The sequence below is a fragment of the Crocosphaera sp. XPORK-15E genome (genome assembly GCF_034931425.1).
In the GTDB taxonomy this organism is placed as follows: domain Bacteria; phylum Cyanobacteriota; class Cyanobacteriia; order Cyanobacteriales; family Microcystaceae; genus UHCC-0190.
Map to the genome: position 1 here is coordinate 57,672 of NZ_JAYGHQ010000019.1, position 48,948 is coordinate 106,619.

The window sequence follows — 48,948 nt, forward strand, 5'->3', positions numbered from 1 at the left end:
TTTTTACTTAGAACCAGAAGACAGATTTTCCTTTGATTTTAACTCTTATTTAAACTTAGAAACTGACCATAGTTTGCCTTACATTGAACAGGCAAAAGTAGACGAAGAACAGGTTATCTATTTTTCTGCTTATCCTGCTGATATGAACATTAATAATGAGTTTTTATTTTTCGCTTTTTATCCTCACATGAAAATATCTGCTAGTAATTCTAACATCGATGTTGGCTTATTACAAATAGACGGGCATTTATCAGAGGATAGCAATTACTCACTAGAAGTCAATGGTAATGGAAATCCTTTAAATTTTTCAGACTACTTCAAATTTGAACAGAACCAAAATTCAGAGAATAATTCTCAAGGAATATTTCAATATGTTGCCGAACAATCTACTATTATAACGGTCGCAGCCTATATCTCTAGTAATGCTTTCTCAAGTCATTTTTTCGTTCCAGAAGCCCTGCCCTCCAAACAATCTGTTACAATTTCTGAACCCTCGATAAGTAAACCACTATTTTATTTTTGTATAATGGTTTTAGGGGGGAAATATACAAGAGTAGTTTTCAAATTACTCTTGTATATTCCAGGTATTGATTCATTCCAGAGAAAGTTAGTTTCTATGAAGCATAAAAAGTAACCTTCCTTTTAATTGTTAAATCAATCTATTAATATGCGGTGGGATACTTAACAGGAAGCCCAAAGAAGCTACCAACTCCACCTAATAAGCCGGGAATGACAATACCTCCATATCCACCGTAACCTATAGCAGCACCTAATGCTGGACCGATGGAACTTGGGCCACCTAAGGGAGTAAAGCCAACCAGTAGTTCAAAGGCAGGGGCAGCACCAAAAAGGCTATCAATTATACTACCACCGATAACGGTAGTAATTTCAGCAGATTCCATTTCAGCTAAGAAGCTAGGACGTAATTCAAGAACAGCGATAGAAGCCATGATATTTACTCCAAGAAAATCAGAAATTGTCAACTTTGTTTAAACTCGGAATTGAACATTTATTTGTTAATTCCTAACTCTTATTATTATTGATTTTTCTGGTATCGTCAATATTTTTAGCCCATTAAAATGGTTCACAACTAGAGTAATTATGTCATGTTTTTTGGTAAATATTTTATTTTAAACAGTCTTTTTGTTCTAGTCAGTGACCGAACACAAACAAAAAAATAGGACAAGGTTAAAAACTATTAAAGAGGTTGAAACGCTCTACTATTCTTGGTTTCCTGTCACTAATTCCCTAACTTAACAGTTAACTGTATAATTTTGTCCGACTACTTAAAGGGGATAATCAGCTTAGGACATAAATCAAGGAATTATGTCTCAATCAATTGACAACTCTCACCGTTAACTAAATATTGAGTGTTTTGGTAGGGTCAATTCATGAATTGACCCTACGGGCAGTGCTGGTGCGTAAGTCCGGTTAATCCGTATCTTCTTCTTCAAGCTCTTTTAAACTTTGATTTTCGTACAATTCCTGTAAGTTTTGCTGTTTTTCTCGACGGGAAGACCGACGATATTTTTTGCTTTCTAATTTAGGTTCATAAGATTCTTGACCTGCTCCTTTTATTTTTAACTTTAAAGTTGATTCTTTGTCCCCTATTTTTTGGTTTGATTCTTGTTGAGATATGGCTTCTTCTAAAAATTTTAAATAATGGTCATACCGTTCCCAATTTTGTTCAATAACACAGTTAGGTTCACCACGATGTAAACAGTCTTTAAACTGACAATTTCCCTGTTTTAACGGTTGCTTAGCTTCAGGAAAATACTCAATTAATTGGGGTGGATTACACTCTAAATTAGGTTGATTAAATCCAGGTGTATCTGCAACTAATCCCCCTGCTGGCAATTCAAATAATTCGACGTGACGGGTAGTATGACGACCTTTTTGCAATTTACCAGAAACTTTATTGACCCGTTGTTTAATATTAGGAATTAATGTATTAATCAAACTAGATTTACCAACTCCTGATGGCCCTGCTAAGATGGTAATTTTATCCCGTAAACAGTTTTTAAGCTCATCTAATCCTTGTCCTGTCATCGTACTAATAAATAACGGATTATAGCCCCATTTTTGTAGACGTTCCTGCCATTCTTTTTGTAGAGTAGATGGCATTAAATCAGCTTTATTTAGACATAAACATGAGGGTAGATTAGTGGACTCTGCTTTAACTAAAAAACGACTTAATTGCCAGGGTTCTAACGGGGGTTCTTCTAACGCAAATACTAAGAGAATTTGGTCAGCATTGGCCACGGGAGGCCGGGATAATTCGGTTTTGCGGGGTAAAACTTGGGCGATCGCACCTCGTCCATCTTGATAGTCCGGTTCTTCAACCATCACGCGATCGCCTACCATGATATTTTGACCAATTTTCTTTAAGCGAGTGCGTCGGGTACAGAGTAAATGGGAGAGTGGGGAACCATTTTGATCCTTTAAGGTGTGATCTAAACGTACCTGATAAAAATTAGCCTGTACTGCTACCACTGTCCCGAAAATCTCGAAGACAGGAGGAATGGAAAATTGGTCTGTTGGAGTCACATCATGCACGACGCACTTTAAGAGAAAAGAATGTCTGACGATCTTCAATGGTTTCAATGTGATACCCTTCCATCGTCAAACTGTCGGGAACCTGTTCAATGGGTTCTCCTGGATCTAACCATACTTCCAAGACCTGATCAGAGGACATTTGCTCTAATTTTAGTTTAGTGCGAACGAAGTTAATGGGGCAGGGGGTTCCCCGTAGATCCAATAAAAAGACTTCAGCAGTAGGGAGGTTCATTTATGGAATAAGCCTCCTAAAAAGCCTTCTATTCCCCCTTTACCGTGACTATGACCCTTAATATGGGCTAATTTTTCTAAAAGTTCCCGTTCCTCTGCATTGATCCGGGTGGGGATATCAATTGTAATGGTGATCAGATGATCGCCCCGCATAGTTGCATTTCCCAGTTTAGGAACCCCTAAATTTTCCATGGTTAACACCGTATTGGGTTGAGTTCCTGCGGGAATGATTAATTCTTGTTCTCCATCAACGGTATTGACAGGAACGGTACATCCTAAAATTGCTTGCAGATAACTGATAGTAATTTCAGAATGAATATTCATCCCATCGCGGGTAAATTCTCTGTCAGGTTCGACATAGAGATAAACGTAAAGATCCCCAGATGGGCCACCTCTCACCCCTGCATCTCCTTCACGGGACACTCTGAGACGGGTTCCGTTATCAACCCCCCCAGGAATGGTGATTTTCAGCTTTTTGGTTTCTTGTCTACGTCCGGCCCCACCACAGACTTCGCATTTTTCTTCAATTACTTCTCCACTGCCGTTACAACTGGGACAGGCGGAAACTTGGGCAAAACTGCCAAAAGGGGTACGGGTGGCGCGGCGGACTTGTCCTTGACCGTTGCAAGTGGAACAGGTACGAGATCCGGTTCCTGGTTTGGCCCCGTTACCTTTACAAACTTGACAACTTTCGAGATGAGGGATGCGAATTTCTTTTTCTCCCCCAAATACTGCTTCACGGAAGTCTAATTTGAGGTCGAGGCGTAAATCATCCCCTTTACTGGGGCCACTTCGACGGCGTGTGGTTCCGGTTGTTGCACCACCTCCAAACCCACTAAAAATGGTTTCAAAGATGTCGGCAAAACCTCCCATGTCGCCCATATCGCCGTAGTTGAAGCCTCCCGCGCCACTGACTCCTGCTTCTCCAAACTGATCGTAACGACTACGAGTTTCTGGTTCGGATAGCACTTCGTAAGCGCGATTAATTTCTTTAAAGCGTTCTTCGGCTCCTGGTTCTTTGTTAACATCAGGATGATATTTCCGCGCTAGACGGCGGTATGCTTGTTTTAGGTCTTCTTTACTGGCGTTACGGGCAACCCCAAGAGTTTCGTAGTAGTCACCTGGCATAGAGCTTTGATCGAGTAAGTTGTGCGGTTGAGTTGAGTGATTGGCCTAGTGTTACTTTAGCAAATTATTGTGAAGAAAACATCAATAAGAATTCTTTTTCTCTAAAATGTAGATGACTTGAGTTTTGCTAATATTCCATACTGGGTCTGGTTTTGAGGCAAATAAGGGAGATTGAATCATGAGTGATCCATTAACCGCAGGTTTACTTGTAACCTTGCCTGTACAGGAATTTGTCAAGTCTGGGACGGAAGATTTGACTAAACGTTTTACCGCAGAGGCGATCGCAAAAATTCCTGTATTATGGGGCAAGATTAAAGCCCGATTAACGGGAAAATCTCCTAAAGTTGATGAGGCATTGGTTAAAGTGGAAGGGGGCGACAGTGCGGCCATTGAAACTATTACTAAAAATCTTGATGTGGTGTTGGATGACGACCCCATTTTTGCTGAGGAATTACAACTTTTAGCCAAGGACATTAAAGCAGGGGAACTCAGACAAGTAGGATTAGAAAATGTTGAGGCGGGTGAATTAGATGCAGAGGTTGATCAACAGGTAAAGGGACAACCAACGGCTAATACTGAACAAATTGGAGCAACTGGGTTGAAAGTTACGGGAAAAGCGACGATTAAAACTAAGCAAAGTATTGAGTAGAATTTATGAAACTGGCTATTTCTTTGCCAATGGAAGAATTGCAAACATTTTGTCAGCATTGGCAGATTCAAGAATTGGCAGTGTTTGGCTCAATTTTACGGGATGATTTTCGTCTGGATACAAGTGATGTGGATTTTTTAGCTGTGTTTGAACCTTCTTGTCGTTGGAGTTTGTTGGATAGAGTACGCATGGAAAGCGATTTAGAAAAGTTGCTTGATCGTCCAGTGGATTTATTAGACAGAGAAGAAATAGAACAGAGTCCTAATTGGTTACGTCGTCAAACTATTCTTAAATCAGCCAGAATTATTTATGCCGCGTGATCAAGAAACGCTTTTAGATATTGTGCGATTTGCTCAAGAAATTCTCGATCTGACAAAGGGAATGGATGAGGATACTTTTGCTAAAAATCGTCCTACTCAACTGGCTATATTGTATGAAATTGCTGTTATGGGAGAAGCTGTTAAACGACTTTCGCCAGAGTTTCGAGCTAATCATGGGGCGATTCCTTGGAAAGAAATTGCAGGAATGCGAGATAAGGTGATCCATCAATATGATCGCGTTAAAATTGCAGTGGTTTGGCAAGTTATTATGGTTGATATTCCTTTTTTACTTCGGCAACTTGAACCTTTGTTACCTCAACCATGACTTAAAATTTTAGGCAAAATGAACGACAAATTTAATCAAACGGGAATTGAAAATTCAATCATTGGCGATAATGCTCAAATTAATGTTGAACAGAAGATCATTTTGCCGTCTGTTAAGAGGGAAATTAAACCAAACCCCCACAATTTATTTAACAGTGGAGTCCCTCAATTTGTGGGACGCGATCCCGTTTTAATTAAGTTACACGAACAGTTACAGCAAACTGAAAGGGTCGCTATTTCTACCTTAACGGGAATGGGTGGCATCGGTAAATCGGAATTAGCCTTACAGTATAGTTGGCAGGAATGGCCGAAAGAAACTTATCGGGGGGGAATTTGTTGGTTGAATGTGGTAAATAGTGATCCTGGTTTAAGTATTGTGACTTTTGCCAGCAGTTATTTGGGCTTAACTATACCAGATACGGAATCCTTAAGGAAACGGGTTGCTTATTGTTGGCAATATTGGCTTAAAAATGATACGGATCAAACATTGATTATTTTTGATGATGTGCGGGATTATGAGCAGATTAAGCACTATTTACCGCCGAAGGAAGAAAAACGCTTTAAAGTCATCATTACAACGCGCTGTGAGTATCTATCGGCAACTATTCAAACTCTCCATATCGAGAAGTTAGATGAAGCAGCAGCCTTAGATTTATTGCGTTCATATATAACTGATGGCAGAATTGATGAGCAAATTGAGCAAGCAGAGTCACTTTGTCGAGATTTGGGCTATTTACCCCTAGCTTTGGAATTGGTAGCGCGGTTACTGCGACGGCGCAATAGTTGGACAGTGGAGAAAATTCGGGAGAAGTTGGCAGAGAAGGGGTTAGAAGATGCTAGTTTAGTTAAAAATCCTAAGTTTGACTCGGAAATGACTGCGGAACGAGGGGTTAAAGCTGCTTTTGATCTGAGTTGGGACGCTTTAAATCAGGAACCAGAAGCCCAAAATTTAGCTCTCTATCTTAGTTTATTTGCTCTTGCGCCTTTTCCTAAAGTGTTTATTGATGCGTTATTCCCTGAACAAGAGGAAGACGAAATTGAGGAATGGTTAACGGATAATCTAGTTCATCTTAATCTAGTCAGAACCTTAGATAATGGTTGGTATGAACTGCATACTTTGATTCGTCGCTATCTAAGGGATAAATTAGAACAGTCTGAGATTAAAGAGACAGCAAAACAAGCTTACTGTAAGGTGATGGTGATAGTTGCTCAAAATATTCCTCATACCCCTACCTTAGAAGATATTGCCAATTTTGAACCCATTATTGATCACCTGAAAGTTGTTGCTGATGAGTTAGACAAATCCCTAGAAGATGAGGATTTATATTGGCCGTTTATTGGTTTGGGTAGTTTTTATCGAGGTCAAGGACTCTATAATGATGCAGAACCCTATTTAACCAATTGTTTAACCTTTACGCAACAACGCTTAGGGGAAAATCATCCCGATGTTGCACAAAGTCTCAACAATTTAGCTTTATTGTACTTTTCTCAAGGACGTTACCCAGAAGCAGAACCCTTGTATCTGCGATCGCTGTCTATCTGGGAACAACAATTGGGGGAAAATCATCCCCATGTTGCTTCCAGTCTCAACAATTTAGCAGAATTGTACCGTTCTCAAGGACGTTACCCAGAAGCTGAACCCTTGTTACTGCGATCGCTGTCTATCATGGAACAACGCTTAAGGGAAAATCATCCCCATGTTGCTACCAGTCTCAACAATTTAGCAGAATTGTACCGTTCTCAAGGACGTTACCCAGAAGCAGAACCCTTGTATCGGCGATCGCTGTCTATCAGGGAACAACAATTGGGGGAAAATCATCCCGATGTTGCTACCAGTCTCAACAATTTAGCTAGTTTGTACAGTTCTCAAGGACGTTACCCAGAAGCAGAACCCTTGTATCGGCGATCGCTGTCTATCAGGGAACAACAATTGGGGGAAAATCATCCCGATGTTGCTACCAGTCTCAACAATTTAGCTAGTTTGTACAGTTCTCAAGGACGTTACCCAGAAGCAGAACCCTTGTATCGGCGATCGCTGTCTATCAGGGAACAACAATTGGGGGAAAATCATCCCGATGTTGCTTCCAGTCTCAACAATTTAGCTGGTTTGTACGAATCTCAAGGACGTTACCCAGAAGCAGAACCCTTGTATCTGCGATCGCTGTCTATCAGGGAACAACAATTGGGGGAAAATCATCCCTCTGTTGCTTCCAGTCTTAACAATTTAGCTTTGTTGTATGAAACGCAAGGAAAGCTGGAAGAAGCAGAAAGATTTGCACAACAAGCATTAACAATGTATCAAGCTGCATTAAGTGATAATCATCCTCATACTCTTAATTCATTGCTTATGGTTAAAGGTTTCCAGATGATGAAGCTTTTGGGATGCGATAAACAAACATTGTTGGGTATTCTACAAGCAATTGCAGAGGCGAATAATATTCCCCAGTTGAATACAGAAACAATGTTGATGTTACTGGACTTTATGTCGGATAATCCCGAATTATTGGAGAGTTTGCGGGAACAAATATCAACGAGAACATCATAAAGTACGGTAATTTAATGGCTTTGTAGGGGTTTAACACCGTTAAACCCTGAACGACAAGGGCATAATAGTATTATGCCCCTACGGTAATTTAGCAGAAAATGTTATAATACATATCCAATGTCTAACTAAATCATGAAAGTCCGCAATGTTATTCAACGGTTAAAAGTCGATGGATGGTATCAAGCAAGAATGCGAGGTAGTCATCGAGTTTTTAAACACCCTCAAAAAATGGGTATTGTCGTCGTTCCGGGTAGCTTTTCTGATGAAGTTGCCATTGGCACATTAAAAAGTATTTGGAAACAAGCACAGATAGAGGATGAAACATGAAAGAATATCTAGTTATTTTTGAACAGGCTGGTAATAACTATTCTGCTTATGTTCCTGATTTACCTGGTTGTATATCTACAGGAAAAACGCTTGAAGAATTAGAAATCAATATTAAAGAAGCAATTACGCTTTATATTGATACTCTTAAGGAAGATGGTCAACCCATTCCAGAACCTTCAGTGAGTAGCAAATTGATTAAAGTAGCCGCATAAAAGGACAATTACTAGACTGTGTACTTTTTTTTAAAGAACGATATACTTCAGCAAAAACTATGACAATTAAAGAACAACTCATTAAAGAAATTGAACATATTCCTGATTCTCTCTTAGGACAATTACTTGATTATGTACTCTTTCTTAAAGAACGACATATTGAAGAAGAAATCGGCGAAGAAGAAATCAGCGAAGAAGAACGTGATAATATTATTGCATCTGAGTCTGCTTATCAATCAGGAGATTACTTAACCCTTGAAGAATATGAGGCTAGTTAAAATTGAGCTATCATATTATTATTCCTAAACCTGTTCAAAAGCAACTAGATGAATTACCTCAAAAACAACGCAAACGAATGATTGCAGACATTCGACTTCTTGCTGATACACCTCGTCCTAATGGAGTTAAAAAGATAAAGGATATGATAACAGTTATCGAATCAGAATAGGTAACTATCGTGTAATTTACAGAATTCAAGATAAGGAAATGCTGATTCTTGTCTTAAGTTGTATTCATCGTAAAGATGCTTATTAAACTAGAGTAATTTAATGGCTTTGTAGGGGTTTAATACCGTTAAACCCTGAGCGACATTCACACATATATAAATAATATATATAATAGGATAGTCACCATTAAAGGATAAAAAAACATGGAATCAATCATTAATGAAGAAAAGACAAAAGAACTTCTAACTGAAATTTTAATAGAGATGATGCAATCGAAACGAGAAATCTTTTATGAAATTGTTTTAGAAGCGTTAGAAGAAATCGGGTTAGCTAACGCCATAACGGAAGGAAGACAGAATGAATTTGTTTCCGAAGAAGAAATATTTTCAATTCTTGATAGCGAAGTAGAATGAAAATTAAATTTGAATCAAAATTTGCGAAAGACTTGAAGAAAATTAAAGATAAAAAACTATTATTAAATGTCAAAGAGAGCATCAATGAATGTAAATTAGCTGATAGTTTAAGTGAAATCAATAATCTCAAAAAACTTAAAGGTTATCAAACATTTTATCGCCTGAAAATAGGAGACTATCGAATTGGGATTGAAATCACTAATAATGAATTGATTTTTGTTCGCTTTTTACATAGAAAAGAAGTTTATAGATTCTTCCCCTAACAAGTTTATGATGCTACAGTATTTTAATGGTTTGTCAAAGATTAGGGCATAATAGTATTATGCCCCTACAGCAATTTAATGGCTTTGTAGGGGTTTAACACCGTTATTGAAAAGGACAAAGATACCAATCTTTATGTAGGTTATGTCCCCGGTTTTGCTGGCGCACATTCCACTGGTGAAACCTTGGATGAATTACACAAAAACTTACAAGAAGTAATTGAAATGTTATTACAAGATGAAGATATTAACTTAGAAACAGAATTTATCGGAACACAACAAATTGCCATTAGGTAAAATATGGGTAATATTCCAGTTCTTAAACCACAAGAAGTCATTCGCTTATTAGAAAATGTAGAACAATTTTTAGAGAATAATTCATAATAAAAATCCCAAAATTGTTTAGTTAAAAATCAAGGTCTTCATCATTTTCTGGTATCGCTTCCTTTCTATTTATTATTGGTCTATGTTTAGGGGGAACAGATGGAGGAATATTCTCATTTTTTGTTGGTTTATCCTCTAATTTTTCTTGTTTAATTTCCTGCTTTTCTTGTTGTTGAAGTTTCTGAGATAATTGATGATTTTCTTCTACAACAAAAGATAATTCTTTTTGTATTCCTAATGCTTCGTCTGATTTTTCCTCCTCATCTTCTCTAAGATTAATTAGATTTTTTTCTTCATTTTTTATCACTTCATTGGTCTTAATTTCTTTTTGTTCTATGTTTTGATCTAAGTTAGAATTATCATCATAAACCAAGATTTCTTCATCTTCAAAATAATCGACAACATTAATAATCTCTCCTTCAAAAAATTTGGCTACCTTGTCCACTGCTTTTTTAAATTCATCTTCAGAAGGCTCAACTAAATCAGAATTTTCTAAAATAATAGGAGATTGAATTTCATCCTCAACTTTATTCAAAGGAGGAAGTTCCTCTTTTTTTTTAGCAATAGTTTCTGATTCAGTTTCAGGAGATTTATAGTTTGCAGGATCAATTATTTTAGGGATTTTTAATGAAGTTTGAGGAGCAATAGACTTAGGAATAGAACCGGAATTAACTTGAAAATTAATCTTAACTTTGTGTCCATAAACTAACTCAAATGCCGCTTCAATGTGAGATAATTGAGCTTTCGCTATATTCAGTAAAGGCTGACTCGTAATACCGATAGTTGCAATTTTTCCCTGATAACTAATTAAATGACCATGCTGTTTAATTAATGCCGAGGTAATAGGAGGAACTTTAGATAATATTAATTCCCAAAGTTGGGCAAGCTCAAGATTTTGGGCATCAATTTCAGGCAATGAAACATTAGTCGGGGCAGACTGCTCTTGATGATTAATAATCACTTCAGATGAGTTTATATCAGGTTTAACTTCCGTCTTTTCAGGAGGGAAAGAACTCGGTTTAGTTTCGATTTTTTCTGGAGGAGAATAGGCAGGTTTTGAAGTCTGATTAATGGGTGTTTTTTGAGGAATAGAAACTGTCTCAATAATCTGTTGAGGACGGCAAACAGAAGGCAATAAACCTAATAGAGTAACTTCTAACCATAAACGAGGTTGAGTGGTATTTTTTATCTGAAATTCACTGTCTTTTAGCTTCTGTTGACCCATTAAAATTGTTGCAATTTCCCACTGTTTTGCTTCTTGACATAAATCTTGCCAAGTTGTTGCCGTAACTGCTACTAAATCAGCCCGATTTGCAGCAGTTTTAGCAATTAATAGGTTAAGATAAAAACTAGCTAAATTCTGCAAAACTACTAAGGGTTCTCGCCCTCTATTCATCAATTGACGACAAAATTCTATGACGGTTTCTGATTGATTGGAACGAATCGCTTGTAATAATAATAATAAGTCTCTCTCCGGGACTGCCCCCACTAAATCCCAAACTTTTTCGGGGGTAATAGTTCCTGATGATAAGCTTAATTGATCTAATAAACTTTCTGCATCTCTTAATCCACCGTTGGCTATTTGTGATACTAAAGTTAAGGCTTCTTGGTCAATTTCAATCGCTTCTTTAGCAGCAATTTCTGTTAAATGTTTAACCATTGCTTCTAAGGGAATGCGGCGATAGTCGAAGCGTTGACAACGGGATATAATAGTAGGTAAAACTCGCTGAGGATCGGTAGTAGCTAGGACAAAAATAACCCGTTCTGGAGGTTCTTCTAAGGTCTTTAATAAGGCATTAAATGCCGCCACGCTCAGCATATGACATTCATCAATTACATACACTTTATAACGGCATTGTACGGGGGCAAATTGGGCCCGTTCGATGATTTCTCGAATGTTATCAACCCCAGTGTTACTCGCTGCGTCAATTTCAATTACATCTAATGCTGAACCCCTGGCGATCGCCCGACAAACCTCACAGCTTCCACAAGGAGTCGCGGTAGGATATTCAACCGCTAAACAATTGAGAGATTTGGCTAAAATCCGCGCACTAGAGGTTTTTCCTGTTCCTCTGGGGCCCGTAAATAAGTATGCAGGTGCAATGCGTCTTGTGGCGATCGCATTGGTTAAGGTGGTGGCGATCGCTTCTTGGCCCACTAAGTCTGCAAAAATTTGGGGGCGATATTTATGATGGAGGGGTTCATAGGAAGACATGAAGACGTTAGATCAAATAGAACAAGAGTATTATTAATGATTATACACTTATTTTAATTAATCATTAGAGGGTTTATCAATCATCGAAGGATCAAAAATAATGGTGCGATCGCGGCCTTGATCTTTGGCTTGATATAGGGCCGTATCTGCATTATTAATCACCGTTTCTCCAGTTAACCCATGGTCAGGAAAACAAGCTACTCCAATGGAAATTGTAATCCCTTCTAAAAAATATTCTTGATATTGAAAATGAAGTTGTTTTATTTTCTCTCTTAACATTTCTGCTCGTTGATAAGTGTTCTCTAAATTTGCTTCTGGCAAAACCAAAATAAATTCTTCTCCCCCATAACGACAAGCAATATCTGAGCCTCTTATATTATGCTTTAAAAAGCTGCTAAGTTCTTTTAAAACTACATCTCCTAAGCTATGACTAAAGTTATCATTTATCCGTTTAAAATGATCAGCATCAATTAAAATAATGCCGATATTGGTCGGGTTTCGTTGCGCTTTGATAATTTCTTTGTCTAAGAATTCATGAAGATAACGGCGATTAAATAAACCTGTCAATGAATCACGAATACTTTGTTCTCTTAAGGTTTCTTGCAGTTGTAAATTAACCAGGGATAAAACAATATTTTCGCTCACTGTTTGGGCTAAATTTTGTTGTTCTGCGGTTAATTTTTCTTGATCATTTGTGCTAATATATAAAATACCAAATATCTTACCTTGAGCCATCATCGGGAAACATAAAGAAGCACTTAGATTTGATGTTGAGTCAAGATGAGAACAAAATAATTGACTATGGCTTTTTTCTGCATAATGGGCTTTTCCCTGTCGCAATGACCAGCATTCTTGTGCCGGAAATTTCTCTTTACTATTCAAATTATTCCCCCAACTTGATACTAATTTAGCCAGATTTTGATCCTCATAAAGTTGATAAATCCCAAGGGAACAACCTTCAAATAATGGTTGTAGTAAATCCGCCAAAATTGTATAAGCTTCTTCCATTGTATTACAGGATTGGAGATATTGACTCACCCGACTTAATAAGGTTCTCTCTTGATTTTGTTTGGCCAATTGTTTGATAATTGTTTTTAATTGTTGGTTGGCTTTTTTCAAAGCATTTTCTGCTTTTTTTCGTTCCTCAATATCTTCGACAATTCCCATTAAATAATCAGGTCTACCATTGGCATGATTAACCATAGAAACCGTCAGATTTACCCAAACTAATAAATTATCTGAAGTGAGATATCGCTGTTCTAATGTAAAGGTAGTAATCTGATTATTTAGTAATTTATTGAGAGACTTTTGATAATAGGGAAGATCATCAACATAAATAATATCTTTCAGGGTCTTTTCTTGGATTTCCTCGAATAAATAGCCTGTAATTTGGCAAAATCGTTGATTAGCTTTGAGAAATTCTCCTACTAAATTTAAGTGATAAATTCCAACAGCAGCTTGCTCAAAAGTTGCTCTAAATTGTTGTTCACTTTTTTCTAATTCCCGACTAAGCTTGACCCTTTCTATAGCTAAATATAAAGATTTTAATAAGCTTTCTGGGGTAATATTATCTTTGAGTAAATAATCCTGTGCGCCATTTTTCATGGCTTCTACTGCAATCTTCTCGTTCCCCATTCCTGTTAACATAATCACAGGCAAATTTTTCTCAGGAATGTAAGTATTTAACTGCTGTAAAAATTCTATCCCATCCAGATCAGATAAGTGAAAATCTAACAAAACGCCATCGACATGAACCGTTTTTAAGACTTGTAAACCTTCTTGTCCTGATGATGCTTCAATTACCTCATAGTTAGCTTCTGTTTGCCTCTCTAAATAGCGTCGCAATGTAAATCTATATTCTGGACTATCATCAATAATTAAAATAGTAAGGGGTTGAGAAAACATAGATCATAAATTTTGGTAATTAGGAAGAATAACAACATTAAACCAATATTCCCAAAATACCTGGATGTTTTTTTTAAGTTGATTAAGATCAATGGGTTTAAGAATATAACTTTTTGCACCATGTTCATAACAAAATTGAATATCCCTTGGATCAGCAGAACTACTAAAAATAATAGTGGGAATTTGTTGCCACTGAGGGTTTTCTATGATACAGGTTAACACTTCTCGTCCATCAGTGCCAGGTAAATTGAGATCTAAGATAATCAAGGCAGGAAGCTGAGTAGTCTGATAAATATTACAGCCAAGCTTATCACTCACATCCTTTAAAAATTCTAACGCTTCTTCCCCATTTCGACAACGGGTAACGGGATGTTCTAAGATAAATTCACTACTAAACCGCATAAAAGCAGTAAAGTCTTCATCGCTATCTTCTACTAACAATAAAAAGGGTTTTGTAAACAGATTTGACATCAATGATTTTCGGTTCTTCGGTATATATTATGCTAAATTATCACAAATAATAGACTTTAACAATAAATTTTCTTATCTAGCTAAAGTAAAATAAAAAGTAGTTCCTTCATTTAGAGTAGATTCTAGCCAAATATTTCCCCCATGACGTTCAATAATTTTTTGAGCAATAGTTAAACCAATTCCTGTTCCTCCTCCATATTTTTCGGGGGAATGTAACCGCTTAAAGATTTGAAAAATAGTAGTTTGATGTTTTGTCGGAATTCCAATGCCATTATCTCGAACATAAAAAATAAAATCTGGATGATTCAATTCACTAATTTTAGTTTGGGGAAAATTTTCTAAAGCTTCTCCATGATTAAAATAACCTATTTCGACTATTTTATGATCTTTATCATTATACTTTATGGCATTACTAATCAGATTTATGTAAAGATCATGTAATCTAGCTTGGTCAGCGTTAATCCTTGGTAAAGGTCGAGGAATGATCAGATTAACCTGATTTTCTTCTATTCTCCCCCTTAACAGATCTAAGGTTTGTTCAAGTAAGCTATTTAGATCAATATCTTCATAGAAAAAATCAATTCTTCCTAGGCGAGAATATTGTAAGAGGGAGTCTAATAAGTTGGCCATTTTTTGGCTTAAACGCACTAGGGTTTCTACTTGATGAACCCCATTTTCATCTAAGCGATCGCTATAATCTTCTAGGAGAAAGTTTGCATAATTATAAATTCCCCTTAAGGGTTCTTTGAGATCGTGGGAAGCGATGTAAGCAAAGGCATCTAAGTCTTGATTTTTTTGCTGTAATTCACTATTTGATTGAGCGAATTCATTTAACTTATTAAATCCAATTTCTAAGATGGCTTTTCTGAGTTCTAATGCTGCTTCTATTTCTAAATTTTGCCAAGGAAGTGAACAAGAATCAACAGTTTCTTTCCAAAGTTCAAAAGATTTTCTCGGATGTAATTTTTCTTGTTCATCAATTTCTACCAATTGATTAAGACTCCCTGCCCAATTGACGGTTTGTAGTTCTTCAGGACGAAACCAAAATATATATTGTAGAGAATTTTTTGCTAAATAAATTGATAAAATTCCACTAGCTATTGCTTTATATTCGACAGCATCAGGATAAATTTTAGGGAGTTGATTAGTATAAAAAATATCTTGAGAATGATTATTTTTTAGCCACTGTACAAGTCCTTGAATCTGTTCTTGATTAGGGGACTGACCAATGGCTTGATAATTTCCGTCTAAATAAATTCCTGCCCCTTGACAACTAAATAAATCTAAAAGATTAGGCGAATAATTGACTAATGATTGAAAAATATCCAGATTTTTAGATAGGCATTTAATTAATTTTGTGTGATTATTTTTGATGTTTAATTGATATTTATAATTCTCAGTTTCTGCTACTTCTGATAAAGCCAATGAGAGAATTTTACTAAATAATTCACAGGCGACTCTGACCCCTTTTGTCACAAATTTAGCGGTTTGGTTATGACAAGCAATTAACCCCCATAATTGATTGTTTTTTATTAAAGAAATGGTCATAGAACTGCCAACTCCCATATTTTGTAAATATTCAATATGGATAGGATGAACCCCTCTTAAAATCAAATAACTAAGGTCTAAAGGTTGTTGAGTAATGGGATTATTCTGAGGCATAAAGGAAACGGGTTGATGATTAACATCAGGGATAAATCTTAAAGTTTGTAAACTAAAAAGATGTCTTGATAATGGGGGAATATCTGCTGCGGGAAAATGTAACCCTAAATAAGATTCCATATATTTTGTGTTATCTTCAGCGATAACTTGTCCATGCCAATTTTTATCAAATTGATAGACCATTACCCGATCAAATTGAGTTATTTTCCGAATTTCTTGGGCTGATATTTGACACACTTCTTCTAAGCTTAAGCCTGATTTTATCTTAGAAATTGAAACTTCTGTTGCTTTATAAAAGTCAAGTAATGATATTTCTTGCTGAGGATCATATTCTTCTAGTTCTAATAATAAAACTTGCTCTAAACTGTGAATATATCCCAAAAACAATACAGTTTTTTTCTTTATTTTTAAGGTTATTTCAAGAGGATTAATCGCTTTTAAATTATTGGCTGAAAGATGAGCTATAATGGTTTCTAGTTGAAGCTTTGGCAATAAATCTTTGAGATTTTTACCTAATAATTTTTCTGTTGGTATGCCTAACTTTTCTGTTGTATTCTGACTCGCTTGAATAATCCTTAAGTCAGATTCTTGTATAACTAATAAAATGCCATGAGGTTGTATACAACCGAGTAAATGAACCGGATCTTCATCACGGTAACTAGAGGGACTATTAATCGGGGTTTTCGGTTGATTCATTGTTAATTAATTCAATAGATAAAAAACATTTTTGTAATAAGAATTTTTGGCTAAGCTATTGGTGGGCATTGCCCACCCTACATTGAGCTATTATCCCCAAAATCAACCTATTTTGACATTTCTAACATTCTTTGAATGGGAACTAATGCCGCCACTCGAATTGATTCATCCATAGTAATTTCTGGGGTTTTAAACTTCATGGCTAAATACAATTTTTCTAGGGTATTAAGACGCATATAAGGACATTCATTACAGGCACAATTATTCATTGCTGGTGCAGGAATAAACATCTTATTAGGGTTGTCTTTTTGCATCTGATGAATAATCCCAGGTTCAGTCACAACAATAAATATTTGATGGGAACTCTGATGGGAATAGTTGAGTAAAGCAGTGGTGGAACCGATATAATCAGCATGGTGTAAAACTGAGGGTTCACACTCAGGATGTGCTAGAATTTCTGCTTCGGGATGCTCAATTTTTAATTGTACAATTTTCTTCTCTGAGAAGGTTTCATGAACGATACAACTTCCTTGCCATAAAATCAAATCTCGTCCCGTTTGTTCCATCACATATCGCCCTAAATTGCGATCTGGAGCAAAAATAATCGGACGATCTTTCGGCAGTTGATTAACAATTTTTACCGCATTAGAACTGGTACAAATAACATCACTCATGGCCTTGATTTCTGCGGTACAATTAATGTACGAAACCACCAAAGCGTTAGGATATTGTGCCTTAAATTTGGCAAATTCTGCGGGAGGACAACCCTCCGCTAAGGAACATCCGGCCTCTAAATCTGGTAATAATACTAATTTATCAGGATTCAAAATTTTGGCGGTTTCTGCCATAAAATGAACTCCCGCAAAGACGATCACTTCCGCTTGCGTCGTAGCTGCTTGCTGAGAAAGACCGAGAGAATCTCCGATATAATCAGCAATATCTTGAATATCAGGGTCTTGATAGTAATGAGCTAAAATAATCGCCTTTAAATCTCGTTTAAGCTCATTAATTGCTGAAAATAAATCATTAGGTAGCAAATTAAGGGCAGATGATGATGAGGGTTTTATAGTAGTGAACACAGTAGGGTACGATTCCTCCCAGAATTATAGTTGATCTTACCAAAACTATTATAACAAAAAAAAGATTATAGCATGATTTGTTCAACTTTAAACAAGAAATGACTCTTTACTCCAAAAACGTTTTAACTGTGCCATTAGGACTCAAAACAAGGCGAATGGTTTGATTACCAGGAACGTCGAGACTAGAGACAAAAGCTGTTCCAGGGGCAGGAATACCCGTCTGGGGGGTATAAAGAGCCGCCGCCTTACCCAAAGGAATAGCCTGTTTGAGAGCGCCATCAGATTGCACAATTAAGCGATATTCTAGGGTTTGCGCCAGCTTTTTAGGGGGTTGCCATCGCTGTTGTAGATATTCCCGCGCTTCTGCCACTTGCGGTATAGCATCAAGTAGGGTCATGTTAGGGCTAGGTTTCACCGCAACCACTTCATTCTGGGAGCGCAATTCATTGGGAATAGTGAGAGTATCTCTTGGCGATCGCTGATTAGGGACTCTCGCTTGTAAGGTTGGGGGTGAGGGAAGGGAAGGCTGTCTCATCATTTCTGCTACGGTACCAGGGGGTAAAGCGGGCATAACGATGGGGGTTTCGCCATTGGGCAAAAGATGCACCGGAACCTGATAATTCCCTGTATTGGGGGCATAATTAGCCGTATTGGGTTTAGGAGGAGCGGGAGGAGCGACAGGGGGCGGAGGTAAGACGCGCAGGGGTGGGGCTTGAATGGCAATGTTAGGATTACGGAGGGGCGCGGTTCCTTGACCAATTTGAGAGGGGGGAGGCAAGGGATCTCGATTAGCCAAATTAGGGTCTAAGGAAGGCTGAGAAATGGATTTATTAGGTGCAGGGGAAACAGGGGGTAAAACATCGAGAAAAGAACGGCTATTGTCTTTATTCTTGGGATTTTCCGTCACCGATGACTCGGAGGAATTGATTTCTCTCACCCATTGCACCCCGACGGTAGGAATTAAGATGGCAAGTAAGGCCGCTATTGTTGCCGCACTCCACACCCAAAGGGTTTTACGAGGGGAGACTGCTTTAGAAGATACGATGGCAACAATACTATCACTGTATTCTTCTAAGGCATTGAGGAGATCAAACAGTTGAGAGGCACTAAGATTAATTGTGGGATGGGTAGCTTGGTTGGACAAAGCTCCTAAGTTAAGCTTGTGGGTGAGTAACCCGCTAGGGGAAAGGGCAGGATGATCCTCTGGCAACCAGGAGGAGCGAGGTTCTTCTTCTGAATAGCTTTCTGGCTGGTTTGAGGGATGCTCAGATCCCATCAAACAACGGGAAGTTTGGCAGAGAAAATTCTGCACATAAGAAGTCACCACATCATAAAGTAACTCTAATTGAGAGCGATCGCCTTTAATCGTCACTTGTTGGTCTTCTAAGAGTCGGGGGTCATCAAAATTTAGTTCAAATTCTAAATTATCTAAGATGTTATTCTCGTGCCAACGGGATAATAGGGGGCGTTTGTCCCACAGTTTGAGGGTACAGGTGGGGGGCGTGTAAAGTCGGATCGGGGCATTATCAAAGAGCATCATAAGTCATGCTTGATCTAGAATGTCGCAAATTATGTTCTTACTATAAACGACAATGAGAAAATGAGGCGCAAACCACTCCATGCTTGGGATGTTATTTTATTAATAAAATTATCATCTATTTTGGTAAAAAATCATCCTGAGTTCCAGTCAACTTGATTAAATTGTCCTTGCTTAATGAGTTTTGTGGTTTCTTCAGTCCAAGCAAAAAAGTCGGTTTCATATAATTGAGTAAGGTTTTTAAGCATTAATTTTAACTCCTGATTGATCAGTTAAGTAATGTGAGTATTAAAATACTTTTTTTGCTGCTTCGTCAAACTTCCTCATACTTCACTAATGCTTGAAATTGAACCTTAAACGATTTAGGTAACAAGGGAATCAGCAAAGCAAAATTTTCAGGATTAATCGTTTTTACCCCTAATAACTCAACGCCTACTATCTTGTTATCTTCATCATAATCAATAATAATTCCTTCAGCAATTTCTTCGGAATCTAAAACAGTTTTATTCTCAATACGAAAATAGGCTGCATCAACTTCTTGATCATAATTAACATCAAAAATCATAAAAATATGGTGACGACTTTTACATCAGAAGGGGACTTAAACAAATTTTAAGCCCCCTTCCCCCTTAAACAGCTACATCAGCCCGTTTATAAGCCTCATCTAACACTTCTGAAAGAGTAGGATGAGTGTGGATATTAAAGGCTAAATTCTGCACACTTTGACGTTGGGCGATCGCATTAGCGGCTTCTTGTATCAAGTCTGAGGCATGGATGCCAATAATATGCACCCCTAAGACTTCGCCGTTATCTTTGCGGTATACCACCTTAGCAATGCCATCGGTTTCCCCTTCTGCAAGGGCTTTAGAATTGCCTTTAAAGTAAGTTTTGACGCTTGAAACCTCAAACCCCTCATTTTCCCCTAATTCGATGGCTGCGGGTTCGGTTAACCCCACATAACTAATTTCAGGATGAGTAAAGGCAGCAGCCGGAATACTGCGATAGTCCATGGTTTTCTCCCGTCCACAAATATTCTCAACGGCGATCACTCCTTGGCCTGATGCAGCATGGGCTAACATCATTTTACCTGTTGCATCTCCAACTGCCCAAAGATGGGGGACGATTTGACCATCCCGTAATACTTCCATTTTGTCATTGACCGGGATAAAACCGCGATTGGTTTCAACTCCAATGTTTTCTAAGCCTAAATTTTTCGTGGCAGGAATGCGCCCCGTAGCTACTAAACAAGCGTCTACTTCTAAGACATTGATCACTTCTTTAGTTTTGGCATCGGTTAATTCAATAGTAACAGGTGCGCCTGGGGTTATTTTTGTCGCAAAAACACCGGAATAGGTTTCAATATCACGGGTTTTAATTAACACTCGTTCAGCAATTTTAGAAATTTCGGGATCAAATCCTGGCATTAAGGTATCTAAGGCTTCAATCATAGTAACTTCACACCCTAATGCGGTATAAATGTCAGAAAATTCTAGCCCAATGTAACCACTACCAATAATAGCAATCCATTGGGGTAAGGTTTCTAATTTTACGGCTTCGTCACTGGTAAAGACTGTTTTATGATCAATTTCAACACCGCGAGGCACAAAAGGCACTGATCCCGGACAAAGCATAACATCTTTGGCGGTGATAATTTTTTCCCCATTATCAGTTAAGACGCTGACTTTTTGGCTATCGATCACTTTTCCCCAACCGTGAATAGTTTCTACCTTGAGACGTTTTAAACTATTGGTGAGATCACCGCGAATTTTATTAACTAAATTGGTAGCATGATCTGCGATCGCTTCTCGTTGAAATTGCACCCCGCCGATGGAAATGCCTAAACTGTTAAGATGGTGAGCATCTTCTAATTCTCTGACTCTTCCTGATGCTGCTAATAAGGCTTTTGAGGGAATACAACCACGGTTAACACAAGTTCCCCCCATATCTTTTGCTTCGATGATCGCGGTTTTCAGTCCACATTTTACCGCGTGTAAAGCCGCACCATGGCCCCCGACTCCTGCACCGATAATGATTAAATCATAATCAAATTGATCACTCATTAGACTTTTTCCTTCACTTCTTGATAATTCTTTCCCATCGTAAAAATTTTACTCTAAAAGTAAACCAATTGTTAAAATATTTTCAATTTAACAGAACTGACTTACCGCCCCTCTCAGTAGAGGTAATTCATGAATTACCCCTACTTATCAACAATTAATTATTAACTAATTTGACAAACAATGGGCGTTTCTGCTGCATCAAGTTCTTGACAAATAAACTTTTTCAGGACTTGAAGTACAATTAAACCGCCATCTTTTAACCATTGGGGTGCGTTTTCTTCCATTTCTACCCGATAAACACAATCTGCCCTAATTGTCCATTGAGCAATTTTTTCTGCCTTTTCAGCTTCAATGCCTCGATAAATTAGTTGATTTTTCAGCCATTCTCGACTATTCCTTGTCAGGAAAATTACTCGAATTGAACAATGTTTAACATATTTTTCTTGTGGAGTACCAAAGGATAATATGCCCACTAAAAGATATAAAAATTCACGGGAAATAAAATCCAAGTCTTTCTTTTGTAATGCCAAGGTAAAATCAGTCATGGAAATGTCACAACTTCCCTCACGACAACGGGCATTTACATTAGTATCAATGACTTGAATAGCTTGCTCAATTAGATCTTTTACATCTTCATAAGTAGGGGGTAATTCATCAGAAAATGTAAAGGTATTTTTTAATACTTGAGCAATGACATCTCTCGGCAGTTCAACAAAACTTATCATAATAGTTGACCCAATTCTTTTTGATTTTATTCTGATTTCTTTTCAGTTTATCTATTTTGTCTTTAAGCTTACTTGATAACTTCATTATAGCAATTTATTTAGGTCTTGTCATCTTTCTGAGGTGGTTCACCTTTTTGATAGCACATTTTATGATTTTTTGAATCCTTCAATAAGTTGATTTTCCTGGACTATCATAAATAATTTTAAAGTTTATTATCAGATATGTTACATATTTTATGATAGAATCTCCCAGGTGCTAAAAATAGCTAAAAAAATATTTTCCTCAAACTTTCTGTTACTCTTGTTACACTTTTGCTCTAAAATGAAAAAGTATAAGTAAATTTCAATCAGGCAGAACAAACTATGTTAACTCAACTCTCCAAAGGACAATTAGAAATAACCTATTTAGCAACCCTTGAAACCCTAAATAACACAGAAAATCAAGAAGATAAAGAGGTCAAGAATGGGTTAAATGAATACAAAAAAACTTTACCATCAAAATACTTCTATGATGCTCGTGGTTCAGAATTATTTGAGCAGATTTGTGAGTTACCAGAATATTATCCAACCCGCACAGAAGCTTCTATTTTGCAACAATATGCGAAGGAAATTTCTGAGATTACAGGAGCTTGTGAATTAGTAGAATTAGGCAGTGGTAGTTCGACCAAAACGCGGCTTTTATTAGATGCCTATCAAACTAAAGAAGAACTCTGTAAATATGTGCCAATTGATGTTAGTGAAAGCATTTTAAAAGACAGTGCTATACAACTACAAAAAGATTATCCTAGTTTACAAATTCAAGGGTTAGTTGGCACTTATAATCAGGCTTTAACCCAATTAAAAGCGACTTCTTTACCAGCGCGAATGATTTTTTTCTTGGGAAGTTCTATCGGTAATTTTAGTCCTTATGACTGCGATATCTTCTTAAATAAAATCACAGAAGTTTTAGAAATAGGGGACTATTTTTTATTGGGAATTGATTTACAGAAACCTCAATCAATTTTAGAAGCTGCTTATAATGATAGTCAAGGAGTAACCGCAGCATTTAACTTAAATATGCTCTCTCATTTAAACAAAAAATATCAGGGTAATTTTGATCTCAATTTATTTGCTCATCAAGCAATTTATAATACAGAAAAAAATCAAATTGAGATGTATTTAATTTCTCAACAAATACAAGTTGTCAATTTGAAAAATCTGGACTTAACAGTTAAACTAGAAAAAAATGAAATGATTTTGACTGAGATTTCCCGTAAATTTAATGTAGATCAAGTCAAAAAAGAGCTTGAAACTAAAGGACTAAAAACAATTAAAATCTTTACTGATCCTCAAAATTGGTTTGGTTTAATTCTCTGTCAAGTAATAGAATAAAGTTGGGTGGGCATTGCCCACCCATTGAAATCAATCAATATTGTTACTAAATTTATGCAAGGAAAAACAATGAATAATCTCAAATCTAACTTACCTTTTTTTCTGAATGATTGTTCTCAAAAAACAATTCTTACTTACTTTCAAAATACTTGGCAATTAGAAGATATTCTGCTAAAAAGTATTCAAAATGAAGAAACTTTTTATATTAATCCCGATCCATTAAGAAATCCATTAATTTTTTATTTAGGTCATTCTGCGGTTTTTTATATTAACAAATTAATCAGTGTTGGGTTACTAAAAAAACGTCTTAACCCTAACTATGAAATACTCTTTGAATTAGGAGTTGATCCAGACAATGCGGAACAACTTAATGCAGCGATCGCACACATTAATTGGCCCAAAGTAGAGGCAGTCTGGGACTATCGTAATCAAGCTTATAATACCATTATAGAAGTCATTAAAAACACAGCCATAAGCCTTCCTATTCACCAAAATCATCCCCTTTGGGGACTCATGATGGGAATGGAACATCAACGCATTCATTTTGAAACATCTTCTATGTTAATTCGACAATTTCCTGTCGAAAAATTGAAACGCCCTCAAGGTTGGCAATATGCACCTTCTCAGGGAATTCCTAATCATAATAAGATGATTTTAGTGCAAGGTGGCACTGTTAAACTAGGTAAATCAGAAGATTTTCCTCTCTTTGGTTGGGATAGTGAATATGGCGATCGCTTAGTTAATGTTGAGTCATTTTTTGCCAGTCAATCTCTCATTACTAATGCAGAATTTAGAGAATTTGTCAATAGTAATGGTTACGAAAATCAAGAATATTGGGATGATAAATCTTGGCAATGGAAACAAGAAAATAATGTCAAACATCCCAAGTTTTGGCACATTGAAAACGGTAATTATCAATATAGAGCAATGTTTGATAATCTAGAATTACCCTTAGATTGGCCCGTAGAAGTCAATTATTATGAAGCGATGGCCTATTGTCGCTGGAAGGGGCCAGAAACACGCTTAATGAGTGAAGCAGAGTGGAATTTAGCCACATATAAATCAATCGAAAATCAGACCCCTTTAGAGATAGAAAACATCCACAATTATAATCTTAATTTAAAATTCGGTTCACCCAGTCCTGTCGGGTTATTAAAAACAGCAGAAAGTGCCTCTGGACTTTGGGATTTACGGGGCAATGTTTGGGAATGGTTAGAGGAGACTTTTAACCCATTACCAGGGTTTAAACCGCACTTTTTATATGAAGATAATGCCGCCCCATTTTTTGATAATAACCATAAAATGATGTTAGGAGGAGCTTGGGTAACACAGGGAACAGAAGCCTTAAGATTTTATCGTAATTGGTTCCGTCCTAATTTTTATCAACACGCAGGGTTTAGAATTGTGCAAAATTAGGCCATCCTGTAGGTTGGGTTAAGGCGTTGTCCTGTATACTTCGACAAGCTCAGTACAAGTCTCGACACCGCGGCAATTGAGCGACTTGTACTGAGCGCAGTCGAAGTAAGTCGAAATTCGATAACCGCGGTAGTCGAAGGACACGAAACCCAACCTTATCAAGCTTATTAAGGGCGTATGCCATACACCCCTACAAAAACGGAATTTATACCACTGTAGGGGCGCAATGCTTGCGCCCACAATGTAACATATACGAACTTTTTCCCCATGATGTCGGGAGAGCCATTAGGCTTTTTTACTTTTCTTTGCCTTTTCTTTAGCTCGTTTTGCCTCAGCTTTAGCCTCTTTTTCAGCTATTAATCTCTCCTGTTGAGCTTTTTGTTTTTCTTCCTCTAATTTTTCGAGATAATAATGATAATTACCCGGATAAACTATCAATTCACCGTCTCGAATTTCCACAATTTTATTAGCGACTTGAGAGATGAAATAACGATCATGAGACACAAATAAAACTGTACCATCATATTTTGATAACGCTTGTTCTAGCATCTCTTTCGCTGGAATATCAAGATGGTTTGTCGGCTCATCCAGAATCAATAAGTTAGCGGGTTCAAGTAACATTTTAACCAAAGCAAGGCGGGCTTTTTCCCCTCCGCTTAACCCTTCAACTTTTTTGAAAACCGTATCACCACTAAACAGAAATTGACCTAATAATGACCTGACTTCAACATTTTTCCAGTCGGGAACTTCATCATGAATGGTGTCAATAACGGTTTTTGATAAGTCTAAAGCTTCTGCTTGGTTTTGTTCAAAATAACCAGGTATAACATTATGTTTACCGAATTCAACTGTTCCTTCCGTTGGTTTTTCTGTCCCCATAATTAAACGGAGTAAGGTCGATTTTCCGGCCCCATTTGGCCCTAATAAAGCAATGCGATCGCCCTTTTCAATTAATAAATTAGCTCCTAAAAATAGGATAGCCTCATTATAAATATGAACTAAATTTTTAATAATTGCTACCTCTCGGCCACTTTTTGGAGCAGGAGGAAACTCAAATCTGAGGGTTCTGGGGCCGGAAATTGGAGCCTCGACAAGTTCGATTTTTTCTAATTGTTTCTCGCGGCTTTTTGCCTGGGTACTACGGGTAGCACTGGCACGGAAACGATCAACAAAGGTTTGTTGTTTTTCTAGTTCTTTCTGTTGCCTTTGATAAGTATTTTCTTGAATCTCACGACTTAGCTCTTTTTGTTGTAGGTAATCTGAATAATTACCGATGTAGGTAGTCGAAACTCCTCGCTCAGTTTCAATTATTTTGGTACAAATGCGATCCAAAAATTCCCGTTCATGAGAGACAATAATCATCGGAATATTGAGATCTTTGAGATACTTTTCTAACCACTCAACTGTTTCTAAATCAAGATGGTTTGTCGGTTCATCCAATAGTAACAAATCAGGCTCTTGTAGGAGAATTTTTCCCAAACTCATCCGCATTTGCCAACCGCCACTAAACTCACTGACAAAACGTTCTCCATCTTCAAGTTTAAAGCCCATGTCGGGTAACATTTTCCCGATAATTGCATCAAGTCCATAACCATCTAAGGCTTCAAATTCTCGTTGAAAGCGGTCTAATTTCTTAATTAACTTATCTAATTCATCCCCTTCGGCTGTTTCAAGTAAATGGTGTACTTTGGTTAATTCATCTTGTACTTGATTCGCTTGGGTAAATACCGTCCAAAACTCTTGGGTAACGGTGCGAGTTGGCTCAACTTCAAATTCTTGGGTGAGATAACCAATTTGTAAACTAGCGGGCCGGATAATTTGTCCTGATGTGGGTTCGACATCCCCTTTAATAATTTTCAGTTGGGTCGATTTTCCGGCCCCATTGGCTCCTACTAATCCAATGCGCTCTCCTGGGTTGACTTCCCATGAGACATTTTTGAGAACTTCGGCTGTCGGGTAGATTTTACTGATGTTTTCCAGTCGTAGCATTGAATTTATTGTATGAGTCTGTTTATATGACTATATCCGAATTACTTTGTTCGAGCAATAGGGGTGGCTTTAATCGTTAGTTTACTGCCTGATTCCGCGATGTCAATTTGATCGATAATGTATATCATGTCCTGAGATTGATTGATTAAATTTTGCCATTTTTCATCGCTTAAAATATCTTGCAGGTTTAATGAGGCTGTTTTGGCTCCTGGAGTTAATCTCAAGGCAGTTAAGGGAATATCTAACCAGGTTTGTTGTCCTTCTGTGGGGCGAGCTTTTTCGGGAAATTTTCGACAATTAGACTCCCTTTCTGTGCAGATTACATTATTATTCATCGGAATTAAAACTCCTGATTGAAATTTGATAGTTTTAATTTCTGAGAGAGGAATTCCTTTGATATAACCACTAAAGGCAATAATCAAAGTTTTTTCATTCAAATTAATAAAATCTCCTGATGTCATTCTCCCTGAATTAAGAGAAACTAAGGTAAAGTCAGGTAGGGCGATTTGAATAGTATCTTTAACATTTTTGCTGGCTTGTTTCTGATTAATTACCGAATTTGGCTCGATTTGCTTGGCTAAATTAATTGTAGGAATGCTGATAATTCCGAACAAAATTAAACTAGCAATAAATTGTTTCATAGTTTAACTCAGGCAATTTCTGAGGGAAATTACGGGGATTTGTTATTTCTATTGTAGTCATTCACAGCCCCAAAAACAGTAACCAAGATATCAAATCATAATTGTGGCATTGACTGTTACTTTTTCTGTGTTTTGAGGAACACTAAGGATAAGAGTGGCTTTTAGGTTCTAAAAATTGTGAGTAGCACGTTTAAACTCTTGAGACTGAAGATATCAGACTTTCCCTGGTTAGGCGATCGCTCCCTGATAGATAACACTGTTCATAATTCTGTTTACAATAAGACAAAACGCCTGATTGACATTATTGGGGCAATTATTGGACTGATCTTAACAGCAATTTTAGCAATTCCCATCTTTATTGCTATTCAAATTGATGATCCTGGCCCAATTTTATACCGTCAAACTCGTTGCGGTTTACGGGGAAAAACGTTCAAGATTTGGAAATTTAGGTCTATGGTGATTGATGCTGAAAAGCAAAAATATTTAGTGAAAAATGAAGTTGAAGGTCATATTTTTAAAAATAGTAATGATCCTCGTATTACTAAAATCGGCAAGTTTCTCCGTCGTAGTAGTTTAGATGAATTTCCTCAATTTTGGAATGTTTTAACGGGAGAAATGAGTTTAGTGGGAACTCGTCCCCCAACTCCTGATGAAGTAGAAAAATATCAACCCTACCATTGGAAACGACTAGAAGTTAAACCAGGTTTAACAGGAGAATGGCAAGTTAATGGACGATCTAGGGTGACAAATTTTGAAGATGTGGTTAAGTTAGATCTAGACTATCAACAGAAATGGTCAGTTTTGTATGATCTTAATTTAATCTTAAAAACGATTATTGTAGTTCTAAGTTGTCGGGGTGCTTGTTAGTAATTAAATATTCTCTAGAGTTTTTCAGAAAATAATCCTCCGTTATTTCTCAATCATTCAGAGCAAACCAATTATCGTCTAAAATTTGTTCAATATTAGCGATAGGATAGACAGGAAAAGTTTTAGATAAAATACTCATTTTTTCACTGGTAATATTAACAGCATCTTCATAACATTCCTCTATGATTTCAGCTAAATAAGGCTTTAAGCTAGGACTATCTTTTAATAATCGTTTAATCTGAATGCGAAAATTACGAATCTCTGCCTTCCATCCTGCTTGATTGTATTCCCTCTCTGATTGCCAATAAGCTAACTTTAAAAAATGCTCAAATAGACGAGTTAATAGACTTTTTAAAGCGCGTTTATCACTTCTAGTCATTCCTTCAATTTCCTCTAATAAATTCTCCCAATCTACATCGGAATACTGACACTGACGAAGATTTTCTAAGGTCGTTTCCAACCAAAGCTGATAATCTTTATCGTACAATTTTTGTGTTGGTGACGTAGTTTTTTGAGTCATAATGTTTTCCCAAAGTATTTATTGCTTAAGTAGAATGTTAGATGAATTTTCTTAATTATAGCAGTTTTCATCCTTCTGTTGTTATTAACTTCTTCTTATATAATCCATATAAATACTAATAGTTGCCAGATCCTATGATGAATCTTCCTAACATAATAACTATCTCTCGCTTATTCGGACTGCCCTTTCTTTTCTACTTCCTAGAAAACCCAACTACTTACCATCGTTGGCTTAGTTTAGCCATTTTTCTCGTCGCGGCTTCCACTGACTGGGTAGATGGATATTTAGCCAGAAAATTAAACCAAGTCACCGAATTAGGCAAATTTCTTGACCCTTTAGTCGATAAATTATTGGTACTCGGCCCCTTATTAAGTTTAATCGCTTGGCAACAAGTTCCGGCCTGGGGTGTCTTCTTAATTTTAGGCCGAGAAATTGCGATCGCCGGATGGCGTGTCAACCCCAAACTAACGGGAAATAACACCATTCAAGGGGCGAATCTTTGGGGTAAACTGAAAACCGTCAGCCAAATAACCGCGATCGCTTTATTGATCGCACCCCTTCCCCTAACCTGGAAAACCCCGTCTCTGATAGCCTTTTGGGTGTCTGTAATCTTAACTTTAGTTTCCGGTGTTATCTATCTTCTTCCCGCAAAATCCCCTGATCAAGATACACTAGAAATGTTAAGAAATCATGATCAAAGATGACTGGGACAGCAACCGCGATCGCAACGAAAAACTACGATGTAATCATCATTGGTTCAGGAATGGGAGGGTTAGTCACTGCCACCCAACTCGCTGCAAAAGGAGCCAAAGTATTAGTCTTAGAACGGTATTTAATACCTGGAGGTAGTGCGGGTTATTTTGAACGAGAAGGGTATCGGTTTGATGTGGGTGCATCAATGATTTTTGGCTTGGGAACCCAAGGCACTACAAATCTTTTAACTCGCGCTTTAGATGCTGTTAATGTCAGTTTAGAAAGCATTCCTGATCCTGTCCAAATTCATTACCATTTACCCAAGGGTTTAGAGCTAAAAGTTTATAAAGATTATGAAAAATTTATCGAAGAATTAACCAATAAATTTCCTCATGAAAAAATAGGAATTCGTCGCTTTTATGATGAATGTTGGCAAGTTTTTAACTGTCTCAATGTCATGGAATTACTCTCTTTAGAGGAGCTAGGATACTTAATGAGAGTGTTTTTTCAACATCCTTTAGCTTGTTTAGGGTTAGTTAAATATTTACCCCAAAATGCCGGAGATATTGCCCGTCGTTACATCAGCGATCCTCAACTCTTAAAATTCATTGATATGGAGTGTTATTGTTGGTCGGTTGTACCTGCTGACAAAACCCCAATGATCAACGCCGGAATGGTCTTTTCAGATCGCCATTATGGGGGTATTAATTATCCAAAAGGGGGTGTAGGAACTATTTCTCAAAAGTTAGTAGAAGGGTTAGAAAAAGTCGGGGGAGAAATTCAATATAAAGCCCGTGTTACTAATATTTTGGTAGAACAAGGTAAAGCCGTTGGGGTCAAATTAGCTAATGGGCAAGAATATCGAGCAAAACGCATTGTTTCTAATGCAACTCGTTGGGATACCTTTGAGAAATTATTGCCCAAAGAAGCGATGCCAAAAACAGAGGAAAAATGGCAGCAACGCTATCAACAATCTCCAAGTTTTTTGAGTTTACATTTAGGAGTTAAGGCTGATATTTTACCCCCAGGAACGGAATGTCATCACATTTTATTAGAAAATTGGGAAACCATGGAAGATGAACAGGGAACGATTTTTGTCTCTATTCCTACCCTACTTGATCCCAGTTTAGCTCCACCAAATAATCATATTATTCATACATTTACTCCTAGTTGGATGACAGAATGGCAAGGCCTTTCACCCCAAGATTATCAGCATAAAAAAGAAGCCGCAGCGAGTCATTTAATTGAACGCTTAGAGAAGATTTTTCCTGGGTTAATTGATGGGTTAAACTATCAAGAAGTGGGAACTCCTCGCACCCACCGACGCTTTTTGGGACGAGATCAGGGGACTTACGGGCCAATTCCTCGCCGTAAGTTACTAGGGTTGTTAGGAATGCCTTTTAACCGTACTGCCATTCCTGGCCTCTACTGTGTGGGGGATAGTACATTTCCGGGCCAGGGGTTAAATGCTGTTGCTTTTTCTGGGTTTGCTTGTAGTCATCGCATTGCTGTTGATTTAGGATTGTAAAAATACCCTACTTAGTCATCTTTATTTTTGTCACATTTCTTTGCATTTGCTTGCGTAGATTTACCGTTGAATATTGAGCGATTATTAGTGATGATTATTATGTGTTAGTAAATTACCATGTCATCACATTAAAAGAATCGCTCTCAGCTAAAATTTACATAAAAATGTATAAGTTTAGGTAATTTTTGATGTTCTAACTTAATCCTATCTTAATCTACCCATTGTGTTGAATTTAATATAATGTTCTTATCTTGAACTATGATGAGATAATAAGAAGGGAACATTTTGATTACATTAGAAAAATCGTTGTTTTTAAAGTCATTAATTTGATCCCTTAATTTTCAAAAAGTAGTGCTAATAAAATGTCCAATTCTCTCAAGTCTAAGCAACTCGAAAAATTCCTAATTAAAGCGATTACAAATTCATCTAATTCCTCGATGATGTTAGGAGAAATTCCTAAGATTATTGTCAATAATTTTCCTGTGGACTTTTGTCTAATTATTATTGGACTTGATGATTCAACCCCTCCTAACTTTACGGCACATCTCAAAGAAAATCAAGTTAAAATTTCCTCTCAAATTATTTCGGACTTAATGACTCAACCTTGGATTAGTAAAATCTTAAATAAAGAAAAAATTCACTCAATTACGAATTCTGAGAATCATTCTTCAGGACTAGGATTTGCCTTTTTTGAGGAAATAAATATTAAATCTTTACTTGGAATAAAAACGAATTTTCAAGGCAAGTCTAACGGCATCATTTTACTGGGAAAAACCCAAGATTATACCTGGACTCAAACGGATAAAAAACTGTTTAGAGAAGTGGCAGATATTGTAGCTATCTCCTGTTATTTAAGTCAATTACAATTACCCCAGGAGGAGTATTTATCTGTTCGAGATTCTGGTTTTTCTTTGAGTAATATTCCGAAGTTATTAGAAGAAAATCCCATTCTTAGACTATGGTGGGAAAGCACTAGAAAACAATTAGAACGACAGTTAGAATCAAATAAACAATTAATTTATAATATGATCACAATCATGAGTGATCAAACTCGTAATCCTTTGGCAATTCTTAAGATGGGAATTACCATGTTACGCAAACGAGAATTCTCGCCAGAAGACTTACATAAAAGGTTAGATGCTTTAGAAGAACAATGGGAAAAACTGAATGAAATTAATGAGAAAATTTTGCAGCTTAAAAACCTAAAATCGCAAAAATTAGTCCTGACAACTAAATCAATAAAACTAGAAAGATTTATCAATGAAATTATTACTCCTTATCGCAGTCAATGGCAAGAAAACAAACGAAAATATCTCGATTTAGTGGTTGAGTTTAGCTCAGCATTACATCAGGAAAATTCTGATAAACAGCCAATTGAAATTGAAACAGATGAAGAATATTTAAGAACAGTATTGCAAGAATTATTAATCAATGCTGGAAAATTTTCTGTATCTGGTACGACTGTTTCTCTTACAATTAATAAAGAAAAGTCTACTCATGATCCTAAAATAATAATAAATATTACTAATATTAGCGACTGTATTTCTCGGAAAAATTTGACCTATCTTTTTGATCCTTTTTATCGCGAACAAATTGTCATTGATACAGCTATTCCTGGTATTGGACTCGGTTTAACCATTATTAAAGATCGGGTTCAACTTCTCAAGGGAAGCATCAAAGTTGATTGTCTCCCCACAGATACCCCTGAACATTGTAAAATTATCTTTAGGCTGATTCTTCCTCAGTCATTATCCTCACAGCAATCATAAAGTTTTATGCTTACAAAAAGTGCATCGTCTCAGTCGCTGCGCTGGCAACGTTCAAAATATTCCCCCCTAACAAGACAATGGGAAATTTCTACCATTACGCTACAATTTTTGTTAGACTTGTTTTTGGATAAACTGTTAAGAAATAATTCATCTCGACAAAGGCATAAACGGGCAAAATGGTTAGTCAAAAATTTGCTACAGTTAGGGCCAACATTTATTAAAATTGGTCAATCTCTGTCAACCCGTGCGGATTTAATTCCCTTAGAATATATCCAAGAATTAAGTCAACTTCAAGATCGAGTGCCTCCCTTTGCTTCTGAGGAAGCGATCGCAGTTATTGAAGCAGAATTAGGTAAGTCGGTTTATGACTTATTTGAATCATTTGAAACTGACCCCTTAGCCTCAGCTAGTTTGGGACAAGTTCACCGAGCTATATTATACACAGGAGAGGAAGTAGTTGTCAAAGTACAACGACCTGGGTTAGAAAGAATTTTTAATTTAGATTTTGAAGTTGTTCATCGTTTAGTTCGGTTTTTGACTCGTTATTTTGCGGATTTTAAAAAGTATGATTTAGAGGCAATTTTTGAGGAGTTTTTTGAGCTTTTATTTCAAGAAATTGATTATATTAATGAAGGCAAAAATGCTGAAAAATTTCGGGGTAATTTTAGGGGATATTCTCAAGTTCTTGTGCCAAAAGTTTACTGGAAATACAGCACAAAGAAAGTATTAACTTTAGAATATTTACCTGGGATTAAAATTGATGATCGTGCTGCCTTAGAAGCGAATAATATTAATTTAGATCGTATCATTCAACTGGGAATTTGTTCTTATTTAAAACAACTATTATTAGATGGCTTTTTTCAATCAGATCCCCATCCTGGTAATATGGCAGTGAGTAAGCGGGGAGAACTTATATTCTATGATTTTGGGACTATGGCCGAAGTCAAAATATTTGCTAAAGATCAGATGATTCAAACCTTCTTTGCTGTCTTAAAAAAAGATACAGATAAAGTGATTGAAACCTTGGTTTATATGGGGTTAATTGAACCTTTAAATGATATGACTCCAGTTAAGCGAATTGTTTCCTTTTTATTAGAGAATTTTCGAGATAAACCTGTGGATGTTCGGGCCTTTGAACAAATTAGTGATGAAGTGTATTTAATGTTCAAAAGTCAACCTTTTCGTTTACCCCCACAAATGACTTTTATCCTTAAATCTTTGACAACTTTAGATGGTATTGCCAGGGCTTTAGATCCTCAGTATAATTTATTGGCAGCAAGTCAACCTTTTGTCAAGAGTTTAGCTTTAAGTAGTAGTCGAGGAAGTTTAGTGACTGCTTTAGCAAGACAAGCAAAAGATATTATCAAAAATACCTTAATTAGACCAAATAATTCTGAGAAGTTTTTTAAGCGTTTTGAGGAAAAAATAGATAGGGGAGAATTACAATTTCGTATTAGATCATTAGAGAGTGAAAGAGTATTAAAACGCATTAATTTAGGGATTAAGAGTTTAATTTATGCTTGTTTAACTGGGTTTATATTACTTTCTGCTTCTATCTTAATGACAACAATTCATCTTAAATTGGCCTTAGTTTGTTTCGGGTTTGCAGGATTATTTGGTTTATTTTTCTTAAAGTCTTTATTTGTCTTGATGATTCAAGAAAAGGTTGATAAGTTGTTAGAAAAGTAAATATAATAACTTAAATTATGCAAAAAAAATAAGTGACAATGATTTTTATTGTCTCCTAACCCCCCTAATTAATCGGATAATTTTTGTTATCCAATGCTTTAAAAGTTGATAATCTTTGGGTTCTGTAAAAGATAATAATCCGACTATCATTAACCATTGAAATAGAAATAAATTCATCGCATATTCAATCGATAAATGTAGTCCAAATGCCAGAAATAATGCAAAGCGACGAGTTTCTTTAAACCAAAGTGCAATAGGAATAAATAATTCTACAACAATAACCAACCATGTCATATATTTGATCAGACTTAAAGAAGTGAATAAAAAATCTGGAATAGGGAAATGTCCAAATACATCATCTAAACGACTAACATAATAAATAGCTGTTCCATTTATCCAGTCTTCTCCTTTCATTTTTTCCCAAGCTGTAGACAAATAAATTAAACATATTTGTATTTGTAATAATCGCAATGCCCAAGTTGATGAAGTAAAATTATGAGCAATTTTTTTACGAGTTTTTAACCAACTATCAACAGAATAATAAGCACCAATGGGCATAAAAATCAGGAAAAATCCCATCAGTCTAAATAAATTATCTTCAGCATCAAATAAGGTATGATGTCGATGAACAAAAGATACAAACCAAATAAAAACACAGACAGCTTGAAATCGAGAAAATAAGCCCAATAATAAGAAAATAATTTGTGAAATAAAAATACCATAGCTCATTTTTAATACCCAGTCATATTTAGGCAACCAGGTAAAAATAGTGAGGGTGTCAGGATCAATAATTTCTCTAGAAACTGTATAGGGTAATAGTCCATTTTCCCCAAACCAGCGTAATAAATCTGGCCATAAAACTAAAACATTAATCAGTAATAAAAAAGCATAACCAATGCGAATTAATGCACAAATTTTGGGATTTTTATATTGAGAAAAAAAGCTATCCCAACCAGCAAAAAAACTTTGTAAACTGAAGGGAGTATGACTCATTTAGAAGATTCCCAGGTATAGAATATCTGACGATCATGAAAATAATTTTCAGTAAAAGTAGGCGATAAATTTTCTTTACTTGGTGGTGGAATATTCGCCCATTCTCTGATTAAAATAATTTTAATTGGTTTGGCCTCTGGATTATTTGCACTCACAATAGTTCTTGATAAATAGTCTGCTAAAGATTTCCAAGCATCGGTGTTACCCTCAAAGTAAATACTATCATAATATTCCATGTGTCTAAACTTGAGAAAACGCTCTCCAATAGACATTTTAGACCAATTGGGAGAGTACCAAATACCTTGAGTATTATCAGAAAAAGTTATTTCAGCCAAAAAACGATTGTTGGTTTTATCTACATCTGGGGCAAATAATTGCCAAGTTCCCTGCCAAATTCCTATTTTATCTAAAAGGGGATCAATTGCTTGTTTTAAATAGCGATGAACTAAGGATGTTTCCGGTAGTGCATCTGTGATAATCAGAAATAAAATAAAGACAATAAAACTGTTAATTAGAGATTTTTTAACTATGTTACTGTACATTTAACTCCAATCTTGCATATCATCCCCTTGCTGACGACGATAAACCTTCCCACTTTCATGTAGTTGACGAGTTGTCTCAAATAGTTCTTCTTCTGTTAACTGCCACTGTTGTAAAATTAACTCTAAATCCCGGTGTATTTGTCGCGCCCCAGGAAAATTGCGGTAACGAATGCGAAGCCGTGCTAATTCCGCTAAATTGTGATCATTGGGATCTTCTGCTAAAAGACCATTAATCACCTCACGATCGCGTTTTTCTTGGGGATGTTGTTGATCTTGCGGCATACTTTACTGCTCGAATTGAATCTCAATACGGGTCTTAGGAACCTCATAAAAAGAAGGAGGTATTTCCCAGACACTAACCACCTTATCAAACCCACCAGAAGCCAAAAACTGCCCATTAGGACTAAACGCTAAGGCATTAACCCAGTCTTTTTCGGTGCTTAGATAACGCAACAACCGTCTTCTTTCCATACTCCATACTCTCACCCCATCAAGACCCGCACTCGCTAAAAGCTTACCATCGGAACTAAGGGCGATCGCCTGAACCCTGCCTTTATGGCCTGTTAAGGTATCAATCAAATTACCACTGGCCAGATCCCAAAGCTTAACTGTCCCATCTTGACTTGATGTGATCAAGGTCTTACCATCAGGGGTAATGGCCAAACCAGATATGGGCCTTTCATGGGCCTTAAATTCCGATACTAATGTTCTATCCCGAAGATTCCAAAATCTCACCTTTCCCTGATCATCCCCACTGGCCACTAAAAACCCATTAGGGTGCATCGCTAAGGCATAAGCAGGGGTTCCAAAGCCTTCTAATTGATAGAGAAAACGGGGAGGTTCCAAAGACCAGACCCGAATACCATCTAAGGCCCCACTGACAACCCATTGACTGTCAGGTGTAATTGCTAGGGATAACACATAACTGTAGTGGTCAAAAAAAGTCACTTTGCTTGATTTTTGCGGCCAAGTCCAAAAGTGAATATCTGCATCTTCCCCACTACTGACCAAGGTTGTCCCATCAGGAGAAATTGCTAAGGTTAGAATCGCTGAACTTTGCGATCGCAGGGTATCCACTTCTTCCCCATCTTCCAAAGACCAAAATTTTAAAAATGGTTCATTGGTTCCCCCACCACTAATTAAGGTTCTCCCATTGGGACTAAACACCAGGGAACGAATAGGAGTTGTATGACCCGTCAGACGATATTTAAGCTTTAATGTGGTGTTGGTGACAGGAATTTCTTGTTCAGAAAGGGCTTCTCGTTGTTGCTCAATTAATTGGGCCTGAGAGGGTTGTCCCCAACCTTGAGTGAGAAGCAACAGAGTAGCGATGAATATCCCTGAATAGGCTGTTTTTTTTCCCTTAATGTCCTGATGGTTAATCATACTGACTGAATATTCGGGCAAATGGTTTGCGTGGTATTCTCAATTAAGGGTTGTTCTTGCCACCCGGAAAGAATTCCCGTTAACTCAGATTTTAGAATCTCTGGAGACTCAATTGGAGTTAACAAACCACGTTCATCATAATAACGCAAGGTTTTATAGATAACCCAAATTGTTTGGCAACCTCACCAATTTTTAAGCACTGAGATGTTGCCGAACCATTCATCGGCGGATTTTATTATGAGTTAATTGGGGTAGGGGAGTTCTCGAAGAACTGGGGGGAAGATATCGTCTAGGGGTATCTTCGGTCAGTATGGGTTGAGATTTTTGCACTTGCCACCAACGTAAAATGATGGATAAGGTGGCAATGAGTAATCCCAATGACAATAATGACCAACGTTGTCCCACCCCTCCAATTACCGCATCTACCGCACCCACTGTCAGAATAAAACTAGAAATGGGTTCTTTGCGGTAAAAGGTTCTCAGAACACGAGGCAGTAAAATATTCATTCGGTTGTATCTGTTTAGATTACCATTCTAATTTCAGCTTATCTCACCTGCTACAAAACGGCTCACAGAAATCTCGGAGATAGGATTTACTTTGATGCTAATCCTACTGAGAGGTTTCCGTATATTACCGAGTTTATATAGAAAAGATAAAGTTATCCATCATCATACAGCTAGGGGAAGATGTTAGATGTTTAGGGGTTACAGAAGTTGTTCTGTTCTCCATTTTCTTTGTCTTCCCACATCCCTGCTACTGTAGACCCAACCAACATAATAGTCCTTGTCCGGTCAAATATTCGATTGCTAAGATTAAGAAGAAGCCAATCATGGCCGCACGACCATTTAAACGCTCTGCATAGTCGTTAAACCCGAATTTAGGATCTTCCAGTTTGGGGGTTTCGCTTGGTTGGGTTTGAGGACTGCTCATGATTTGTCTCCTGATCAAGATTGTTTACAATTCTTTACCTAATTTACCTTGTTTCAGAGGAAAGTCTCAATATTTTTTTTAAGAAAATGGTAGTCTTTAAGTTAGTATATTTATATCAAAACAGGTTTCCCCCTTATCATTATAACAACAAATAAATTAATGATTACCACTGAACCGATAATTTTAAACTTAAAAAATGTCTACTTAACCGATGAGCAATTTTATCAACTTTGCAAAGTTAATGATCATTGGCGACTCGAACAAACTGCCCAAGGAGAATTAATTATTATGCCCCCTGTTGGTGCCATTAGTGGTAATCGAGAATCGGAGTTAAACGGTCTTGTTTGGTTATGGAATCGTCAAACTCAACTGGGTAAAGTCTTTAGTTCTTCGACGGTTTTTATCTTACCTAATGGGGGCAAACGTTCTCCTGATGTTGCCTGGATAACCAACGAAAGATGGGAGACTTTAACATCAGAAGAAAAAGAAAAATTTGCTCCAATTTGTCCAGATTTTGTCATAGAATTGCGCTCTCGTACCGATATTTTAAGCCAACTTCAAACTAAAATGCAGGAGTATCTTAATAGTGGTTTGCGGTTAGGATGGTTAATTGATCCCCAAAACCAAAAAGTAGAAATTTATCGTCAAAATAAACCGATGGAAATTGTATCTTTACCTACGACTTTATCAGGAGAAGACATATTAACCGGATTCATTTTAGAATTACCTGTTTTTGAATAATTTATGTTCAAGGTAATGTTCTTACTAGGTATGATTTTGGGGGGTTGCCTTTTAATCAAGTTTAAAATTAGGCATTTTGAGAGGTATCTTTTTTCCCTAAGTTCTCTCCTTGAATCACTAATACAGAACAGGGAGAATGATGAACAATATAATTGCTAACACTGCCTAAAAACATTTCTGTAATGCCTTTTATTCCCCGTCTTCCGATCACAATTAAATCAGCATCCCAACTTTTAGCGACTTCTCGAATCCAACGGCCAGGTTCTCCAATTTTCCAGTCCGATTCTATCGATACACCCTGCTCTGTAGCAATTTTAGCATAATCACTTAACCATTGCTTGACTACTTCTGTTTGTTGTTCTAATTGTTCCCTCATTAAATAAGAAAAATCGCTAAATTCTCCCTCATAAAAACTTGCGTAAGGGGTTACATTTTGACTTTCAATGGATAAACAATGAAACAACATTAAAGCCGACTTATTTTGTTTGGCCATAGATAGAGCTTGCTCAAAAACAACTTTACCTAAAGCAGAATTATCTAAGGCAACTAAAATCTTTTTATAAGACATAATTTCTCCTTTAACCTTTAACAAATTTCTCTAATCTAGCCATTCCTTTTTCAATGGTTCCTAAATCGGTGGCATAAGAAAGACGAATACAATTATCAGCCCCAAAGGCTATTCCTGGAATCACTGCAACCTGTTCAGCTTCCAAAAGAGCATCAGAAAATTCCAAAGATTTCATTCCAGTTTGACTAATATCAACAAACACATAAAATGCGCCCATTGGGGTTGAACAACTCAGCTTAGACATAGCTTGAATTCTGTCTACCATTACCCTCCGTCGTTGAGTAAAGGCTGTTAACATTTCTTGCACACAATCTTGAGAATCTTCTAAGGCCGCAATCGCTCCATATTGAGCAAAAGTACAGACATTTGAGGTACTATGACTTTGAATAATACTGGTAGCTTTGATTAATTCTGTTGGCCCAGCCAAATAGCCTATACGCCACCCTGTCATAGAATAACTTTTGGCAAACCCATTACTAATAATGGTGCGTTTAAAGATTTCTTCTCCTAAAGCTCCAATACTTAAATGTTCTGCGCCATCATAGAGAATTTTTTCGTAAATTTCATCAGAAACAACCAATAAATCATGGTCAATAATTACCTCCGCTAAGGCCTTAATTTCATCAGGTGTATAAACGCTTCCTGTGGGGTTAGAAGGAGAATTAAGAACAAATAATTTGGTGTTTGGGGTAATAGCTTGCTTTAGCTGTTGCGGGGTAATTTTATACTCCGTTTCTGCCGTCGTCTCTACAATCACAGGCGTACCTGCTGCCAGTTTAACCATTTCAGGATAACTTAACCAATAGGGAGCCGGAATAATCACCTCATCTCCCGTTTCAATTAAGGCCAACATTAAATTAAATAAAGAATGTTTACCCCCATTGCTGACAATCACATTCTCTGGAGAATAATCCAAATTGTTATCATTTCGTAACTTGTTAGCGATCGCTTGTCTGAGTTTCGGTTCCCCTGATGCTGCCCCATACTTAGTTTTACCACTATCGAGAGCTAACTTAGCTGCGTCTTTGATGTGCTGCGGGGTATCAAAATCCGGTTCTCCAGCACTAAAACTACAGACATCAATGCCTTGGGCTTTCATCGCCTTAGCTTTAGCTGCGATGGCTAGGGTGATAGATGGAGGGACTTTCCCTACCCGTGTTGCCAGTTTAATCATTATGAATCTTCCCAGGCCTAATAATCATTGTTATTGCTATTGTGTCACTACCCCTCCCTGGTTGGGTTGACAGTAAGACTTTTTTAACACTATACAAGGAAAAATGGCACAATAAGCTTATCAAAATTTAGATTGAAGATGACTATGCACCCTCAATTAGAGAAAGCGTTCGCTCAACATCAAGCCCTTAAGGTTATTAGCGGCTTAACTAACTTCGACACAAACAAAGTCACCGCTATTGTTAAAGCGGCCCAAGCCGGGGGCGCAACCTTTGTCGATATTGCGGCTGATGCGGCTTTAGTTCGCCATATCCGTCAAGTGATTACTTTACCCATCTGTGTCTCGGCCGTTGACCCTGATTTATTCGTGGCGGCAGTAAAGGCCGGGGCAGATTTAATTGAAATTGGTAATTTTGATGCCTTTTATGCTCAAGGACGACGGTTTGAAGCCCCAGAAGTCTTGGCTTTAACCCACAAGACTCGCGCTTTATTGCCTGATATTATCTTATCTGTCACTGTTCCCCATATTCTCCCCTTAGATGAACAGGTACAACTAGCAGAGGCTTTAGTCGATGCTGGGGCTAATATTATTCAAACGGAAGGGGGAACCAGCAGTCAACCTACCCATGCCGGGACTTTAGGGTTAATTGAAAAAGCTGCCCCTACTTTAGCCGCGGCCCATAGTATTTCCCATGCTGTGTCTGTTCCCGTATTGTGTGCTTCTGGTTTATCCAATGTCACTGTTCCCATGGCCATTGCTGCGGGGGCCGCTGGTGTCGGTGTGGGTTCTGCTATTAATCAACTCAATGATGAGGTGGCCATGGTGGCCGCTGTTCGTTCCTTGGTAGAAGCTTTAAAAAACAGTCCGGTTCAAGTTCACGCTTAATTGGAGTGAGGGAGTTAATAGTTAATAGTTAATAGCTATTCACTATCAATATTCCCTGTTCCCATCACAAACAAACCCAGGTGTCCCTCATCTTGACACTCCCTCGTTAAGCTAAGGCTGTAACGGGGGATTCTTGCCTCACAGACTCTTGGCTAGATCAAACAAACTAAGTTGTCTGACCCCCGCTAGACCGTCTCCACAAGCTTTTTGATTAACGGGCTGCCCGACCGCTATTAAACCTCTATTTTTTATCACTTTGGCTGAGGCAATATCCCTTGATTCAGTATGACCACAAAACTGACATCTGTGAGTCCTTTCACTGAGCTTTTTTTTACCAGTTTTTGAACCACATTGGGGACATTCTTGAGAAGTTCCATCTTTGTTAACCTTAAGATAAAACTTGCCTCTTTTCCAACAAATAAAAGGAAGAATCTCATTAATGAATTGTCCAATTCCTGAATCAAGAGATTGTTTTCTAACTATCCCTCTTGACCAAGATTTAAAATTAATATCTTCCACAAAGATATTGTCAGAACTATCACAGAGATAATGAGCTAATTTAAAATGCCAATCTCTCCGTGTATTAGAGGCCTTCTCATGAACTAAAGCTATTTTCTTCTGAAGTTTTAACCAATTTTTTGACCCTTTTGTTTTAGTTTTTAAGCGTCTTTGTAGTAATTTAAGCTGACGTTGCGCCTTCAACAAAAACTTAGGTGCCTTGATTAATTCATCCTGAGAAGTAGCAACAAATGACTCAATTCCAGCATCTAACCCTAAACTAACTATTCCCACTGGGATATTAGGAATTTCAGCTATTGATTGAAAGGAAAGCATTAAGTAATAACCACTAGCTTTCTTAACTATCCTAGCTTGTTTAACCTCAAATCCCTGTGGATAAGGTCTGGATTGTCTAATATGAACCCATCCTAATTGTGGTAATTTAACTCTATTCTTCCCTAAACAGTTTTTCAGCATAGTCGGAAACACAAAACTCCTCATTCTTTTTTTAAAACGAGGGAACCCGTATCCTTTAGTCTTCATGTCAGAAAAAGCTCGGTCTAAAGTTCTAAGAACTTGTTGTAATACCTGAGCATTAACTAACTTTAAATAAGGATATTCGTTTTTAGCTTGTGTTAGGTTTTTCGCCTGAACATAATAGTTGGGATAGGGAACATCAGCCGAAATAATGTACTCAGAAATTATTGAACAAGCATTCACAAGTGATTGACGAGACTTTAACCAGTCTTTTCTTTCAGCTAAAGCGTAATTATATACACTTTTACAGATAGCAAGAACTAGGTTTATTTCCTCTTCTTGCTGTCTCTTTAGCTTTAATTTGTACTGATAAGTTAACGTAATCATCGACTTAGGCTAGACCTGAGATATAATAGGAGCATAATACTTAACGACTAATCATGTCAAGCTATTATAATCACGGATTTAGGTCTGTTTATAAATTTACTGCCCACTTAGTTTTAGTGACTAAATACCGCCGAAAAGCCATTAATCAAGAAATTTTAGTCAGGCTTCAAGAAATTTTGGCAGAAACTCTTAAAAAATATGTTGAGAATCAAAAACAACCTGAAATGGAAACGCTACCGCGTTAGTTTTTTTGTTGGCAAAAATTCATCTCCCGTTAATTTCTATGGGTCTTTTTTTCGGGAGAAATTTAACGAGAGTCCTCTTTTTGCATTTTCAAGATAGCAAAATAACTGATGAGGAACACCGGGCTATTAATTAGCCCGGAGCTAAATGAAATCTTTAGAAATTACTAAAAACTGGGTAGAATCTTACGTCATTCTCTAGGATTATTCAGGGAATAAGGAGTACGCAGTTGAGGATCGGCCTTATTTGAAGAGTAATAGGCGATAACGAATAAGGGTAACGTTAACGTCAATATGGCGATCGCCGCTCCCATAAAGTGAGACCACCTATGGGTTGGAGGTTCCGAAACCTTCCCTGACGGGCTGCTAGATTCCATAAAAATGATAGTTTAATCTGTAGGTTAAGTGAAAGTGAAAGGCTTAATGATTGCCTTCTCTTTCTATTGTACTGATTTTTTTTGGCCTGTGGAAAAATTAAGTGTCAATTGTAAAGTAATATTGAAAGAATAACAAAAAACTGCCCCTGAAAGGTTGGCGGCTTAAGTCAATGTGACGGAAATCGGTAAAATCTCTGGAATTGATTGGCGGAAATTTTAAGGGTTGCCCACAAATCCCAATAATTTAGCTGCACCCCCAAGAATAGCAACAATTAACCCTATTAAAACCCCTCGACTCACAAATTCTTGAGACTCAACCCGTTTGCTTAAACCTTCGACTTTTTCTTCTAGTCTAGCCACAGAAACTTTAACATCGTTAACATCTTCACCTAACTTGTTAAATTTCTGATCAACATTTTCAGACAGTTTATCAATTTTGCTATCTAACTTATCTAATTTTTGATCAAACTTATTAAGAATTTCCTTTAAATCTGATTCAATAGTAATTGACATAAGTTTTCGTAGGAACTCTCCCCAGAAAATAATAATGTCTTTATTCTATCCTGTAGGTTGGGCTTTGCTGACACATCACCCAACCTAAATTATATTAAAGGGTATTCTTAAGCTTTTTTCCCTTTAATTAAAGAACGAACCCCTAAACCACCTAATACTAATAATCCTAATGTTGTAGTGGGTTCAGGAACAGATGCTGGGGTTACTGGGATTGTACCAGCATAAGTCCCGAAGAAACCTCCGCTTGCTTGATAGAAAGATCCACCACCAGGTTGAAAGGTAAGGAAATTTGTGCCATTTCGAAAATCGATAGAACCGCCAAATGGACCCCCTCCAGTCCCCCCAAAATTCACAAAGCGATCGCTGCCATCGGTAGAAATAATCGCTGTAACATTAGCGACAGGGGTAAGAATATCTGCATTAGTGAAAGTTGCAGTACCAATATTATAGGAAAAGTTGAAGGGAGCGAGGGAAGTTAAGGCAAAAGTCCCATTCCCAGGATCACCATTAAAACTAAAGGTTCCAGTTCCTACAATGGGAGGAGTTACAGTTCCATCATCAGTGTTATCAAACTCAAAGTTAAAGGTTAATGCCTGAGATTGCAAGGGGAAAGCGGCGAGAGTGACGGAAGCGGCCAAAGCGGCAACTAGGGAAGTCCCTAAAGTCGGCTATGCCGACTTTAAATTTTTTTTTGTGTTAATCATGATTACCTTGGAATATCTAAGTTTAAACATATTTAAGATAGCATTAAGTATAGTTATGGGCAACTTTAGCTAGATAAATTGGGGATTATTCATACATCTCGCTGATTAAGAATAAGTTAAAGCCTTGTTGCCATAAACTTTGGCCTTTTGCCCTCCCCATAGCGGTATATTACTATTGATCCTCGAATAACAAACAAAAAATGCGAGTTGCCTTATTCACAGAAACCTTTTTACCCAAAATTGATGGTATTGTCACCCGTTTACGTCATACCGTTGAGCATTTGCAACGAAACGGCGATCAAGTGTTAATTTTTTCCCCAGATGGGGGTTTACGGGAACATAAAGGGGCGAAAATTCACGGAGTCAAAGGCATTCCCCTACCCTTGTATCCTGAGTTAAAATTAGCTATTCCCACCCCCACCGTAGGCAAAAAGTTGGAACGGTTTAAACCCGATTTAATTCATGTGGTAAACCCGGCTGTTTTGGGATTAGGGGGCATTTATTATGCTAAAACCATGAATATTCCTCTAGTTGCTTCCTATCATACCCATTTACCCCAATATTTACACCATTATGGCTTAGGTTCCCTGGAAGGACTATTATGGGAACTCTTAAAATTAGGTCATAACCAAGCCCATTTAAACCTCTGTACCTCAAGCGCAATGGTTAATGAATTAGTCACCCATGGCATTGAACGAGTAGACTTGTGGCAGAGAGGAGTCGATACAGAGATGTTTCAGCCCCATTTAGCCTCAAAACAAATGCGATCGCGTTTATCAGGCGGAAACCCGGACAGTCCCTTATTATTGTATGTGGGACGAGTCTCCCCAGAGAAGCAAATTGATCAAATTAAACCCGTCCTAGAAGCCATTCCCGACGCACATTTGGCAATTGTTGGGGATGGACCCCATCGAGAGGCATTAGAGGCGCATTTTGCGGGGACTCAGACCCATTTTGTGGGCTACCTCCAGGGGTTAGAATTGGCTTCGGCCTTTGCTTCATCAGATGCCTTTATTTTCCCTTCTCGCACGGAAACCTTAGGATTAGTGTTATTAGAAGCTATGGCCGCAGGTTGTCCCGTAGTTGCTGCTAATTCTGGGGGAATTCCTGATATTGTGACGGATGGGGTTAATGGTTATTTATTTGAACCCAATGATCCTGATGGGGCAATTATTGCTACAAAACGCCTTTTAGCTGCTAAAAAAGAACGGGAACAATTACGAGAAAATGCCCGACAAGAAGCAGAAAAATGGGGTTGGGCCGCGGCAACTCATCAGTTAAGACGCTATTATCAAACAGTTCTTAATGATCAATCTTTGCCTTTTGCTGCTTAGACTTTATTAAGTGAATAGTGATCAGTTATTTTAATAATTGATCACTGATTTTTGTTAATGAATAATTGTTGAATTATCAATTATTCATTATTAATTGGTGAAGTCCTTTAATTTTCCCTGTCTTTGATGATTTCGATTTGATTTCTGTTGTTATTTAACCCTAAGTAATTCATAAATTTAATCAATCCAAAAGCAACAAGTAAACCCATCAACAATCCTGAAACTAACAAAACAATAAAGACTGTTTTTGCTTGTTTGATTGCTCGTTTTTGTCTCTGATTATCATCATTATAGTTGTTATTCATGGTTAAGCTTATTTATGACTCCTGTAATAATTCTAAGGCATTTAAAAACGCTCTAGTGGTTGTGGTTTGTGGACTTGATTTAGGATAACGAATTCCTAGGGTATAAATGCGGTTTCTTGCTAGATAAATCCGAAAGGTAATCATTTCATTTTCGCTTTCAAAGTTTAATTCTTGACCTGGATATTTATCTAATGTAATGGCCCGTTGTCTGATTAACTTAAATTCATTTTCTGGGGTAACTTTATCCCGTATTGCCTGTAATAATGCCTCACCATCTTTAATTTGTTCTGCTGTTAAACCTTCTGCATAAGCAGCAATATAACGTCTATCTTCCGCATTTGATGCTAAAGTACGGAAACTAATTTCCCCTAATTTTGTGTCTAAAACTACTGTTTCTTGGGTTAAAATTCCTGGAGGCATCCAGAAGGAAACTCCTCCTTCTTTAAAAATAACAAATTGCCAACTATTTGACTGTTCTCTAACAGGAATAACCCCACTTGGAGGCCTTTGAAATAATATTCTATCTTGAGAATTTACACGGCCAGTTTCAAAGAAATTTCTAACTTCTCGATTAATAGAAGGGGTTTGTTGTGCTACTTCTATTGCTGGATTTATTGAGGATGAATGAGCAGGAGTTAAGGGCAAACCTGTTATTAAAAAGAAAATCATTAGAGAGCTTTTTTGTAGACCTTTCATTGACAATAAAAATAACAATCCTTGATATTATCTCATAAAAATGACCTTTTTAAATAAACCTTTCCCATTGTAGGGGCTTAATAGTATTAAGCCCCTACGATGGCAATTATCGCTTCGCTCGAAGTCAGAAGTAGGAAGTCATTCGTCAGAAGTTGTTTTTTCTAATAATTTGATGAGTTTTGCACTTTCTACTTCTAGACGTAGAAATAGGGTTTAAGACCCCCGCTATAAATTAATTTTAGCGGTCTTCAAGAGCGTGGCGAGTTTCAATCTCCCACTATATTGACACTTCTGACTTCACACTTCTTGAATAACTCCCCCACTAAAACATTGGCGGTACTCGGCTACGCCTCGATGTATCGGCCTCGTTTATAGTGGGGGCATCCTTGCGACATTTCTAGGTGAAGTCGAAGCTCATGAAGTTGCTTGCATTATTGATCGCATCAATATTGGCATTTTGCACAGTAGCCATGATGACATCATTGTTGCTGATAGTGACATCACTTCCAGCTTGATTAATTGTTAAATCAGCAAACATCAGATCACCAATTAGTGCGAATTTATCCGTTCCGGCCACAAAATCAGTGATGAAATCAGCATTAGCATCGGCATTCGTCGTCTGGAGGACAAAGGTATCTAGACCGTTTCCACCCGTCAAGATGTCCCTTTCAGAATCATTAGGGGTTTGATCGCCACCAATCAGGGTATCCTGTCCGTTACCCCCGTCAAGTGAGTCAGATCCCGATCCTCCAACGAGTAAGTCCTTACCTTTACCACCAATGATGGAGTCGTTGCCAGTACCGCCGTTTAGCGTATCTGTAGCATTACCACCTCGGATCTCGTCATCGCCTGCACCACCTCGGATATCGTCCCGATTCTGAGCGCCTTTGAGGGTGTCGTTGCCCTCATCACCACCGATCAGATCATCGCCTTTACCACCTTTGATGGAGTCGTCATCCATACCACCAGTGATAGTGTCTTTAGCATTACCACCTTGCAGGGTGTCATTACCCTCATTACCCTGAATGTAATCTCGGCCACGAGATCCTTTAAGTATGTCGTCACCAGCGAGTCCAGCAATACTATCGTTACCGCTTGAACCAGTGAAGCTATCATTGCCTTCGGTTGTTGGAGCCAAGGTATCGTCAAATACCACATTAGGATCAGGACTGATTGGGTTTTCATCAACATCCGTAACATTAACAGTTACATCCGTCACGACAGAAGTATTGCCCGCCGCATCATTAGCAGTAATGCCCAGGGTGAAAGTGTTAGGTGCGGTTTCAAAGTCATTGCTGGCTGCCATGGCCGCCGCACCAGCTTCGGTTAAGGTAATCTTACCTGAGTCATCAATGGCGAAATAGCCATTATCATTACCACTAGCGATAGTATAGGCTGTCACAACACCGAGATCATCGGTAGCCTGAACTGTTCCCACTTCAAACCCAGCAATTTGATTTTCTTGATAGCTAAAGGTTTGGTCTGGTGTTACTACAGGAGTTGTTTCATCGACAACATCCGTAACATTAACAGTTACATCCGTCACGACAGAAGTATTGCCCGCCGC

The 48,948-nt window shown here is 37.4% G+C and carries 55 protein-coding genes (1 of these 55 cut by a window edge); 24 read left to right on the plus strand and 31 right to left on the minus strand.

What is annotated here, in order from left to right; all coding sequences use genetic code 11:
- On the plus strand, positions 1-634 hold the 3' portion of the coding sequence (locus VB691_RS20380; protein ID WP_323293360.1) for a hypothetical protein. Its footprint begins 497 nt before the window's first position; 634 of the gene's 1,131 nt are visible here — the last part of the coding sequence; the start codon falls outside the window, past its left edge; the stop codon is at positions 632-634.
- A 28-nt stretch (positions 635-662) separates the two neighbouring features.
- On the opposite strand, the gene VB691_RS20385 is transcribed toward VB691_RS20380, so the two are convergent.
- From VB691_RS20385 to dnaJ, 4 genes are all read right to left on the minus strand, one after another.
- Positions 663-950, minus strand: a complete 288-nt coding sequence (locus VB691_RS20385) for a hypothetical protein (RefSeq protein ID WP_323293361.1) — start codon at positions 948-950, stop codon at positions 663-665.
- A 481-nt stretch (positions 951-1,431) separates the two neighbouring features.
- A complete protein-coding gene (gene rsgA, locus VB691_RS20390) occupies positions 1,432-2,556 on the minus strand; it encodes a small ribosomal subunit biogenesis GTPase RsgA (protein ID WP_323293413.1) in 1,125 nt (374 codons plus the stop codon).
- Positions 2,549-2,788 (minus strand): sulfurtransferase TusA family protein, encoded by a 240-nt coding sequence (locus VB691_RS20395; RefSeq protein ID WP_323293362.1) that lies wholly within the window; start codon positions 2,786-2,788, stop codon positions 2,549-2,551. The genes rsgA and VB691_RS20395 overlap by 8 nt, the downstream gene beginning before the upstream one ends.
- Positions 2,785-3,915, minus strand: a complete 1,131-nt coding sequence (gene dnaJ / locus VB691_RS20400) for a molecular chaperone DnaJ (RefSeq protein ID WP_323293363.1) — start codon at positions 3,913-3,915, stop codon at positions 2,785-2,787. The genes VB691_RS20395 and dnaJ overlap by 4 nt, the downstream gene beginning before the upstream one ends.
- A 178-nt stretch (positions 3,916-4,093) precedes the next feature.
- On the opposite strand from dnaJ, the gene VB691_RS20405 reads away from it, so the two are divergent.
- From VB691_RS20405 to VB691_RS20460, 12 genes are all read left to right on the plus strand, one after another.
- Positions 4,094-4,564, plus strand: coding sequence for a hypothetical protein (locus VB691_RS20405; protein ID WP_323293364.1), 471 nt, complete (start codon positions 4,094-4,096; stop codon positions 4,562-4,564).
- Between the two features lie 5 nt (positions 4,565-4,569).
- Positions 4,570-4,884 carry a nucleotidyltransferase family protein gene (locus VB691_RS20410; RefSeq protein WP_323293365.1) on the plus strand — a complete coding sequence of 105 codons (315 nt, stop codon included), beginning with the start codon at positions 4,570-4,572 and terminating at the stop codon, positions 4,882-4,884.
- Complete coding sequence (locus tag VB691_RS20415; protein ID WP_323293366.1) at positions 4,874-5,209, plus strand: DUF86 domain-containing protein; 336 nt, start codon at positions 4,874-4,876, stop codon at positions 5,207-5,209. Before VB691_RS20410 ends, VB691_RS20415 begins: the two co-directional genes overlap by 11 nt.
- Positions 5,210-5,227: 18 nt before the next feature.
- On the plus strand, positions 5,228-7,753 hold the full coding sequence (locus VB691_RS20420; RefSeq protein WP_323293367.1) for a tetratricopeptide repeat protein: 2,526 nt from the start codon (positions 5,228-5,230) through the stop codon (positions 7,751-7,753).
- Between the two features lie 132 nt (positions 7,754-7,885).
- Complete coding sequence (locus VB691_RS20425) at positions 7,886-8,080, plus strand: type II toxin-antitoxin system HicA family toxin (RefSeq protein WP_323293368.1); 195 nt, start codon at positions 7,886-7,888, stop codon at positions 8,078-8,080.
- Positions 8,077-8,292: a type II toxin-antitoxin system HicB family antitoxin gene (locus tag VB691_RS20430; RefSeq protein ID WP_323293369.1), complete on the plus strand. Its 216-nt coding sequence runs from the start codon at positions 8,077-8,079 to the stop codon at positions 8,290-8,292. Before VB691_RS20425 ends, VB691_RS20430 begins: the two co-directional genes overlap by 4 nt.
- Positions 8,293-8,351: 59 nt before the next feature.
- Positions 8,352-8,570 (plus strand): DUF2281 domain-containing protein, encoded by a 219-nt coding sequence (locus VB691_RS20435; RefSeq protein ID WP_323293370.1) that lies wholly within the window; start codon positions 8,352-8,354, stop codon positions 8,568-8,570.
- A gap of 2 nt (positions 8,571-8,572) precedes the next feature.
- Positions 8,573-8,740: a hypothetical protein gene (locus tag VB691_RS20440; protein WP_323293371.1), complete on the plus strand. Its 168-nt coding sequence runs from the start codon at positions 8,573-8,575 to the stop codon at positions 8,738-8,740.
- 14 nt (positions 8,741-8,754) lie between these two features.
- On the plus strand, positions 8,755-8,826 hold the full coding sequence (locus tag VB691_RS20445) for a hypothetical protein (protein ID WP_323293414.1): 72 nt from the start codon (positions 8,755-8,757) through the stop codon (positions 8,824-8,826).
- A 115-nt stretch (positions 8,827-8,941) separates the two neighbouring features.
- A complete protein-coding gene (locus tag VB691_RS20450; RefSeq protein ID WP_323293372.1) occupies positions 8,942-9,151 on the plus strand; it encodes a hypothetical protein in 210 nt (69 codons plus the stop codon).
- Positions 9,148-9,414: a type II toxin-antitoxin system mRNA interferase toxin, RelE/StbE family gene (locus VB691_RS20455; protein WP_323293373.1), complete on the plus strand. Its 267-nt coding sequence runs from the start codon at positions 9,148-9,150 to the stop codon at positions 9,412-9,414. Before VB691_RS20450 ends, VB691_RS20455 begins: the two co-directional genes overlap by 4 nt.
- Positions 9,415-9,519: 105 nt before the next feature.
- Positions 9,520-9,708, plus strand: a complete 189-nt coding sequence (locus tag VB691_RS20460) for a type II toxin-antitoxin system HicB family antitoxin (protein ID WP_323293415.1) — start codon at positions 9,520-9,522, stop codon at positions 9,706-9,708.
- A 109-nt stretch (positions 9,709-9,817) separates the two neighbouring features.
- On the opposite strand, the gene VB691_RS20465 is transcribed toward VB691_RS20460, so the two are convergent.
- From VB691_RS20465 to VB691_RS20510, 10 genes are all read right to left on the minus strand, one after another.
- A complete protein-coding gene (locus VB691_RS20465; protein WP_323293374.1) occupies positions 9,818-12,010 on the minus strand; it encodes a DNA polymerase III subunit gamma/tau in 2,193 nt (730 codons plus the stop codon).
- Positions 12,011-12,067: 57 nt separating this feature from the next.
- Positions 12,068-13,915, minus strand: a complete 1,848-nt coding sequence (locus VB691_RS20470; protein ID WP_323293375.1) for a diguanylate cyclase — start codon at positions 13,913-13,915, stop codon at positions 12,068-12,070.
- A 3-nt stretch (positions 13,916-13,918) separates the two neighbouring features.
- On the minus strand, positions 13,919-14,386 hold the full coding sequence (locus tag VB691_RS20475) for a response regulator (RefSeq protein WP_323293376.1): 468 nt from the start codon (positions 14,384-14,386) through the stop codon (positions 13,919-13,921).
- 72 nt (positions 14,387-14,458) lie between these two features.
- Positions 14,459-16,744 (minus strand): ATP-binding protein, encoded by a 2,286-nt coding sequence (locus VB691_RS20480; RefSeq protein WP_323293377.1) that lies wholly within the window; start codon positions 16,742-16,744, stop codon positions 14,459-14,461.
- A gap of 107 nt (positions 16,745-16,851) precedes the next feature.
- Positions 16,852-17,823 (minus strand): quinolinate synthase NadA, encoded by a 972-nt coding sequence (gene nadA / locus VB691_RS20485; RefSeq protein ID WP_323293378.1) that lies wholly within the window; start codon positions 17,821-17,823, stop codon positions 16,852-16,854.
- A gap of 106 nt (positions 17,824-17,929) precedes the next feature.
- Positions 17,930-19,363 carry a DUF4335 domain-containing protein gene (locus tag VB691_RS20490; RefSeq protein WP_323293379.1) on the minus strand — a complete coding sequence of 478 codons (1,434 nt, stop codon included), beginning with the start codon at positions 19,361-19,363 and terminating at the stop codon, positions 17,930-17,932.
- A gap of 131 nt (positions 19,364-19,494) precedes the next feature.
- The gene (locus VB691_RS20495) at positions 19,495-19,608 is read right to left on the minus strand and encodes a DUF29 family protein (protein WP_323293380.1); all 114 of its coding nucleotides are present in this window, start codon (positions 19,606-19,608) and stop codon (positions 19,495-19,497) included.
- Between the two features lie 65 nt (positions 19,609-19,673).
- Positions 19,674-19,925 carry a DUF2283 domain-containing protein gene (locus tag VB691_RS20500; RefSeq protein WP_323293381.1) on the minus strand — a complete coding sequence of 84 codons (252 nt, stop codon included), beginning with the start codon at positions 19,923-19,925 and terminating at the stop codon, positions 19,674-19,676.
- A gap of 64 nt (positions 19,926-19,989) precedes the next feature.
- The gene (gene lpdA, locus VB691_RS20505; protein ID WP_323293382.1) at positions 19,990-21,420 is read right to left on the minus strand and encodes a dihydrolipoyl dehydrogenase; all 1,431 of its coding nucleotides are present in this window, start codon (positions 21,418-21,420) and stop codon (positions 19,990-19,992) included.
- A 161-nt stretch (positions 21,421-21,581) separates the two neighbouring features.
- Positions 21,582-22,145, minus strand: a complete 564-nt coding sequence (locus tag VB691_RS20510; protein ID WP_323293383.1) for a hypothetical protein — start codon at positions 22,143-22,145, stop codon at positions 21,582-21,584.
- Between the two features lie 363 nt (positions 22,146-22,508).
- Between VB691_RS20510 and egtD the strand changes: the two genes are divergently transcribed.
- Together egtD and ovoA are read left to right on the plus strand one after the other, a co-directional pair.
- Positions 22,509-23,516: an L-histidine N(alpha)-methyltransferase gene (gene egtD / locus VB691_RS20515; RefSeq protein WP_323293384.1), complete on the plus strand. Its 1,008-nt coding sequence runs from the start codon at positions 22,509-22,511 to the stop codon at positions 23,514-23,516.
- Between the two features lie 69 nt (positions 23,517-23,585).
- On the plus strand, positions 23,586-24,932 hold the full coding sequence (gene ovoA / locus VB691_RS20520; protein WP_323293385.1) for a 5-histidylcysteine sulfoxide synthase: 1,347 nt from the start codon (positions 23,586-23,588) through the stop codon (positions 24,930-24,932).
- A gap of 285 nt (positions 24,933-25,217) precedes the next feature.
- Here the strand turns inward: ovoA and VB691_RS20525 are convergent, their stop codons facing one another.
- Complete coding sequence (locus tag VB691_RS20525; RefSeq protein ID WP_323293386.1) at positions 25,218-26,921, minus strand: ABC-F family ATP-binding cassette domain-containing protein; 1,704 nt, start codon at positions 26,919-26,921, stop codon at positions 25,218-25,220.
- Between the two features lie 41 nt (positions 26,922-26,962).
- Positions 26,963-27,562, minus strand: a complete 600-nt coding sequence (locus VB691_RS20530; protein ID WP_323293387.1) for a hypothetical protein — start codon at positions 27,560-27,562, stop codon at positions 26,963-26,965.
- 204 nt (positions 27,563-27,766) lie between these two features.
- Between VB691_RS20530 and VB691_RS20535 the strand changes: the two genes are divergently transcribed.
- Complete coding sequence (locus tag VB691_RS20535; protein WP_416245375.1) at positions 27,767-28,429, plus strand: sugar transferase; 663 nt, start codon at positions 27,767-27,769, stop codon at positions 28,427-28,429.
- A gap of 49 nt (positions 28,430-28,478) precedes the next feature.
- On the opposite strand, the gene VB691_RS20540 is transcribed toward VB691_RS20535, so the two are convergent.
- A complete protein-coding gene (locus tag VB691_RS20540; RefSeq protein WP_323293388.1) occupies positions 28,479-28,949 on the minus strand; it encodes a DUF29 domain-containing protein in 471 nt (156 codons plus the stop codon).
- Positions 28,950-29,086: 137 nt separating this feature from the next.
- On the opposite strand from VB691_RS20540, the gene pgsA reads away from it, so the two are divergent.
- From pgsA to VB691_RS20560, 4 genes are all read left to right on the plus strand, one after another.
- Positions 29,087-29,653 carry a CDP-diacylglycerol--glycerol-3-phosphate 3-phosphatidyltransferase gene (gene pgsA, locus VB691_RS20545; protein WP_323293417.1) on the plus strand — a complete coding sequence of 189 codons (567 nt, stop codon included), beginning with the start codon at positions 29,087-29,089 and terminating at the stop codon, positions 29,651-29,653.
- Positions 29,650-31,170, plus strand: a complete 1,521-nt coding sequence (gene crtH, locus VB691_RS20550; protein ID WP_323293389.1) for a carotenoid isomerase — start codon at positions 29,650-29,652, stop codon at positions 31,168-31,170. The genes pgsA and crtH overlap by 4 nt, the downstream gene beginning before the upstream one ends.
- A gap of 362 nt (positions 31,171-31,532) precedes the next feature.
- Positions 31,533-32,939 (plus strand): GAF domain-containing sensor histidine kinase, encoded by a 1,407-nt coding sequence (locus VB691_RS20555; RefSeq protein WP_323293390.1) that lies wholly within the window; start codon positions 31,533-31,535, stop codon positions 32,937-32,939.
- Positions 32,940-32,945: 6 nt separating this feature from the next.
- Positions 32,946-34,628: an AarF/ABC1/UbiB kinase family protein gene (locus tag VB691_RS20560; RefSeq protein WP_323293391.1), complete on the plus strand. Its 1,683-nt coding sequence runs from the start codon at positions 32,946-32,948 to the stop codon at positions 34,626-34,628.
- Positions 34,629-34,673: 45 nt separating this feature from the next.
- Here the strand turns inward: VB691_RS20560 and VB691_RS20565 are convergent, their stop codons facing one another.
- The 6 genes from VB691_RS20565 to VB691_RS20590 all read right to left on the minus strand — a co-directional run bounded on the left by VB691_RS20565 (position 34,674) and on the right by VB691_RS20590 (position 38,480).
- Entirely contained in the window at positions 34,674-35,621 is a 948-nt protein-coding gene (locus VB691_RS20565) for an HTTM domain-containing protein (protein ID WP_323293392.1), read from the minus strand.
- Positions 35,618-36,163, minus strand: coding sequence for a hypothetical protein (locus VB691_RS20570; protein ID WP_323293393.1), 546 nt, complete (start codon positions 36,161-36,163; stop codon positions 35,618-35,620). Before VB691_RS20570 ends, VB691_RS20565 begins: the two co-directional genes overlap by 4 nt.
- Positions 36,164-36,445 (minus strand): DUF3288 family protein, encoded by a 282-nt coding sequence (locus VB691_RS20575; RefSeq protein ID WP_323293394.1) that lies wholly within the window; start codon positions 36,443-36,445, stop codon positions 36,164-36,166.
- Between the two features lie 3 nt (positions 36,446-36,448).
- Positions 36,449-37,549: a WD40 repeat domain-containing protein gene (locus VB691_RS20580; protein WP_323293395.1), complete on the minus strand. Its 1,101-nt coding sequence runs from the start codon at positions 37,547-37,549 to the stop codon at positions 36,449-36,451.
- A gap of 219 nt (positions 37,550-37,768) precedes the next feature.
- A complete protein-coding gene (locus VB691_RS20585) occupies positions 37,769-38,056 on the minus strand; it encodes a hypothetical protein (protein WP_323293396.1) in 288 nt (95 codons plus the stop codon).
- 247 nt (positions 38,057-38,303) lie between these two features.
- Entirely contained in the window at positions 38,304-38,480 is a 177-nt protein-coding gene (locus tag VB691_RS20590; RefSeq protein WP_323293397.1) for a hypothetical protein, read from the minus strand.
- Between the two features lie 159 nt (positions 38,481-38,639).
- Between VB691_RS20590 and VB691_RS20595 the strand changes: the two genes are divergently transcribed.
- A complete protein-coding gene (locus tag VB691_RS20595) occupies positions 38,640-39,221 on the plus strand; it encodes a Uma2 family endonuclease (protein WP_323293398.1) in 582 nt (193 codons plus the stop codon).
- Positions 39,222-39,288: 67 nt separating this feature from the next.
- Here VB691_RS20595 and VB691_RS20600 read toward each other — a convergent pair whose 3' ends face one another.
- Together VB691_RS20600 and VB691_RS20605 are read right to left on the minus strand one after the other, a co-directional pair.
- Positions 39,289-39,789 (minus strand): universal stress protein, encoded by a 501-nt coding sequence (locus VB691_RS20600; protein ID WP_323293399.1) that lies wholly within the window; start codon positions 39,787-39,789, stop codon positions 39,289-39,291.
- A gap of 10 nt (positions 39,790-39,799) precedes the next feature.
- The gene (locus VB691_RS20605; protein WP_323293400.1) at positions 39,800-40,963 is read right to left on the minus strand and encodes a pyridoxal phosphate-dependent aminotransferase; all 1,164 of its coding nucleotides are present in this window, start codon (positions 40,961-40,963) and stop codon (positions 39,800-39,802) included.
- A 138-nt stretch (positions 40,964-41,101) separates the two neighbouring features.
- On the opposite strand from VB691_RS20605, the gene VB691_RS20610 reads away from it, so the two are divergent.
- Positions 41,102-41,848, plus strand: a complete 747-nt coding sequence (locus VB691_RS20610) for a DUF561 domain-containing protein (RefSeq protein WP_323293401.1) — start codon at positions 41,102-41,104, stop codon at positions 41,846-41,848.
- Between the two features lie 138 nt (positions 41,849-41,986).
- Here the strand turns inward: VB691_RS20610 and VB691_RS20615 are convergent, their stop codons facing one another.
- The gene (locus VB691_RS20615) at positions 41,987-43,210 is read right to left on the minus strand and encodes a transposase (RefSeq protein ID WP_323293402.1); all 1,224 of its coding nucleotides are present in this window, start codon (positions 43,208-43,210) and stop codon (positions 41,987-41,989) included.
- A 53-nt stretch (positions 43,211-43,263) separates the two neighbouring features.
- Between VB691_RS20615 and VB691_RS20620 the strand changes: the two genes are divergently transcribed.
- Positions 43,264-43,455: a transposase gene (locus VB691_RS20620; protein ID WP_323293403.1), complete on the plus strand. Its 192-nt coding sequence runs from the start codon at positions 43,264-43,266 to the stop codon at positions 43,453-43,455.
- Between the two features lie 590 nt (positions 43,456-44,045).
- Here VB691_RS20620 and VB691_RS20625 read toward each other — a convergent pair.
- On the minus strand, positions 44,046-44,342 hold the full coding sequence (locus tag VB691_RS20625) for a hypothetical protein (protein ID WP_323293404.1): 297 nt from the start codon (positions 44,340-44,342) through the stop codon (positions 44,046-44,048).
- 107 nt (positions 44,343-44,449) lie between these two features.
- Positions 44,450-44,980 (minus strand): PEP-CTERM sorting domain-containing protein, encoded by a 531-nt coding sequence (locus VB691_RS20630; protein WP_323293405.1) that lies wholly within the window; start codon positions 44,978-44,980, stop codon positions 44,450-44,452.
- A 266-nt stretch (positions 44,981-45,246) separates the two neighbouring features.
- On the opposite strand from VB691_RS20630, the gene VB691_RS20635 reads away from it, so the two are divergent.
- Complete coding sequence (locus VB691_RS20635) at positions 45,247-46,380, plus strand: glycosyltransferase (protein ID WP_323293406.1); 1,134 nt, start codon at positions 45,247-45,249, stop codon at positions 46,378-46,380.
- Positions 46,381-46,487: 107 nt separating this feature from the next.
- Here the strand turns inward: VB691_RS20635 and VB691_RS20640 are convergent, their stop codons facing one another.
- From VB691_RS20640 to VB691_RS20650, 3 genes are all read right to left on the minus strand, one after another.
- Positions 46,488-46,685, minus strand: a complete 198-nt coding sequence (locus VB691_RS20640) for a hypothetical protein (protein WP_323293407.1) — start codon at positions 46,683-46,685, stop codon at positions 46,488-46,490.
- Between the two features lie 12 nt (positions 46,686-46,697).
- Entirely contained in the window at positions 46,698-47,381 is a 684-nt protein-coding gene (locus VB691_RS20645) for a hypothetical protein (RefSeq protein WP_323293408.1), read from the minus strand.
- A 397-nt stretch (positions 47,382-47,778) separates the two neighbouring features.
- Positions 47,779-48,948, minus strand: a 1,170-nt coding sequence (locus VB691_RS20650; protein ID WP_323293409.1) for a hypothetical protein, incomplete at its 5' end; no start/stop codon positions are given.

Excerpts from the sequence above, each read along its gene's own strand:
- VB691_RS20605 (WP_323293400.1), bottom strand. The coding sequence starts at position 40,963 with ATGATTAAACTGGCAACACGGGTAGGGAAAGTCCCTCCATCTATCACC.
- VB691_RS20570 (WP_323293393.1), bottom strand. The coding sequence starts at position 36,163 with ATGTACAGTAACATAGTTAAAAAATCTCTAATTAACAGTTTTATTGTC.
- VB691_RS20635 (WP_323293406.1), top strand. The coding sequence starts at position 45,247 with ATGCGAGTTGCCTTATTCACAGAAACCTTTTTACCCAAAATTGATGGT.
- VB691_RS20415 (WP_323293366.1), top strand. The coding sequence starts at position 4,874 with ATGCCGCGTGATCAAGAAACGCTTTTAGATATTGTGCGATTTGCTCAA.
- VB691_RS20645 (WP_323293408.1), bottom strand. The coding sequence starts at position 47,381 with ATGAAAGGTCTACAAAAAAGCTCTCTAATGATTTTCTTTTTAATAACA.
- VB691_RS20435 (WP_323293370.1), top strand. The coding sequence starts at position 8,352 with ATGACAATTAAAGAACAACTCATTAAAGAAATTGAACATATTCCTGAT.
- VB691_RS20490 (WP_323293379.1), bottom strand. The coding sequence starts at position 19,363 with ATGATGCTCTTTGATAATGCCCCGATCCGACTTTACACGCCCCCCACC.
- VB691_RS20580 (WP_323293395.1), bottom strand. The coding sequence starts at position 37,549 with ATGATTAACCATCAGGACATTAAGGGAAAAAAAACAGCCTATTCAGGG.
- VB691_RS20410 (WP_323293365.1), top strand. The coding sequence starts at position 4,570 with ATGAAACTGGCTATTTCTTTGCCAATGGAAGAATTGCAAACATTTTGT.
- VB691_RS20450 (WP_323293372.1), top strand. The coding sequence starts at position 8,942 with ATGGAATCAATCATTAATGAAGAAAAGACAAAAGAACTTCTAACTGAA.
- VB691_RS20385 (WP_323293361.1), bottom strand. The coding sequence starts at position 950 with ATGGCTTCTATCGCTGTTCTTGAATTACGTCCTAGCTTCTTAGCTGAA.
- VB691_RS20500 (WP_323293381.1), bottom strand. The coding sequence starts at position 19,925 with ATGATTTTTGATGTTAATTATGATCAAGAAGTTGATGCAGCCTATTTT.
- VB691_RS20625 (WP_323293404.1), bottom strand. The coding sequence starts at position 44,342 with ATGTCAATTACTATTGAATCAGATTTAAAGGAAATTCTTAATAAGTTT.
- VB691_RS20595 (WP_323293398.1), top strand. The coding sequence starts at position 38,640 with ATGATTACCACTGAACCGATAATTTTAAACTTAAAAAATGTCTACTTA.
- VB691_RS20420 (WP_323293367.1), top strand. The coding sequence starts at position 5,228 with ATGAACGACAAATTTAATCAAACGGGAATTGAAAATTCAATCATTGGC.
- dnaJ (WP_323293363.1), bottom strand. The coding sequence starts at position 3,915 with ATGCCAGGTGACTACTACGAAACTCTTGGGGTTGCCCGTAACGCCAGT.
- pgsA (WP_323293417.1), top strand. The coding sequence starts at position 29,087 with ATGAATCTTCCTAACATAATAACTATCTCTCGCTTATTCGGACTGCCC.
- VB691_RS20455 (WP_323293373.1), top strand. The coding sequence starts at position 9,148 with ATGAAAATTAAATTTGAATCAAAATTTGCGAAAGACTTGAAGAAAATT.
- VB691_RS20565 (WP_323293392.1), bottom strand. The coding sequence starts at position 35,621 with ATGAGTCATACTCCCTTCAGTTTACAAAGTTTTTTTGCTGGTTGGGAT.
- VB691_RS20620 (WP_323293403.1), top strand. The coding sequence starts at position 43,264 with ATGTCAAGCTATTATAATCACGGATTTAGGTCTGTTTATAAATTTACT.
- VB691_RS20510 (WP_323293383.1), bottom strand. The coding sequence starts at position 22,145 with ATGATAAGTTTTGTTGAACTGCCGAGAGATGTCATTGCTCAAGTATTA.
- VB691_RS20555 (WP_323293390.1), top strand. The coding sequence starts at position 31,533 with ATGTCCAATTCTCTCAAGTCTAAGCAACTCGAAAAATTCCTAATTAAA.
- VB691_RS20430 (WP_323293369.1), top strand. The coding sequence starts at position 8,077 with ATGAAAGAATATCTAGTTATTTTTGAACAGGCTGGTAATAACTATTCT.
- lpdA (WP_323293382.1), bottom strand. The coding sequence starts at position 21,420 with ATGAGTGATCAATTTGATTATGATTTAATCATTATCGGTGCAGGAGTC.
- VB691_RS20590 (WP_323293397.1), bottom strand. The coding sequence starts at position 38,480 with ATGAGCAGTCCTCAAACCCAACCAAGCGAAACCCCCAAACTGGAAGAT.
- VB691_RS20425 (WP_323293368.1), top strand. The coding sequence starts at position 7,886 with ATGAAAGTCCGCAATGTTATTCAACGGTTAAAAGTCGATGGATGGTAT.
- VB691_RS20540 (WP_323293388.1), bottom strand. The coding sequence starts at position 28,949 with ATGACTCAAAAAACTACGTCACCAACACAAAAATTGTACGATAAAGAT.
- VB691_RS20405 (WP_323293364.1), top strand. The coding sequence starts at position 4,094 with ATGAGTGATCCATTAACCGCAGGTTTACTTGTAACCTTGCCTGTACAG.
- VB691_RS20465 (WP_323293374.1), bottom strand. The coding sequence starts at position 12,010 with ATGTCTTCCTATGAACCCCTCCATCATAAATATCGCCCCCAAATTTTT.
- ovoA (WP_323293385.1), top strand. The coding sequence starts at position 23,586 with ATGAATAATCTCAAATCTAACTTACCTTTTTTTCTGAATGATTGTTCT.
- VB691_RS20530 (WP_323293387.1), bottom strand. The coding sequence starts at position 27,562 with ATGAAACAATTTATTGCTAGTTTAATTTTGTTCGGAATTATCAGCATT.
- VB691_RS20480 (WP_323293377.1), bottom strand. The coding sequence starts at position 16,744 with ATGAATCAACCGAAAACCCCGATTAATAGTCCCTCTAGTTACCGTGAT.
- VB691_RS20610 (WP_323293401.1), top strand. The coding sequence starts at position 41,102 with ATGACTATGCACCCTCAATTAGAGAAAGCGTTCGCTCAACATCAAGCC.
- VB691_RS20495 (WP_323293380.1), bottom strand. The coding sequence starts at position 19,608 with ATGCTTAAAAACCTTACTCAATTATATGAAACCGACTTTTTTGCTTGG.
- VB691_RS20600 (WP_323293399.1), bottom strand. The coding sequence starts at position 39,789 with ATGTCTTATAAAAAGATTTTAGTTGCCTTAGATAATTCTGCTTTAGGT.
- VB691_RS20475 (WP_323293376.1), bottom strand. The coding sequence starts at position 14,386 with ATGTCAAATCTGTTTACAAAACCCTTTTTATTGTTAGTAGAAGATAGC.
- VB691_RS20525 (WP_323293386.1), bottom strand. The coding sequence starts at position 26,921 with ATGCTACGACTGGAAAACATCAGTAAAATCTACCCGACAGCCGAAGTT.
- VB691_RS20585 (WP_323293396.1), bottom strand. The coding sequence starts at position 38,056 with ATGAATATTTTACTGCCTCGTGTTCTGAGAACCTTTTACCGCAAAGAA.
- VB691_RS20395 (WP_323293362.1), bottom strand. The coding sequence starts at position 2,788 with ATGAACCTCCCTACTGCTGAAGTCTTTTTATTGGATCTACGGGGAACC.
- VB691_RS20470 (WP_323293375.1), bottom strand. The coding sequence starts at position 13,915 with ATGTTTTCTCAACCCCTTACTATTTTAATTATTGATGATAGTCCAGAA.
- VB691_RS20615 (WP_323293402.1), bottom strand. The coding sequence starts at position 43,210 with ATGATTACGTTAACTTATCAGTACAAATTAAAGCTAAAGAGACAGCAA.
- egtD (WP_323293384.1), top strand. The coding sequence starts at position 22,509 with ATGTTAACTCAACTCTCCAAAGGACAATTAGAAATAACCTATTTAGCA.
- VB691_RS20560 (WP_323293391.1), top strand. The coding sequence starts at position 32,946 with ATGCTTACAAAAAGTGCATCGTCTCAGTCGCTGCGCTGGCAACGTTCA.
- VB691_RS20640 (WP_323293407.1), bottom strand. The coding sequence starts at position 46,685 with ATGAATAACAACTATAATGATGATAATCAGAGACAAAAACGAGCAATC.
- crtH (WP_323293389.1), top strand. The coding sequence starts at position 29,650 with ATGACTGGGACAGCAACCGCGATCGCAACGAAAAACTACGATGTAATC.
- VB691_RS20575 (WP_323293394.1), bottom strand. The coding sequence starts at position 36,445 with ATGCCGCAAGATCAACAACATCCCCAAGAAAAACGCGATCGTGAGGTG.